The sequence below is a fragment of the Leifsonia sp. genome, from assembly GCF_051955155.1.
In the GTDB taxonomy this organism is placed as follows: domain Bacteria; phylum Actinomycetota; class Actinomycetes; order Actinomycetales; family Microbacteriaceae; genus Leifsonia.
In genome coordinates this window covers 1-56472 of record NZ_JBQCGZ010000179.1, presented here as the reverse complement: position 1 = coordinate 56472, position 56472 = coordinate 1, and the positions used below count along the sequence as shown (strand labels likewise).

Sequence of the window (56472 nt, the reverse complement as noted above, 5' to 3'; positions counted from 1 at the left end):
GCCGGAGGCGACGGACACCGCGACGGTGAGCACGTAGTCCACCAGCAGGGCGGAGGCGACGACCAGGCCGGCCTTCTCGCCGAGGTTCTTGTGCGCCACCTCGTAGTCGCCGCCGCCGGACGGGTACGCCTTCACCAGCTGGCGGTAGCTGAGGACGACGGTCACCAGCAGCACGACGACGGCCGCTGCGACCCACGGGGCGAAGGTCAGGAACGCCAGGCCGCCCAGCAGCAGGATCATCAGGAGTTCCTGCGGGGCGTACGCGACGCTGGAGAGTGCGTCCGAGGCGAAGATGGGTAGGGCGAGGTGCTTCGGGAGTAGCTGTCCTTCGAGTTTCTCACTCGGAAGCGGGTCGCCGATCAACCACCGCTTCGGGGATCTCCCCTCAGTTGTCACGAGGGACGAGAATACTCGCTGCCAATTGACTGTCAAGTCGGCGCGTCGGCACGTCGTCCACGAGTGATTCTGGCAACACTGGTGGCCGCACTCCCGACCGCTCCACCGCCGCGGAATCCCGCGGCGGAAGGCCCGTGAGGGGCCTCACTGGGAGTGAGATGAGCATGGCCTGAGTCTTTCTTCAGTGGCGCGGAAACCGCCGCTCACCTGGGGGTCAGCGGCGGTCCAGCGTCTGGATGACGAGCCGGCGCACGCGCGTCAGCTCGTCCGTGATCAGGGGGACGATGTCCGCGGGAAGCGCGCCGCGCGCGGCACGGTGACGCAGCTCCGTCCTGAGCTCCTGCCGGAAGTCGTTGATAGCGAGCTCGGCCTCGCGCGCGGCGGTGTTCGCGGCGGCGCGGGCGTCCCGTGCCGCGTCCTTGACCTCCTGGCGCGGGTCCACCTTCGATGCGGTCCGCTTGGCCTCGCGCGCGGCCGAGGCGAGCTCGGCGCGCAGGGTGCGCATGGCGTCGTCGACGCCGGCGCGCACCTCGTCCGCGAGCCGGCGGACCGAGTCGGTGACCTCGTCCTCGATCGCGTCGAGCTCGTGCTCGCGCGCGGCGAGCTCCGCACGGCCGGCATCCGTGATCGTGTAGACGGTCTTCCTGCCGTCGACCGTCTTGACGACGAGGCCCTCCTCCTCGAGCTTCGCGAGCCGCGGATAGATGGTGCCAGCGCTCGGGGTGTAGGTGCCTCCGAACCGGTCGCTGAGGGCCTGGATCAGCTCGTAGCCGTGCATGGGCCGCTCGGCGAGCAGGCTGAGCAGGTACAGCCGGAGGCTGCCGTGGCCGAAGACGGGACTCACGCCGACGCCTCCGATGTGTTCGCCGCGGCGCTGCGCAGCACGGACACGTTGCCGGAGACCGAATTGACGCTGATGTCCACCCAGGAGCCGTCGAGGCTGCCCGTGGTGTCCGCGTACGCGCGGCCCGGCGAGCCGATCACGATGACGCCGTCCAGCTGCATCCGGCCGGAGACCGTGTTGATGCGATAGCGCGCGCCGACCGCCTCGGTGATGCGGATCGTGGAGTCGCCGGAGACCGTGTTGATCTGGATCTCGTCCGGCGTCCCCGTCAGGTCGAGCAGGACGTCGCCGGAGACGCCGTCGACGCTGAACCGGGGGATGTCACCCGCGGCAGTCACGTCGCCCGAGACGGTGTGCGCGTTGATGCGGCCGGTGTGGTCGCGGACCGAGAGCTCGCCGCTGACCGAGTTCAGCTCGATGTCGCCCGTCAGCCCGTCGACGACGACGTCGCCCGAGACGGTGCTGAGGCGGGCGTCGGTGCTGAGGCCGGAGATCAGGGCGCCGGCGGAGACGACGCCGAACTTGAGCGCGACATCCCGCGGCACCAGCAGGCTGATGTCGGCGCGGGCGCTGGACTTCATCGAACGGAACACCTCGATGAAGTTGTCCCAGCGCAGCTGCGGGTGGTCGATCTCCAGGCGGTCCCCGTCGATCGTGATCTTGAGGTCGCGTCCGTTGACCGAGTGCACCTCGACGCGCGCGCCCGGCTCGTCGTGCCCGATGATGTCGACCTGTCCGCCGAGCAGCCCGACCTTGAGCGAACGGACGACCTCGAGGTCGATGGTCCGGCTCTCCCCGGGCTGGATCAGCCACTTCTCCTGTGCCATGTCTGGCTCCTCACGTGTGCGAATTCACGATATATCGCGATTGAACGAGACTCACGATATATCGCGTCTTCCGGCGTCGCAACCCCCTCGAGCATTTCTCAGGGTCGCCTCAGGGTCCTCCCTGACCCGGCGACTGCGAACCCGCGTAACGAGTGCGCCGCGGCGCGCGGGCGCAGACGGTACGCGGCGCAGCAGTCGTCAGCGGCGCAGCCAGGGCTGGAGCAGACGGGTGACGAAGGGGAGGAGGACGTAGGTCATCGTCGGTGTGAGGCACAGGGTGGTGATCAGCACGGTGGCGAGCGGCCAGAGCTGGTGCCAGCCGGGGATGAGCCAGCCGGTCAGCGAGGTGAAGAGGAGGGAGAGCGGGAAGAACCCGAGCCAGATCGTGACCGCCTGCTTCCAGCGCGGCGGGGCGGCGACCTCGCCGGGCTGCGGCGCGTCGAACCAGCCCTCGATGCCGGTGCGGCGGTCGACGCGGGAGACCTCCACCAGCTCGCGACCCTCGTACAGCCAGTCCGCGCGGTCGTCCGACGCCTCCCAGGCGTCGAGCGTCGCCTCGTCGGCGAACCGGTAGAGCATGTGCCACTCGTCCGAGTCGGCATGGGCGCGGACCCAGCCGGAGCCGAGGAAGCCCGGGTAGGTGTTCGCGAGGTTCACGCCGGCCTGGACCCAGTGCGTGACCTCGGGGAGCCGCGCGCGGTCGACGCGCCGGGTGATGGAGACGGTGACCGGTTGAGGGGGTGCGGCGGCGCCGGGAGCGGCGGAGGCGGGCGCGGGTGCGGGGCCGGGACGCAGGGATGGCGCGTCCGGAAGCGGCTCTTGTGGAGTCATTCCCTTATTCTCACCGCCGCGCATTACGCCCACGTTTCGCGCCAAGACGGCGACCGTCCCCGCCCGGTACGACCGTCCCCGCTCGAGCAGCCCCGCGATGCACCGAACGGGCACAGGCGCGGGAACGGGGTCAGCGGGACGGGGTGAGCGGGGCGCCGTCGCGCACCACGAGGTGCGGGACGACGAGGCGGTGCCGCGCGTCGCCGACGCCGGCACCGGGCTGCACGCGGCCGCCGTGCGCGCCGGTCAGCAGGTCGAGCACGCCCGCCGCGACCTCGTCGAGCGGCTGCTCGACGCTCGAGATGCCGAGCGACGCGGCGACCGGCGTGTCGTCGTAGCCGATCACCGACAGCCGTCCCGCCGCGGCCGTCAGGGCGCCGAGCGCGAGCGAGTCGGACACGCAGACCACCGCATCCACGGCTCCGCCGCACCGCGCCGACAGGCGGCGCATCGCGTCGGCGCCCGGCGTGACGCCGTCCTCCGCCTCCTCCTGGAGCGCGGCGAGCTCGTCCTCCGGCACCGTCCCCGCTGCCCGCATCGCCTCCAGCCAGCCGGCCCTGCGGTCGTCGCCCGTGCCGGAGCCCGCCGGCCAGCCGAGGAAGCCGATGCGCTCGCGGCCGGTCGCGAGCAGGTGCTCGGTCGCCGCGCGCAGGCCCGCCCTGCCGTCCACATCCACCCAGAGGTGCTCGGGATCGGCCATGTCGTCGATCCCCCACGGCCGGCCGAACGTCACGAACGACTGCCCGTGCTCGATCAGCCACTCGGTCCTCGGGTCGCCGTGGAAGGTCGAGGTGAGCACGAACGCGTCGACGTCCGCGGCGTCGGAGAGCCGCCGGAACTGCTCGATCTCGTCCTCGGGATCGCGCGCAGTGAACAGCAGGACCCGCAGGCCCAGCGCGTCCGCCTGCTCCGTGAGCGCGTGCAGGAAGCGGTCGAGGACGCTGCCGGAGATGCCGTCCCTGGTGAGCGGGTCGAGCCGGATGCCGATGGTGGAGCTCTTCTGGGTGCGCAGGCGCCGGGCGGACGCGTGCGGGCGGTACCCGAGCGACCGGATGGCCGCCTCGACGCGCTCGCGCGTCTCCGGGCGGACGATGCCGGGGGAGTTGAGGACATTGGAGACGGTCTGCCGCGAGACCCCGGCGGCGACGGCGACGTCGCTGACGGTCGGTTGCGCCCCCATCCCCGCTCCTCTCCGGTGTCGCGTCCCTCACCCTATCGCCAGCGCGCTTGACACTTTCGAAAGGCCGTGGATATGGTGACACCATCCCGATTTGATCGTTCAAAGCGACTGTAACACGTGGCGAATTTGATCGATCAAAGGAGTTGGGATGCTCGAAAGGTACCGGACCAGAGGAGGTCGGATGCGCGCTACGACGCGGAGCGTCCCCTCCATCGCCGATCCCGGGCACCCGGGCGACGCTCCCAGCGCGGCGCACCATCCTCCACTGGCTCGAGTGCCAGCGGGATTCTCCACGACTTCGCCGACCCATCACGCGCGGACCCGTACCTTTCGGGCACGCTCACACCAAGGAGAGAAACACATGCGCAAAACCACATCCCGTTGGCTCGCGAGCGGCGCCGTCGCCGCCGCGGCCGCGCTCGCACTCACGGCCTGCGGCTCCGGCTTCAGCGGAGGCAGCAGTGACGGCGACACCGGCAAGCTGACCTCGTCCGACAAGGCACTGACGGTCATGATCGGCTCGTCGGGCGACGCCGAGACCAACGCGGTCAAGTCGGCCGTCGCCGACTGGTCGAAGAGCTCGGGCACCAAGGCCAGCGTCGTCGCGGCCACCGACCTCAACCAGCAGCTCTCGCAGGGCTTCGCGGCGAAGAAGCCGGCCGACGTCTTCTACCTGTCGACCGACGCCCTCGCCGGCTTCGCCTCCAACGGCTCGCTGCTCGCCTACGGCGACAAGCTCAGCAACAAGAGCGACTTCTACCCGAGCCTGGTGAAGTCGTTCACCTACGACGGCCAGTTCTACTGCGCGCCGAAGGACTTCTCGACGCTGCAGCTGATCATCAACACCGACATGTGGAAGGCGGCCGGCCTCACCGACTCGGACATCCCGAAGACGTGGGACCAGCTCGAGGCCGTCTCGAAGAAGCTGACCACCGGCGGCCATGTCGGCCTCGGCATCGGCGGCGAGTACGCCCGCGTCGGCTCCTTCATGGTGCAGGCCGGCGGCAACCTGATGAACGAGGACAGCACCAAGGCGACGGCGAACAGCGACGCCAACGTCCAGGCGCTCGACTTCGTCAAGAAGATGCTGAACGGCGGCGAGCTCAAGTACGCCAAGGACCTCGGCGCGGGCTGGGGCGGCGAGGCGTTCGGCAAGGGCCTCGCGGCGATGACGATCGAGGGCAACTGGATCACCGGTGGCCTGAAGTCGGACTTCCCGAACGTCAAGTACAAGGTCGCCGAGCTCCCGGCCGGCCCCGCCGGTCAGGGCACGCTGCAGTTCACCAACTGCTGGGGCATCGCCGCCGACAGCCCCAACCAGGCAGCGGCCCTCAAGCTCGTCGAGCAGCTGACCAGCAAGGACTCGCAGCTCGCGTTCTCCAAGGCGTTCGGCCCGATGCCGTCCATCAAGTCCGCCGCTGACGAGTGGAAGTCGGCCAACCCCGACCTGGTGCCGTTCCTGAGCGCCGCCGACTACGCCAAGGGCGTTCCGACCGCCAAGGGTGCCGCCGACGTCGTGACCGACTTCAACAGCAAGCTCGAGACGCTGAAGACCGGTGACCCGAAGGCCATCCTCGACGCCACCCAGAAGAACCTCGAAGCTCTTCTGAAGTAAGGAACAGGATCACACCATGTCGCAAGCCACGAGTCGGTCTCGCCGTTCCGGAATCCGGCGCGGCGAGGCCGCCTCGGGGTGGTTGTTCACCGCCCCGGTCATCCTGCTGATCGGCGTCTTCCTCGTCGTCCCCGTCCTGATGGCGCTCTGGGTCAGCTTCTCCGACTGGGGAGGCCGGGGCAGCCCCTTCGGCTCCGACGTGAACTTCGTCGGCCTCAAGAACTACGCTGCGCTGCTGGGCGGCGGCGGCCTCGCCGAGCAGGACTTCGGCATGTCGCTCAAGAACAACGCCTGGTACGTCGTGCTGGTGGTCCCGGTCCAGACCGCGATCGCCCTCCTGCTCGCCGTTCTCGTGAACCGGGCGATCCTCCGCGGCCGCGGCTTCTTCCGCACCGCCTTCTACTTCCCGTCGGTCACCAGCTCGGTCGCGATCACGGTGCTCTGGCTGTTCCTGTTCAGCACGAGCGGCGCGGTCAACAAGGTGCTGGCCTGGTTCGGCATCAACGGGCCGAACTGGTTCAACGACCCCTCGGGCATCATCCACAACCTCCTGGCGGCCTTCGGCATCACCACCGGGCCGGCAGCCCTCACCCAGAACACGCTGCTCGGCGTGTCCTGGTGGGACTGGCTGGGCGGTCCGTCCGTCGCCATGAGCGCGTACATCATCATGGCCGTCTTCACCACGAGCGGGACGTTCATGCTCCTCTTCATCGCCGCCCTGCAGAACCTCGGCGGCGACGTCACCGAGGCGGCGATGATGGACGGCGCCAACGGCTGGCAGCGGTTCTGGCGGATCACCCTCCCCCAGCTGCGCCCGACGCTCTTCACCGTGCTGACGCTCGGCCTGATCGGCTGCTGGCAGGTCTGCGATCAGATCTACACCGGCGGCAGGGGCGCTCCGGGCAAGACGACGCTCACCCCGGCGTACCTCTCTTATCAGACCTCGTTCGTGAACCAGGAGTGGGGACAGGGCGCCGCGATCGCGTTCATCCTGTTCGTCATCATCGTGCTGTTCACGATCTTCCAGCGCTGGGTGCTCCGTGAGCGCACGGTCTCGGCGCGCAGGATGCGCCCGTACCAGGCGGCCATCGCCGCCTCCACGGCGTCCACCGCGCCGACGACGCCCACCGCAGCCTCCGACACCTCCGACTCCGCCACGAAGGGAGGCGTCCGATGACCACGACGACACCCGCCGTCAGCCCCGCCGCACCGGCGGCCTCGCCGGCGACCGCCGCGCGCACGCAGCGGCCGCGCCGCCGCTCGACCGGCACGGTCGTCGCCACGTCGATCACGTACGCGATCCTGGTCGTGCTCGCGATCGTCTACATCATGCCGTTCCTCATCCAGGTCGCGACATCGTTCAAGACCGACGCCGATGCGACGGCCAACCCGGTCTCGCTGATCCCCCAGGTGTGGACGACGGCGGCCTACACGAAGCTGTTCGTGAACTCCGACTTCCCCATCTGGTTCATGAACTCCGCGATCGTCACCGTGTTCGTCACGCTCGGCCGGGTGTTCTTCAACTCGCTGGCCGGCTACGCGCTCGCCCGGCTGCACTTCCGCGGGCGCGGGATCGTCTTCGCCGCCTTGGTCGCCGTCATGTCGGTGCCGATGGTCGTGCTCCTGATCCCGAAGTTCCTCGTGATCAACCAGCTCGGCATGTACGACTCGTACACCGGCATGATCCTGCCGCTGCTGACCGATGCAGCGGGCGTGTTCATCATGAAGGGCTTCTTCGAGTCCATCCCGGCGAGCGTCGAGGAGCAGGCACGGATCGACGGCGCGGGCACGTTCCGGGTGTTCTGGTCGATCGTGCTGCCGATGGCGCGTCCCGCGCTCATCACGATCATCATCCTGTCCTTCCAGGGATCGTGGAACGAGCTGGCGCACTTCATCGTCTCCACGCAGGACCCGGCGCTGACCACGCTGACCAAGGGCGTCGCCGGCCTGGCGAGCGGGCAGCTCAGCCAGGGCAGCCAGTACCCGCTCAAGCTCGCCGCCGCGGCGATCATGACCATCCCGGTCGCCGTGCTGTTCTTCATCTTCCAGCGCCGGATCATGAACTCGAGCGAGGGCGCGGTGAAGGAGTGACCGCCGTCCAGCCCACCATCCTCGCCACCTGCGGAGGCCTCACCGGCGGCGCGTGGACCGACTCCGCGTACGGCCCTCTGCTGCACCACGCCATCGAGCTGGCGCGCGTCGAGGGACGCGCTCCCCGGGTCACGCACATCAACACGGCCGGCGGCGATCAGCGGCACATCGAGGGCGCGGAGCTGGAGGCGGCCCGCGCGGCGGGCGTGAACGCGACGCACCTGCGGCTGTTCCCGCACCCGAACCTGGAGGACATGCGCGCGCACCTGCTCGCCCAGGACGTCGTCTGGGTGAGCGGCGGCAGCCTCGCCAACCTGCTCGCCCTCTGGCGGCTGCACGGCCTGGACCACCTGCTCGCCGAGGCCTGGCGCTCCGGCGTCGTACTCGCGGGCGGGTCGGCCGGCGCCGTGTGCTGGCACGAGGGCGGCACGACCGCGTCGTTCGGGCCGGGCATCGCCCCGCTCGCCGACGGGCTCGGCCTCGTCCCCGGTTCGCTCGCCGTGCACTACGACTCCGACCCGAACCGGCGGCCCGCGCACCAGAGCGCCGTCGGCGCCGGCGTGCTGCCGGACGGCTACGCCCTCGACGAGGGCGTCGGGCTCGTCTACCGCGGCACCGACGTCGTCGACGTGATCGCCGAGCGCCCGGGCGTCTCCGCGTGGCGCGTGCGCCGCACGGCCGACGGCGGCGTCGAGGAGACCCGCATCGTCCCGCGCGTGCTCGGCACCCCGACCGCCGACGCACCCGACCTCTCCCCCACATCCACCGCCCGAAACCAGATCGAGGAGGCGCGAACGCCCCGATGACCCAGCCGCTCCAACCCCTGCTCCACGACAGCATCGTCGTCCTGACCGCGCCCAGCCAGGCGTGGTCCGCCGCCGACGGCACCGTGGACGGACACGGGATCCACGGGTTCTACAACTCCGACCTGCGCGTCCTCGACCGCATCGTCCTGCGCGTCGGCGGCGAGCTGCCCGAGCACATCGCGACGGCGACTCCGGATGCCGCGACGGCGGTGTTCACGTCCCTCGCCCGCCGGATCGACGACGCGACGGCCGACCCGCGGGTGCGCGTCGAGCGGACGCGCCGCGTCGTCGCCGGGGAGCTGCGCGAGACGGTGGTGGTGCGCAACGCTCTGTCCACTCCGCTGAGCACGACCGTGTCCGTGGACGTGCGGGCCGACTTCAGCCCGATGCAGGTGATCAAGGCCGGGCTGACCGGCGCCGAGCACCCGGTGACGGTGACGGCGACCGAGGCGGGCCTCGCGCTCGCCTCGGGTCCCGTGACGGCGCGGCTGGTCGCCGACGGCGCCGAGATCGCCGTGGACGTCGCCCGGAGCGTCCTCACCTGGGACGTCCACATCCCCGCTCGCGGCTCGGTCGAGGTCGGCTGGACCGCGACGGTCGACGACCCGACGGCCGTGGTGTCGGGCGCCGCGCCGTCCGCCGAGTGGGCGGAGTTCGCCGCCGCGACGGGCGACTCACGTCTCGCGGCCTGGCTGCAGACGGCGATCGCCGACCTGCAGGGGCTGCGGATGTCCACCTCCGAGCGCCCGGACGAGGTGTTCCTCGCCGCCGGCGCGCCCTGGTTCTTCACCCTGTTCGGCCGCGACTCGCTCTGGGCCGCACGGATGCTGCTGCCGCTCGGCACCGAGCTCGCCGCGTCGACCCTGCGCATCCTCGCCCACTTCCAGGGCACCCGCTCCGTGGCGGAGACCGCCGAGCAGCCGGGCAAGATCATGCACGAGCTCCGCCCCGCCGCGCTCACCATCCCCGGCGAGGGTGTCGTGCTCCCGCCGCTCTACTACGGCACCGTCGACGCGACCGCGCTCTGGGTGATGCTCCTGCACGATGCCTGGAAGTGGGGTATGCCGGAGGCCGAGGTCGAGGCGCTGCTCCCGCACCTGGAGGCGGCCCTCGCGTGGATGCGGGACTACGGCGACACCGACGGCGACGGGTTCCTGGAGTACGTCGACACCACGGGGCACGGGCTCGCCAACCAGGGCTGGAAGGACTCCGGCGACTCCATCCAGTGGAGGGACGGCACGCTCGCAGAGGGCCCGATCGCGCTGTGCGAGGTACAGGGCTACGCCTACGAGGCCGCGGTCGGCGGCGCCGAGCTGCTCGCCGCGTTCGGCCGGCAGGGCGCGGACGAGTGGCGCGCCTGGGCGGCGGACCTCAAGGCCCGGTTCGCCGAGGCCTTCTGGATCGACGATCCGGTGGGCGCGTACCCCGCCGTCGCCCTGGACGCCGCGGGACGCAAGGTGGACACGGTCACCAGCAACATCGGGCACCTGCTCGGAACGGGCATCCTCACCGCGGAGCAGTCCGCGCTGATCGCGCGGCGGCTGGCGTCGCCGGAGCTCTCCTCCGGCTACGGGCTGCGCACGATGTCCACCGACGCCGGCGGCTTCTGGCCGCTGAGCTACCACGGCGGCTCGGTGTGGGCGCACGATACCGCCATCGCCGTCGCCGGCCTCGCCAAGGACGGCCACACCGCGGAGGCGGACGCGCTGGCGGACGGGCTGCTCGCCGCGGCCGCGGGCTTCGGCTACCGCATGCCGGAGCTGCACTCCGGCGACAGCGCCGCGGACACGGCGACGCCGGTCCCCTACCCGGCAGCGTGCCGGCCGCAGGCCTGGTCGGCCGCCGCCGCGGTGGCCGTCCTCTCGGCACGGCTCGGCCTGCGAGCCGACGCGCAGCGGGGCACGCTCGAGGTGAGCCCCAGCGACGGCGCCGGACGCATCCACGTCGACGGCATCCGCTTCGCCGGCGCGTCCAGGACGATCGAGGCCGGCTGACCGCCGCCCCGCACCTGCTCCTCGCCCCATCGAGGAGCACGAGGACGCCCCCATCCGCCAGCGGACGGGGGCGTTTTCGTTGCCCTAAGCGCTGGACGTCAGAGCTGGGCGACGACCTGGCGCGCGATCACGCGGCCGGCCCGGTTCGCACCGATCGTGCTCGCCTGCGGGCCGTAGCCGGCCAGGAAGATCCGCGGGTCCTGCCAGGACGCCCCGGACGCGACGGTCAGCCCGCCCGCCTTCTCGCGCAGCCGCAGCGGCGCCAGGTGCCGCAGCTCCGGCCGGAACCCGGTGGCCCAGATGATCGCGTCCGCCCGGGTGAACGAGCCGTCCTCCCAGCGCACGCCGTCCGGCTCGACACGGGAGAACATCGGGCGCTCCACCAGCAGACCGCGGTCGATGCCGGCCGCGATGCGCCGGGTGCGCGGGACGCCGGTCCCGGAGACGATGCTCGGCAGCGCCGCGCCGGCACGCGCGGCGGCGTCCTGCTGCGCGACCGCGGCGACACCGCCCTCGATCGTCAGCTCCGACTCGTCGCGGAAGTCCACCGGCCGCCTGGTCGCCCAGGTCAGGGCGGACGCGACACCCTCCAGCTCCAGCAGGAAGCCGATCGCGCTGGTGCCGCCGCCGACCACCACGACGTCCTGACCGGCGAATTCCTCCGCCGACACATAGTGGGAGGTGTGTACGTGCCGGCCGCGGAATCCATCCATCCCCGGGTACCACGGGATGAACGGCGCACCCCAGGTGCCCGACGCGTTGACGACGACGCGCGTGCGCGTCTCCCCCTCGCTGTGCGCGACGACGAGGTCCGCCCCGCGGTCGAAGACGCGGTGCACGCTGATCGGCCGGCGCACGTCCAGCCCGTAGTGGTCCTCGTAGCGGCGGTAGTAGCCGGCGACGATGTCCTTGGCCGGGAGTAGGCGATCGGCGGTCTCGAAGCTGAGCCCCAGCTCGGCCATCCCCGGCAGGTCGGTCACGTGGTGGGCGCTGCCGAGGCGCAGCGCGTCCCAGCGGTGCTGCCACGCCCCGCCGGTGCCGGGACCCCGGTCGTAGATCACGAAATCGGAGCCGGGGGCGAGCTCGAAACGGCGCAGGTAATAGGCGACTGCGAGGCCCGCCTGGCCGGCGCCGACGATCACCACCTGGGTGTCGTTCACTGCTGCGGTCACGCGCTCATTCCATCATTTCTCGCTGTGGGCGAACTCCAGGCTCACGAGGGCCTGCATGCTAAACTCGATGCTAGTTTTCATCATTCTGTTCGATTCCCGGTAGCCATCCCCGGGACGGGACCAAAAGGGGGTCACGCATGGGGCGCGGCCGTCAGAAGGCAAAGCACACCAAGATCGCTCGACAGTTGAAGTCGTTCAGCCCCGACGTCAACTACGACGCGCTCGAGCGTGAGCTCACCGGACATTCCCACCACGAAGACGACCAGTACGCCGCGTGGGCCGACTACGAGCCCGAGGGCGACTACGGCGGCTACGACGCCGAAGACGACGGCTTCGAGGGTACCGAGCCCGAGACCCCCAAGCGCCGCGCCTGACCGAAGCGCGCGAAGCGCCCCTGCGGGATTCCTCCCGCGGCATATGGACGGCCCAGACCGGGCCTTCTCGGAGCGGGCCCGCTCAGAGCCAGCCCTGACGCGTCGCGATCGCGACCGCCTCCGACCGGTTCCGCGCGCCCGTCTTGCCGATCGCGCTGGACAGGTGGTTGCGCACCGTGCCGTCGCTCAGGTGCAGCCGGCGCGCGATGTCCGTGATGGTGCCTCCCGCACCCGCGACCGCGAGCACCTCCGCCTCGCGGACCGTCAGCGGTGAGGCGCCGGACGCGAGCGACTCCGCGGCGAGCGCCGGGTCCACCACGCGCAGCCCCGAGGCGACCCGCCGCACCGCGTCGGCAAGCTGCCCGGAGGGCGTGTCCTTGACGATGAAGCCGGACGCCCCCGCCTCCATCGCCCTGCGCAGGTAGCCGGGCCGGCCGAACGTCGTCACGATCAGCGAGCGGCAGGACGGCAGCTCCGCCGCGAGCCTGGCCGCCACCTGGATACCGTCGAGGCCGGGCATCTCCACGTCGAGCAGCGCGACGTCGGCGGCCGACGCACGCGCCGCATCCAGCACCTCGTCGCCGCGGCCCACCTGGGCGACCACCTCCAGGTCGCGCTCCAGCTCCAGCAGCGCGGCCAGGGCGCCGCGCACGAGCGCCTGGTCGTCGGCGAGCAGCAGGCGGATGGTCACGCGGTCCTCCGTACGGTCAGCAGGGTCCCGCCGCGCGGTCCCCGGTCGATGCTCACGGTCGCGCCGGAGGCCTCCGCGCGAGCGGTGAGCCCGGCGATGCCGCTGCCCTGCCGCTCGACACCGGCCGCGCCGACGGGCGCCTGGCCGGCGGCGGCGGGTCCGCGGCCGTCGTCCTCGATCTCCAGGCTGTCCGGCCCGACCCGCACCCAGCAGTTCTGCGAGCGGGAGTGCCGGATCACGTTCGTCACGCCCTCGCGCAGCACCCAGCCGAACAGCTCGCGCAGATCGGGGGCCACCTCCTCGCCGTTGCGCGGCAGGTGCGCCTGGATGTCGGCGGCGGCGAGCCCGGCCTGGGCGGCGGCCAGCTCGGTGGACAGGCTCATCTCCCGGTAGCCGGCGACGGCGGCGCGCAGGTCGGCCAGCGCGGAGCGGGTCAGGCGTTCGATGTCGGCGAGCTCCTCCTCCGCCCGTGCGGGATCCGACGGGATGAGGCGGCGCGCCAGCTCCGACTTCACCGTGACGACGGTGAGTGAGTGCCCGAGCACGTCGTGCATGTCGCGCGAGAACCGGGCGCGCTCCTCCACCACGGCGAGCCGGGCGATCTCGCCCTGCGCGTTCCGCAGCCGGCGGAGCGCATCGATCTGGCGGGCGAAGGCGCTCATCATCACGCCGATGGAGACCGTGATGAGCGCGATGTACCAGTCGTCCTCGAACGTCCCGGCCAGCACGAAGATCAGCAGCTGGAGGGCGCCGAGCCCCAGGATGATCCCGGTGGCGAGCGCGAAACGCGCGATCACCATCCCGACGACGCAGGCGACGTACACCCATGTCCAGCAGGCGGCGATCCCGATGAACGGCACGAGCGCGAGCGTCAGCGCGAAGTAGCAGGCGGTGCCGATCAGCCGCACGCGCTCGCCCTCCCACCAGAGCAGCGGAGGGAGGGCGAGGAACGCCGCGTAGACGACGGCGAGCAGCGCCGTCGCGGCCAGCTTGGTGGCGAGGTCGCCATCCGATGCCCAGAGCGAGCCGAGCACCGAGATCTGGTACAGCAGGCCGATCAGCGCGCCCGGATACCAGCGGAACGCGGCCGGGTGGCGGAGCCGGGCCCAGACACCGGCCGGCCGCCGGTCATCGACGTCGCGCGAGAACACGTCCCTACCCTATGGGCCGGTCAGCCGCGGGCGGCGTCGCGCCGGTAGCGCCACACGATCAGGGCGCCCAGGGCGAGGCTCCAGGCGACGAGCACCAGCGCCGGTGTGAGCGCATCGCCGCTCTGCAGGGCGCCAAGCTGGCCGACCCGGTTCAGCCAGTAGGACGGCACCGCCTGCGCGACGCTCGCGACCCACGCCGGGAAGATCTGGAGCGGGATCCACAGGCCGCCGAGCACCGCCATCCCCATGAACACCGCCATGAACAGCGGCTGGGCGAACTCCGGCTTGGCCAGCTGGCCGATCAGGATGCCGAGCAGGGCGAACGGGACGACGCCGCACCAGATGCCGAGGCAGGCGAGCAGCCAGCTCGTCACCGGCAGGGCCGGGTGGTACAGCGCCATCGAGACCGCGACGATCACCAGGATGCTGAAAAGGGCGAGTGCGAGCGCGGCGACGACCTTGGACACCAGGTACCCGGTCCCGGTGAGCGGGGTGATCCGCAGCTGCCGGTTCCAGCCGAGCGAGCGCTCGGTGACGATGCCGAACGCCTGCGAGAGGGCGGCCATCATCCCGCCGTACGCGGCGACCTGGATGGTCGTCACGACGATCCACGGCAGGTGCGTGACCGGGTCCACCTGGCCGCTGCCGCCGAACGTGCCGCCGAAGGCGAGCAGCATGACGAGGGGGACGGCGAGCGTGAACACCATCGCCCGCATGTTCTTCAGCTGACGCAGGGACTCCCTGCCCAGGTAGGCGATGCTCATCGCAGTGCTCCCTCCGGCTCGCGCGACTCGGTGAGGGCGAGGAAGGCCTCGTCCATCGTGTGCGCGGTGACCTCGATGTCGTGGATGTCGGTGTGCGCGGCGAGCAGCGCACGCAGGGTGGCGTCGGAGTCGTCGCTGACCAGCGTGAGCTGGCCGCCGCGGTGCTCGACGCTGCGGACGCCGGGCAGCGCGGCGAGCTGCTCCTGCGCGGCCGTTGTCCAGGCGAACCCGACGGAGGCGCGGATGCGGCGGCCGGAGACGACCGCCTTCACCTCGGTGGGGGTGCCGTCGGCGACGACCCGGCCGCGGGCGAGCATCACGATGCGGTCCGCGTAGGCGTCGGCCTCGTCGAGGTAGTGGGTGGCGAAGACGACCGTGCGGCCCTCGTCGGTGAACTCGCGCATCGACTGCCAGAACGTGCGCCGCGCCTCCACATCCATCGCGGCGGTCGGCTCGTCGAGGAACAGCAGGTCCGGGTTCGAGACGACGGCGACGGCGAATCGTGCGCGCTGCATCTGGCCGCCGGAGAGCTTGGCGACCCGCTGCCGGGCGATCTCGGTGCAGCGGGCGCGCTCCAGCGCCTCCTGGACGCTGAGCGGGTGCCGGTGCGCGGAGGCGACGAGCGCGACGGACTCGGCGACCGTGAGCGTCGGCAGCAGGGCGCCGCCCTGCAGCATGGCGCCGACCCGGCCGGCGCGGATGGCCTGCGCCGGTTCGCCGCCGAACAGCTCGGCGCTCCCCGCGGTGGGCCGGGCCAGGCCCAGGGCGAGGTCGATGGTGGTGGACTTGCCGGCCCCGTTCGGGCCGAGCAGGGCGACGACCTCTCCGGGCCGGATGCTGAGGTCGACGCCGTCGACGGCGGTCAGCGAGCCGAACGACTTGCGGAGGCCGGAGAGGCGGATGGCGGGTGTTTCGTTCACAGCATCCACACTGCCGGGGCGGAGGACGTCGCGCGCAGGCCCGCTGTCAGCATCTCCCCATGACATTCGTCACGTCGCCGCCGTCGCCTCCGCGGGGGTGTCAGTCGGTGGCGCGGCGGCCGCCGGCGGCGCGGAGCAGGCCGAGGACACCGGCGATGCCCCCCGCGGTGAGGAGCGCGGCGGCGACGAGGACGAAGAGGTCCTGGGACGCGCCGACGGCCGGCGGCGACGCGGTCGGGTCGCCCTCGGGCAGCGCAGAGGCCGGGCCGGCGGCGGCGCTCGCGGAACCGCCTGCCCCGCTCGCGGGTGCTGCTGCGGCCGGGGCGGTCGCGGTGGGCACCGCGGGCAGCGAGACGGCGGCGACCGCGGTGCTCACGTCCGTGCTCGCCCGGCGCAGCACGACGAAGAACGTGGAGGCGGGAGCACCCGGCTTCCTGGCGACGAGCGGGATGCTGACCGTCGCCTGCCGCTGGCCGTCGGCGAGGGTGATGGTCCCGCTCGCGGCCGCGTAGTCCGCTCCGGCGCGGGCGGTTCCGTCCGCGGTCGCGAACTCCACGCTGGCGGCGCCCGCCGCAGAGGCGCGGCTGACGATGATGCGCGCGGACATGCTGCCGCCGACGACGCTGTCCGCCGCGATCGCCACCGGGCCCGCCGCGGGCACCACGGTGAGCCCGGCCTCCGCGGACGCGGGGCGCAGGGCCGAGCCGTCGGCGGGGACGTAGGCCGCGGTGATCGAGTGCCGTCCGGCGGGGGGTGCGGTCAGATCGGCGCGCGCCATCCCGCCCGCGACGGGCACGCGCGCGACGACGGCGCCGTCGACCGAGAACACCACCGTGCCGTCCGCGGGCGGGGCGAGCAGGGCGCGTGTGACGGTGGCCGTCACCGGGACCGGCCCGCCCGCGACGACGCTCGGCGGTGCGCTCAGGGCGATGGAGGTGGCGGACGTGCACGAGGGCGCCGCGGCGTCGATGGCGGTGCTGGACCCGTCCAGCTGCCAGGAGAGCGACGGCTCGGCGGCCGCATCCACCGTCAGCAGCCACACCGCGTGGTGCTCGCCGGGCAGGAAGGTGGCGGGCTGACCGCGATCGGCCGGGGCCGACGAGAGGTCGTTCGCGCCGCCGCCCGCGGCGAGCGTGACCGGGCTCTGCCCGCTGTTGCGGTAGCCGAGGACGACGGTCCGCGAAGTGACGGCGCCGAGCGGGGCGTCCTGGACGCAGTCGACGAATGGGGTGAGGGGCGAGGCGGTCGCAGGCGCGATGGCAGCAGCGGGCGCGGCGGCCGCGGGTGCGATGGGTGCCGCGGCAGCGGACGCTGCCGCCGTCCCGCCCAGCGCGGCGGCGATCAGTGCGGCGCCGACCGCGCACGCCGCACGGAGGCTGGCACGCGGTCGGATCACACGCGCCACTCTAACCGGTGCGAGGCGTCCGCCGCGTCTCCACGAACGGGTGACGCGGGACGCCGCCGGTCAGGCCGCGTAGGAGCCGACGAGGCGCACGGCGCCGCCGTCGACGCCCTTGGCGCCCTGCTCGAAGCCGGCGAGGTCGCGCGCGGCGGTCGAGACCGTCCCGACCCGCCAGGTGGGGATGCCGTCCGCGGTGATGGCAGCGGCGATGGCGTCCGCCGTCTCCGGCGCGACGACCGCGAACATCCCGATGCCGAGGTTCCACGTCCCCTCGCTCGACTCCAGCGAGCTGCCCGCCAGGTCGCTGAGAATGCGGAACACCGGCGTCGGCGACCAGGTGGAGCGGTCCACCTCCACCCACGACCCGACCGGGAGCACGCGGGCGAGGTTCGCCGCGATCCCGCCGCCGGTCACGTGGCTGAGCGAGTGCACGGCCGAGCCGAGCGCCGCATCCTGCAGCACCCGGAGCAGCGGGGAGGTGTAGAGGCGGGTGGGCTCGAGCAGAGCCTCGCCGACGATGCCGCCGAACTCGTCCGAGCGGTCGGTGAACGAGATGCCGCGTCCGGCGAGGATGTGCCGCACGAGCGAGAAGCCGTTGGAGTGCAGGCCGGAGGAGGCGAGCGCGAGCACGACGTCGCCGTCGCGCACCCGGTCTGCGCCGAGCAGCGCGTCCGCCTCGACGGCGCCGACCGCGGCGCCCGCCACGTCGTAGTCGTCCGGCGCGATCAGGCCGGGGTGCTCCGCGGTCTCGCCGCCGACGAGCGCGGTGCCGGTCTCGGCGCACGCGCGCGCGATGCCCTCGACGATGGCCGCGATCCGCTCCGGAACCACCTTGCCGCACGCGATGTAGTCGGTCATGAACAGCGGCTTCGCGCCCACCACGACGATGTCGTCGACGACCATCCCGACCAGGTCCTGGCCGATGGTGTCGTGCTTGTCGACCGCCTGCGCGATGGCCACCTTGGTGCCGACGCCGTCGGTGGAGGTGGCGAGCAGCGGGCGGCGGAAGTCCTTCAGGAACGAGACGTCGAAGAGCCCGGCGAAGCCGCCGACACCACCGAGGACCTCGGCGCCGTGCGTGCGCGCGACGGCCGCCTTCATCAGCTCGACGGCGCGGTCGCCGGCTGCCGTGTCGACGCCGGCGGCGGCGTAGGAGGAGGACGAGGATTCGGTGGCTTCGGTCACCGGTCCATGGTATCCGCCCCCGGGTGGGGCGCCTGTCCCTGCGACCGGGGCGCTGTTACGCTCGGCGGATGACCGCCGAGCGACCGCCCTGGGACGAGCTGCCCGCCTTCGTCGCCGACGCGGTGGCCGTCATCCTCGGGTCCCCCGTGGTCGCCGCGGTCAGCCAGACCTCGGGTTTCTCCCCCGGGCACGCGGACCGCGTCGTCACCGCGGCCGGCGGTCGGGCGTTCGTGAAGGCGGCGCCGGAGAGCTTCGGCGCAGCGGCCGACCTGTACCGCGCCGAGGCGGCCGCGCTCGCGCTGCTTCCTCCCGAGGTCGGGGCGCCGGAACTGCTCGGCGCCGTGGACGAGGGCGGCTGGGTCGTCATCGTCACCGAGGAGATCGACGGAGCGCACCCGTCCGAGCCGCCGACGCGCGCGGAGCTCGTCGCCATCCTGGACGAGGTCGCCCAGGCGCCGGAGTGGGACGACGTGGACGCGATCCTGCACGCCGAGGCGTCGCTGCGTGTGGCGTTCGCGGTCTGGCCGTCGCTGGCCGCGGAGCACCCGGACGCGGTGCCGTCCTGGGCGCTCCCGCTCGCGGAGGAGCTGGATGCGGCGGTGGCCGCCGCGGCGGAACGGACGGCGGGCGACCGCGTCGTCCACCTGGACCTGCGCGCCGACAACGTCCTCATCGACCGCACCGGGCGCGCGCGGCTCGTCGACTGGGCGTGGGCGTCGGCCGGCGCACCCTGGATCGACGGGCTGACGATGCTGATCGACGCCAGGCGGCTGGGGTCGCCGGACACGGATGAGCTGCTGGCCGAGCATCCCGCGTTCGACGGTGTCGCCGACGCGACCATCGACGGAGCGCTGGCCGGGCTGGCGGGGCTGTTCCTGTCGGGCTCGCTGAACCCGGCTCCGCCGCGGATGCCGGAGCTGCGGCCGTTCCAGGCGGTCGAGGCGCACGCCGCGTTCGAATGGCTGCGGGCGCGGCGGCGCTGAGGGCGCGTGGACGCGCGGGCGCGGCGACGCCCGCATCCGCGACCATTCGTGACGAATGCCGCGGATTCTCGCCGAAAACGCCCCATTCGTCACGAATCGCGGCGGCGGGAGCGGCGGGAGCGTAGGCCGGGGCGGTTACTCCTGGCGGCCCGGGTCGCCGTAGCTGAGCAGGCGCTCGTACTCGGAGTCCGGTCCGGGCTCGCAGCCGTCGCTCGCGGCGTCGGAGCCGTCGTCCGTAGCCGTGACCGTCTCGGCGCCGGCGGGGCGCTCGAGCAGGTTCTTGCCGAGGTGGTGCGCGTCGGGCAGCTCGATCGGGTACTGGCCGGTGAAGCACGCCGTGCACAGGCGCTCGCGCGGCTGGTCCGTCGCGGCGATCATGCCGTCCTCTGACAGGTAGCCGAGCGAGTCGGCGCCGATGGACTGGCGCACCTCCTCCACGCCCAGCCCGGTCGCGATGAGCTCCGCGCGGGAGGCAAAGTCGATGCCGTAGAAGCACGGCCAGGTGATCGGCGGGCTGGAGATGCGCACGTGCACCTCCGCCGCGCCCGCCTCGCGGAGCATGGAGACGAGGGCGCGCTGCGTGTTGCCGCGGACGATCGAGTCGTCGACGACGACGAGACGCTTGCCCTTGATGACCTCCTTGAGCGGGTTCAGCTTGAGCTTGATGCCGCGCTGGCGGATGGTCTGCGATGGCTGGATGAAGGTGCGGCCGACGTACGAGTTCTTGACCAAACCTTGGCCGAACGGGATGCCGGACGCCTGGGCGTAGCCGATCGCGGCGGGGGTGCCGGACTCCGGCGTCGGGATGACCAGGTCGGCCTCAACCTCGTGCTCGCGCGCCAGCTGGCGGCCCATCTCGACGCGCGCCTCGTAGACGCCGCGGCCGGCGATGGTGGTGTCGGGGCGCGCGAGGTAGACGTACTCGAAGACGCAGCCGGCGCGCTTCTCCGGCGCGAAGCGCTGCGTGCGCAGGCCGTTCTCGTCGATCGCGATCAGCTCGCCGGGCTCCACCTCGCGGACGAAGCTCGCGCCGACGATGTCCAGCGCCGCGGTCTCGGAGGCGACGACCCAGCCGCGGTCCAGCCGGCCGAGCACGAGAGGGCGGACGCCCTGCGGGTCGCGCGCGGCGTACAGCGTGTGCTCGTCCATGAAGACCAGGCAGAACGCGCCGCGCAGGCGCGGGAGCACCTCCAGCGCCGTCGCTTCGAGGGTGTGGTCGAGGTCGCCCGTGAGCAGGGCGGTGACGACGGCGGTGTCCGTGGTGTTGCCGCGGCTCAGCTCGCCGTCGAGCTGCGGGTAGCGCTCGTGGACGAGGTCCATCAGCTGCGCGGTGTTGGTCAGGTTGCCGTTGTGGCCGAGGGCGACGGTCCCGCTGGAGGTGCGGCCGAGGGTCGGCTGCGCGTTCTGCCAGCTCGAGGCGCCGGTGGTCGAGTAGCGCGTGTGGCCGACGGCGATGTGGCCGGTGAGGGAGTTCAGGGCGTTCTCGTTGAAGACCTGCGAGACGAGACCCATGTCCTTGTAGATGAGGATCTTCTTGCCGTCGCTGGTCGCGATGCCCGCGGACTCCTGGCCGCGGTGCTGCAGCGCGTAGAGGCCGAAGTAGCTGAGCTTCGCGACCTCTTCTCCTGGCGCCCACACGCCGAAGACTCCGCAGGCGTCCTGCGGTCCCTTCTCGCCGGGCAGCAGCTCGTGACTGAGCCGACCGTCGCCTCCGGCCACAGTGGACCCCTCTCGTTCAGGTGTTCAGGTGTTCAGCTGTCGACGGACGGGCGCTGATCGCTCGACCGGGGATCCTCCGACTCGCCGTCGGGGACGCGCACGTCGATTCTATCCGCCTGGACGGTGCGCGCCCGCCGGGTGGCAGCGCGGTCCAGGAGCAGGGCCACGACCGCGCCGAGGGCGACGCCGACGACGACGCAGATCGCGAGCAGGAAGCCGAACACGGTCCCGCGGTCGTAGGTCGGGTTCTCCGGGAAGGCGAACGTGAGGACGACCGCGACGATCGCGAACAGGATGGCGCCGGTGAGCATGAAGCGGAAGTAGCGCGGCGAGCGGTGCACGCGGACGGCGTCCTCGGTGACGGTCGCGATCTCCTCCGGGGCGGAGGGCTCGGTGACGGTCGCGATCTCCTCCGGGGCGGGGGGCTCGGTCTGTCCGGCGTCCTGCTGCGCGGCGGCCGGCTCCGTCGGCTCGGCGGCGCCGTTCGCGGGCGCGGCGGAGTCGTCGGGGTTCACGGTCATGCCCCTATTCTCCCCCACCGCGCCTGAACGCTCGCCCCACCTCTGCCCCACCTCCGCCCCACCTCCGCCGAGTGGAGAGTCGTTGTCGTTTTCGCGCGCCGAAAGCGACATCGACTCTCCACTCGGCGGGCGGGGGCGGGGGGCGGGGCGGTCAGTAGCGGAGGGGGAGGAGGCCGTCGAGGGTGGCGCGCTGCCCGGAGGCGTGCACGGAGCCGGAGGCGAGGCCGTCCGGCCAGGAGAGGCGGCCCGAGGCGAGGGCGAGCCAGGTGGCCGCGTCCGTCTCGATCACGTTCGGGGGCGTCCCACGCGTGTGACGCGGGCCGGGGATGCACTGCACGGCCCCGAACGGCGGCACGCGCACCTCGACGGTGTTGCCCGGTGCGCGCTCGGCCAGCAGCTGCAGCAGGTAGCGGACGGCGGTCGCGGTGGTGTTCCGGTCCGCCCCCTCCTCCAGCGCGGCGCGGACGGCGGGGCCGCCCTGCTCGTCGGGGATCTTCGCTCTGGCCATGCGTCCATCCTCGCACCGGCTCCGGCGCGGGCGCCGCCGACCTCTAGCATGGGTCGCGTGAAGATTCTCGTCCTCGGTTCCGGTGCCCGTGAGCACGCCATCATCACCGCCCTCCTCGCCGAGGACGCGGGACACGAGATCGTGGCGGCGCCCGGCAACGCCGGCATCGCGGCCGACGTCGCTGTGGAGACGGGGCTGAACCCGCTCGACGGCGAGGCGGTCACCGAGTACGCGATCGAGAACGGCATCGAGCTGGTCGTGATCGGCCCGGAGGCGCCGCTCGTCGCGGGCGTCGCCGACCCGCTGCGCACGCGCGGCATCCCCGTGTTCGGGCCCGGCAAGGCCGCGGCGCAGCTGGAGGGCTCGAAGGCGTTCGCGAAGCGGATCATGGAGGCGGCGGGTGTCCCGACCGGCCGCGCGGTGCGCGCGGAGACCCTCGCCGAGGCGGAGAGCGCGATCGACGAGCTCGGCGCCCCGTACGTGGTCAAGGCGGATGGGCTCGCCGCGGGCAAGGGCGTCATCGTCACCTCCGACCGGGAGGCCGCGGTCGCCCACGCGACCCACTACCTCGCCGAGGGCGGCGTGCTGATCGAGGAGTTCCTCGACGGTCAGGAGGTGTCGCTGTTCCTGGTCAGCGACGGCCACACCGTCCTGCCGCTCAGCCCGGCGCAGGACTTCAAGCGCCTGCTCGACGGCGACGCCGGGCCCAACACGGGCGGGATGGGCGCGTACTCGCCGCTGCCGTGGCTGCCGGAGTCGTTCGTGGACGAGGTCATCGACACGGTCGCGCTTCCGACGGTCCGCCGGCTCGCGGAGGAGCAGACGCCGTTCATCGGCCTGCTCTACTGCGGCCTCATCGTGACCGATCGCGGCATCCGCGTCATCGAGTTCAATGCGCGCTTCGGCGACCCGGAGACCCAGGTGGTGCTCCCCCGGCTGGTCACGCCGCTCTCCACCCTGCTGTACGGGGCGGCGACCGGCGAGCTGGCCGGGATGCCGCGTCCCGAGTTCGCCCTGGACACCGCGGTCACCGTCGTCCTCGCGAGCGAGGGCTACCCGGAGGCGCCGCAGACCGGCCGCCCGCTGACGGGCCTGGAGGATGCGGCAGCCGTTCCGGAGGTGACCATCGCGCACGCGGCCACCGCGCGCGACGAGGCCACCGGCGCGCTGCTCGCGACGGGCGGCCGGGTGCTCTCGGTCGTCGCCAGGGGGACCACGTTCGCCGAGGCGCGCGAGCGCGCATACGACGCGATCGGCCGCATCCACCTCGACGGCGGGCAGTACCGCACCGACATCGCCGCGCGCGTCTCCTGACGCGCCCGGTCCGCCGCGGCCGGCGCGCTCAGCCGAGGAGGCGGGTGAGGAACGCGTTGCGGAAGCGGCGGTCGGGGTCGAACCGCTCGGCGAGGGACCGGAAGTCGTCGAGGCGGGGGTACAGGGCGGGGACGAGTCCGTCGCGGTCGAGGTAGAGCTTGCCCCAGTGCGGGCGCGCGCCCAGCGGGAGCAACGCGTCCTCGAGCAGCGGGAGCACCGCCTCCACCCCCTCCTGGTCGCGCAGCCAGGTGAAGTGCAGGCCGACGACGTCCGTCCCCGAGGCGCTGGACAGCCACAGGTCGTCCGCGGCCACCGTGCGGATCTCGCTGATCTGAAGCAGCGGCGCGATCCGCGGGCCCAGCGTCCGCACCGCCTCGATCGCCTCGACCGCCCTCGGCCGCGGGACCAGGTACTCCGACTGGATCTCGGCGCCGTTCGACGGCGTGAACTCGAACCGGAAGTGCGCGAGGCGCTCGCTCCACGGGCCCACGACGCCGAGCTGCTCCGTGGTGTTGCGGACGTCCATCGTCGCGATCATGTGCCGCGCCTCCGTGAGCGCCGGCGCCCCGAAGAAGTCGTCGCCGACGGCGGTGGTCGCGCCGTCCAGCTCCTTCAGCCAGGCGAGCGAGACCGTGTCCTCCGCCCACGTCGTGAACAGCGAGACGCTGTACGCGGCCGAGGTGAGCTCGTCGAACCGGCCGGTCACCGCGTCCCACGGGACGCCTCCGAACAGCCGCTGCCTGGCGTCGAACGTCGGCCGGATGTCGAGGGTCACCTCGGTCACGACGCCGAGCGCGCCGAGCGAGACCACCGCGCCGTCGAAGCCGTCGTCGCCGCGCGCGATGTCCACCAGCTCGCCGGAGCCGGTCAGGATGCGCAGGCCGGACACCGCCGTCGCGAGGTTGCCGTTGCGGTCGCCGGAGCCGTGCGTCGCCGTTGCGATCGCGCCGGCCACGGAGATGTGCGGCAGCGAGGCCAGGTTGTGCAGCGCCCAGCCCGCGGCCTGCAGCTCGCGGGCGAGGTCGCCGTAGCGGATGCCGCCGCCGACCGTGACGGTCGACGCCGCCTCGTCGATGCGGATCGCGGCGGGCAGACCGGCCGTGCTGATCAGCAGGTCGTCACTGTCGGCGAGGTCGTTGAAGGAGTGCCTGCTGCCGAGCGCGCGGACAGAGCGCGACGACGCGACCAGCTCCCGCAGCTCGTCCACGCTGCCTGGCGCGGCGATGCGCGCCGCCCGGTACTCGTAGTTCCCCGCCCAGTTCAGCTCGGCCACGTCGTCCTCCTCGCACGCGTTTCGTGCGTCCAGTCTAGGGATGTGAACGTGCACATTCCGCCCCTTCCCACCGCGGGAAAGTGTGCGTTGCCGCGGCGTACCCGCGCAGGTATCGTTCGCGGTGAAAGCGGCAGGGGCCGCGTGAAGGAGGGGTTCCTGTGGCTGAATTCGACTACGGACCGGCGGAGTTCATCGTCGCGCAGTTCGACAACGACCGACCATCGCCTGGGGTCGTCCAGGCCATCCTCGACCTGGTCGAGACCGGCACCGTGCGGCTGTTGGACCTGCTGTTCGTGACCCGCCACGAGGACGGCGCCGTGGACATCGTGGAGCTGGATGAGATCGGCGACGAGATCGGCATGGCCGGGATCAGCCTCGACGCCAGCGGCCTCGCCGGGGACGAGGACGTCGAGCAGATCGCCGAGCTGATCCAGCCGGGGACGACCGGCGCGATCTTCGTCTTCGAGCACCTGTGGGCGAAGGAGCTCGCCAGCCGGTTCTTCGAGGCCGGCGGGCTGGTCGTGCACAGCGAGCGCATCCCGGCGCCGGTGGTCAACGCCGTCGTGGCCGGGGAATTCGAGCCGGACAGCGCGCCGGCGGAGAGCTGAGGAGCGAAGAGATGCCATTGGGACGGATGGGACGACCGGGACTGATCGGGATGGCCGCGCGCACGGCCGTCGTCGCCGGCACGGCGACCGCGGTGTCCGGCGGGGTGCAGCGCCGCCAGCAGCAGCGCGCGCAGAACGAGTGGGAGCAGCAGCAGTACGAGGCGCAGCAGCAGCAGCTGCAGATGCAGCAGATGGCGCAGCAGGCCGCGGCGCAGCAGCAGCCGGCGGCACCCGCCGCGCCGGCCGGAGGCGGTGGTGGCGGCGACGACATGATGGCGCAGCTCCAGCAGCTGGCGCAGTTCCACTCGCAGGGGATCCTCTCCGACGAGGAGTTCGCGGCCGCGAAGGCGAAGCTGCTCGGCTGATCCCGGCGCGCGTGTCCCCGTCCGGGACGACCGGCCCTGCGCGAGCAGGGACGCGACGTACCGGACGGGGTCCTTCGCGTGAGCGGCCGGGACGGGGACCGTCACGCACGGAGCCCTACGATGGACGGGTGAGCGAACTGGCAGGCTGGAACCACGTCTACTCCGGGAAGGTCCGCGACCTCTACGTGCCGGAGGGCGCGTCGGGGCTCGCCGACACCGACGCCGTGCTGGTGGTCGCCAGCGACAGGGTCAGCGCGTTCGACCACGTGCTCGAGCCGGGCATCCCCGGCAAGGGCGAGCTGCTCACCACCCTCAGCCTGTGGTGGTTCGACCAGCTGAGCGATGTGCCCAACCACCTCATTCCGGACCACGTGCTCGACGGCGAGCGCGTCGTCGATCGCATCCCGGCGTCGGTGGCCGGCCGCTCGATGCTCGTGAAGCCGCTCGACATGTTCCCGATCGAGTGCGTGGTGCGCGGCTACCTCACCGGGAGCGGCTGGGCCGAGTACCAGGCGACGCGGAGCGTCTGCGGGGTCCCGCTTCCGGACGGCCTCGGCGACGGCGACCGCCTGCCGGAGCCGATCTACACGCCCGCGTGGAAGGCACCGCTGGGGCAGCACGACGAGAACATCAGCTTCGAGCGCACGGTCGAACTGGTCGGGGCGGACGTGGCGGAGGAGCTGCGGCGCAGGTCGCTGGAGGTGTACAGCCGGGGCGCGGCGATCGCCGAGAAGCGCGGCGTGATCATCGCGGACACCAAGTTCGAGTTCGGCGCCGACCGGATCACCGGTGAGATCACCCTCGCCGACGAGGTGCTCACGAGCGACTCCAGCCGGTACTGGGACGCGCGGGCGTACGAGACGGCGACGACGCCGGCGGGGCGGATGGCCAGCTTCGACAAGCAGATCGTCCGCGACTGGCTGGCCTCCAACTGGGACAAGACCGGTACCCCTCCCGCGCTCCCCACGGAGATCGTCGAGCGCACCGCCGCCCGCTACCGCGAGCTCCTGGAGCGCCTGACCGGCGACTGACGCGGTGGCACGCCCCTCCCGCAGCACGTCGCTCCGCCGGCTCAACGCCGCCCCGCCGCCGCGCCGCTAGCCGGTCGCCGACACGGGGGCCGGGCGCGCGAGCTCCTCGCGCGCATCCAGGCGCCCGCCGATCGCGCGGAGCGCCGCCAGGATGGTCGCCAGGTCGACGAACTCCTGGATGATCGCGCCGGCGGTGGCGGGGATCACGCCGAAGGCGGCGATCACCATGAGCACGACGGAGATGGCGATGCCGAGCCAGATGCTCTGCAGCGCGATGCGGACCGTGTCCGCGCCGATCCGGACCGCCGTGGCGACTCCGGCGATGTCGTCCACCAGGATCACCGCGTCCGCCGACTCGCTCGCGGCGGTCGCGCCCTTGGCGCCCATCGCGATCCCCACGTCCGCGGCGGCGAGCACGGGAGCGTCGTTGACGCCGTCTCCGACCATGATCACCGGCCGTTCGGCGATCCCCGAGACCTCGGCGACCTTGTCGGCGGGCAGGCACTCGGCCCGCACGCTGGTGATCCCGAGCTCGCGCGCGACGTGCTCCGCGGTCTCGCGCGCGTCGCCGGTGAGCATCATCGTGTTGGTCACGCCCAGCTCGCCGAGCCGTTGCAGGGTGTCCGTCGCATCGGCGCGCAGCCGATCGCTGGCGAGCAGCGCCCCTGCGAACGCGCCGTCGACCGCGACATACACCGCGAGCTCCCCTGGCGCGATGACGGTGCGCGCCGCATCCGGGGCGTGCGCGGCGACGAACGCGAACTTGCCGACCACCACCTCGCGGCCGCCGATCCGGGCGACGACGCCGTTCGTCGCCGCCTCCTGCGCGGACTCGGCCTCGTGCAGCCGCAGTCCGCGCTCGCGCGCTGCCGCGATGAACGACGCGGCGAGCACGTGCGACGAATACTGCTCAGCGCTCGCGACCAGCTCCAGCAGCTCGTCGGCGTCGAACGGCGCCTCCGGGCGGACAGCGTTCAGCGTCGGCGCGCCGTGGGTGAGCGTCCCGGTCTTGTCGAAGACCACCGTGCGCGCCCTCGCCAACTGTTCCAGAACGCCCCCCGACTTGACGATGATGCCGTTGCGGGCACCTCTGCTCATCCCGCCGATGAAGGCGACCGGAGCCGCGATCAGCAGCGGGCACGGCGTCGCGAGCACGAGGACCTCCGCGAACCGCACGGCCTCCCCGCTCAGCCACCACGCCACGGCCGCGAGAGCCAGCGAGAACACGGTGAACGGCACCGCGTACCGGTCCGCCAGCCGGACGACCGGCGCCTTGCTCTCCGCCGCCTGCGCGACCAGGGCCACGATCTGCTGGTACTGCGAAGCGCCGGCCGTCTGTGTTGCGCGGATCTCGACCGCCTCGGTTCCGTTGACCGCCCCGCTGAGCACTTCGTCGCCCGCCGTCTTCTCCACCGGGATGCTCTCGCCGGTGATCGAGGACTGGTCCAGGGTCGTGCGCGCCGACAGCAGCACGCCGTCCACGGGCAGGATCTCCGCGGGCCGGACCAGCAGGACATCCCCCACCTGGACCTCGTCGACGGGGATGTCGACATAGCCGCCGTCGTCCGCCCGGTGCGCGCGCTGCGGCGCCCGGGTGAGCAGCGCGTCGAGCTCGCGCTTGGCGCGCTGGTTCGCGTAATCCTCCAGCGCCTCGCCACCGGTGAGCATCAGGACGACGACGAGCGCGGCGACGTACTCGCCGACCAGCACCGTCGCCACGATCGCCGTGATGGCGAGGATGTCGAGGCCGAACTGCCCCCGGACCAGAGCCCGGACCATGTCGAGCGCCTGCCAGGCGGCCACAGCGAGCGCGTAGAGGCTGAACAGCCACTGCACGGCGCCGCCCGCGCCGGCGAGCGCGAGCACGATGCCGGCCAGCCCGACCAGCAGAGTGAGCGTGACTGTCCAGTACCGGCGTGCGGCCCTCAGAACGCGAGACATCCGTGCACCCCCTTCCCCTCCATCCTGGCCGTGCGCGCACCGGATGCGGAAGAGTGCGCGCTCGGAGGACGTCCGCGCCCCCATTCCGGTCCGCGCATGAGCGGGGCGATAGCGTCGCGGCATGACAGACACCGCCACTCCGCCGCCCACCGCGGCGCGCGCTGCTGCCCGGCCGCCCGTTCCAGGGACCGGCCGCCCCGGTCACCCACCTCGGCAGCGTCGACGTGCTGCTGGAGACCATCGACGACGCCCCGCTCGGCGCGGTGCTGGTCGTCGACAACGGCGGCCGCACCGACGAGGCGTGCGTCGGCGACCTGATGCTGCTTGAAGCGCGCGAGGCCGGGCTGGCCGGGGCCGTGATCTGGGGCCTGCACAGGGACACCGCGCAGCTGCGCGAGATCGGCCTCCCGCTGTTCAGCCTGGGCGCGCATCCCTTCGGTCCCCGGCGCGTGCCGCCCGCGGGCGCCGCGATGCGCAGCGCGTTCCTCGACGGCACGCCGGTCTCGCCGTCCGACTGGATCGTGGCGGACGACGACGGCGTGCTCGTGCTGGGCGACGGCAGGGAGGAGCTGTTCGCGGAGGCCGGACGCATCCAGGCGACGGAGGGGGCGCAGTCGGACCGGATGCGCGCTGGGACGTCGCTGCGCGCGCAGCTGGACTTCGCACGGTACCGGCGGCTGCAGGCGCAGGACCCGGCGCTCACGCTGCGCCGTTACCTCGCGGAGAGCGGCGGGGCGATCGAGACCTGAAATAGTCTCGCCTCCGCGGGCGTTGAGAAGGCCATGCCCGACCTCCTCCCCGCCGAATCCGCCATGGGCGCGGTCACCCTCCGCGTCGCCGACCTCGACGCGATGACCGCGTACTACCGCGATGCCGTCACGCTGTCCGTGCTCGCCGCCGAGGGCGGTCGCGTCATCCTCGGCCGGGGCGCGACGCCCGTCGTCGTCCTGGAGCACGCGCCGGAGCTGAAGCACGCGAACCGCGGCGAGGCGGGGCTGTTCCACACGGCGGTGCTGTTCGACAGCGAGGAGGCGCTGGCGGCGGCCGTCTACTCGGTCGCACGGCGCGCGCCCGGCACGTTCACCGGCAGCGCGGACCACCTGGTCAGCAAGGCGTTCTACTTCACCGATCCCGAGGACAACGGGGTCGAGCTGTACTGGGACCGCGACCGCAGCCAGTGGAGCTGGACGCACGGCCAGGTGGAGATGGACACGCTGTTCCTCGACCCCAACCGCTTCCTGTCCGAGCACCTGACCGAGCGCGGCGCGGCGCTGGCCGAGGCGGAGAGTATCGGTGACGACCGCTTCGGCGACGCGACGGTCGGTCACGTCCACCTCTCGGTGGGCGACGTCGCGACGGCGCGCGAGTTCTACGTGAACCGGCTCGGCTTCGACGCGACGGCCGCGCTCGGCGACTCGGCCCTCTTCGTCTCCGCGGGCGGCTACCACCACCACATGGCGATGAACACCTGGAACAGCCGCGGCGCCGGCCGCCGCGCGCCCGCGCTCGGACTCGGCGAGGTGGAGATCCGGGTTCCCGGTGCGGACGATCTGGGCGAGCTCACCGAGCGGATGCGGCACTACGGGGTGCAGACGCGCGACGACGGGGCGTCGGTGGCGTTCGACGACCCGTGGGCGAACGCGGTGCGGGTCGTGGCCGCGTAGCGGCGGTCGGTGCGGGAGGACGTTCCCGGCGACGCGCCGGGTGGATGCGGGAAAGGGAGGACATTCCCGGCGACGCGCCGGGTGGATGCGGGAAAGGGAGGAGCCCGGGCGCTATCGGCGTCCGGGCTCCTCCCTTTCTGGTGTGCGGGTCAGTCGGTGACGGGCGCGGCGTGGATGCCGTGGTGCTCGTCGCCGTCGGACGCAGGGGCCTCGGCCGCGTGGGCGCCGTGCTGGACGGCATCCACGGGGGCGGCTGCGGCGTGCGCGCCGTGGGCGGCGGTGACCGTCTCGGCGGGGGCGGCTGCGGCGGGGGCGGCCGCACCGGCGGCGCCCGGACCCCACGCGGGCGGCTTCGGCTTCGCCCACCAGACCACGATCAGGGCTCCGATCAGGGCGACCGCGGCCGGCAGCAGCAGCGCCTCCGACATCGCCTGGGTGAAGCCGGCGTGCAGGAACTGCGGCAGCTCGGTGCCCGAGCTCGCCTCGGTGACCGGGGCGCCGCCCGGAGCCTTCGGCAGGTCGGCCGCGAGGCGACCGGTGATGAGAGCCGAGATGGATGCGCTGCCCAGCACGGCGCCGATCTGGCGCGTGGTGTTGAAGACGCCGGAGCCTGCGCCCGCCTGGTTCATCGGCAGGTTGCGGGTGACGGTCGTCGAGATCGGGCCCCAGACGCCCGACATCGCGATCCCCATCAGGGCGCTCGGGATGAGCAGCAGCCAGATGCTCACGTCCGGCGTCAGCATCCGCGAGTACAGGAAAAGCGCGAAGGCGAACAGCAGCAGGCCGGGGGTGGCGACGAACTTCGGGTTGATCCTGTCGATCAGCTTGCCCATGATCGGGGCGAGCACACCCGAGAAGATGGCCGTCGGGGCGAGCATCAGGGCGGACTCGGTGGGGGTGAGGCCGCGCACGGTCTGGAAGTAGAACACCAGCGGCAGGGCCATGCAGGTCACGGCGAAGCCGACCGTGGTGATCGCGCCGTTCGAGAGGGAGAAGTTGCGGTCTCGGAACAGGTTGAGCGGCAGCAGCGGCTCCTTCGTGTTCACCGCCTGCCAGACGACGAACGCGGCGAGCACCACGACTCCGGCGATGATGAGGCCCCACACCGAGATCGGCCCCCAGATGACGCCCCAGTCGTAGGTGCCGCCCTCCTGGATGCCGAAGACGAGCAGGAACATGCCGACGGCCGAGAGGATGACGCCGAGGATGTCGAAGCTGTGCGAGTGGGTCGGCAGCTTCGGCACGAGCCGCATCGCCAGGACGAACGCGACGATGCCGACGGGCACGTTGATGAAGAAGATCCACTCCCAGCCGAGCGCGTCCACGAGGATGCCGCCGAGCAGCGGGCCGATGAGCGTGGCGACACCGGCGACGGCGCCCCAGAGACCCATGGCCGCGCCGCGACGATCGGGCGGGAAGATGCGGGTGATGACGGCCATCGTCTGTGGCGTCATCAGGGCGGCGCCCAGCCCTTGGACGACTCGGGCCGTGATCAGCATCCCGATGCCGCCGCCCGGCATCACGCCGGAGAATCCGCACCAGGCCGAGGCCAGAGTGAAGATGACGAGGCCGATGAGGTAGATGTTCTTGGGGCCGAACCGGTCGCCGAGGCGACCGGTGATCAGCAGCGGCACGGCGTAGGAGAGCAGGTAGGCGCTCGTGACCCAGATGACCGCGGTGTAGTCGGTCCCGAGGTCGAGTCCCTTCATGATGGACGGGTTGGCCACCGACACGATGGTCGTGTCGATGAGGATCATGAAGAACCCGATGACCAGTGCCCAGAGGGCCGGCCAGGGCTTCAGTTGACGTTCCATGAGTGTCTTTCTTGTCAGGCGTGCTTCTCCTCGTCCCAGGAGATGGCTCCCGAGACGAGGTCATCGATGAGGTCGTCGAGCGTGGCCGCGTCGGCCTCCGCCATCGCGCGCAGATAGCGCACGTCGACCCAGTACTTCGCGGGCAGGTTCTTGCCCTTGACGGTGGCGATCGCGTGGTCGAGCACCCCGATGTCGGCTCGGATGAGCTCGACGCGGCGGCGCAGCAGGGCGATCACTGTGTCCACAGGCAGGTTGTGCGACTCGCCAAGCCCCAGCGGGAACTCGGGGTACTCGTTGACCGGGGTGCCGATGATGTCGGCCACGCGCTCGCCGAGGGCCTGGCTGCCCTGGTCCGTGATCTCGTAGGTGGTGCGCTCGGGCCGGTTGCCCTCGCGCTCGGTGCCGGTCGCGCGGACCAGGCCCTGCCGGGCCAGGCGGTCGACCGTGTGGTACAGGGAGCCCGGCCGCACCTTCACCAGGCGGTCCTCGGAGCGCTGCACCAGGGTCTGGTACATCTCGTACGGATGCGTCGGCCCCTCCGCGAGCAGCGCGAGCGCGGCCACGGCGAGCGGGGTGAGGGTGGGTGTCGTCGGCATGGGTCCAGGTCGTGGTTTCGGTTTCGGTTTCGTGGAAGGGGAACGCGAGGTATGCCCCGCACTGATTATTCCATGTGGAATAGTACGCGCGGAGTAATCGGCGTGTCAAGGACAGGAGGAGGGCCGGTCAGGCGGAGCGGTAGCGGGGTCCGGGGAGGCCGCGGCGGCCGACGCGGGCGGTGAAGAGGGCGCCGGAGGCGGGGTGTGCGGCGAGCGCGGCGGCGGAGAGGCCCTCGCGGGCCGTGGTGATGACGAGGGTGTCGAGGCCGGGGCCGGCGAAGCAGACGCTGGACGCGTTCGGGGCGGGGACCGCGACCGCGTCGGTGCGCCGGCCGTCGGGCGCGAAGCGGCGGACCTCGCCTGCGCCCCAGAACGCGACCCAGAGGCCGCCCTCCGCATCTACGGTCGCGCCGTCGGGCAGCCCGTCGGTCGCGAGGTGCACGCGGCGAGGGCCGGTCGCGCCGGTGGCCGGGTCGTAGTCGCGTGCCCAGACGGTCCGGGCGAGGGTGTCGATCGAGTACAGCGTGCCGCCGTCGGGCGACCAGGCGATGCCGTTCGAGAGCAGCAGGTCGTCGTCCAGCACGGTCACGACTCCGGCGGAGACGCGCAGCAGACGCTGGGGACGGGCGTCGTCGTCGAGCGCGTGAGTGCCGACGAGCAGCGCGCCGTCCGGGCCGACGGCGGCGTCGTTGGTGCGGGCGGGGACGTCGTCCGGGAGGAGGACGGGTCCGAGCTCGCGTCCGCCGTCCGCGCCGACGGACCAGAGCCGGCGGGCGCCGGCCACGACCAGGCCGCCGTCGTCCGCGAGCGCCACCGCGCCCACGGTCTCGCCGAACTCCGAGCGCGCGGTCGGGCGGATCGCGCCGTCCGCGTCCAGCTCGCCGCTGAGCACCGCGCCGGCCGTGATGTCCACCCAGTGCAGCATCCCGCGCGCGGCATCCCACAGCGGACCCTCGCCGAGTGAGAAGGTCTCGGCGGTGGCGCGTCGCGCGCGGTGCTCGGTCATGGCCCCAGTCTGCCCGGGCCGCGGCTCAGGCCGTGGCCCGCCGGACCGACGAGCGCTGCTCGCCGAGTCCCTCGATGGCGACGCGCACGGTGTCGCCGTCGGCGAGGTACGGGAAGCGGCCGGAGAGCGCGACGCCCTGCGGCGTCCCGGTGTTCACGATGTCCCCGGGCTCCAGCACCATGTACTGGCTGAGGTCGCGGATCAGCGCCTCGACCCCGAAGATCATGTCGGCGGTCGAGGAGTCCTGGCGCGGCTCGCCGTTCACCCAGGAGGCGAGGCGCAGCGCGCCGTGCTCCACCTCGTCGGGCGTGACCAGCTCGGGGCCGAACGGGTTGAACGTCTCTGCGCATTTGCCCTTCGACCACTGGCCGCCGGAGACGTCCAGCTGGTAGGCGCGCTCCGAGACGTCGTCGGAGACCGCGAAGCCGGCGATGCAGGCGGCGGCCTCCTCGTCGTTCGCGAGGTAGCGGGCGCGGCGGCCGATGACCACCGCGAGCTCGACCTCCCAGTCGACGCGCTCGGCGCCCGGCGGGAGCAGGATGTCGTCGTGTGGCCCGACGAGCGTGTTGGGGTGCTTGAAGAACAGGATGGGATGCTCCGGCGGCGCCGATCCCGACTCCGCGGCGTGCGCGGCGTAGTTCTGGCCGATGCAGATCACGGCCGCGGGACGCACGACCGGCGGGCCGATGCGCAGGGACTCCGCGGCCGCGTCCGCGACGGGCAGCGCACCGGCGGCGATGGCGCGCCTGGTGCGCTCGATCCCGTCCGAGGCGAAGAACGCCGGGTCGATGTCGGCGGCGATCGGGGCCAGCTCGTGCAGCACGCCGTGGGCGCGGACGTAGGGACGCTCGGCTCCCGGCTCTCCCAGTCTCAGGAAGCGCATGCGATCGGTCCTCTCGGCTCAGCGGGTGCGGGCGGCGACGGCGTCGGCGTTGACCAGCGCGGGCACAGGACGACCGGCCCACAGGTCGACGATGTTGGCGGCGGCGTGCGCGGGCAGGTCGGCGAGCGCCTGCGGCGAGTACCAGGCGGCGTGCGGGGTGAGCAGCACCGAGTCCAGCGCGCGCAGCGGGCTGTCGGCGGGCAGCGGCTCGTCCTCGAACACGTCGATGGCGGCTCCGCCGAGCCGGCCGGAGGCGAGGGCGGCGGCGAGCGCTGCCTCGTCCACGAGCGGCCCGCGGCAGGTGTTGACCACGACCGCGCCGGGCTTCAGCGCGGCGAGCGCGCCGGCATCCACCAGGTGGTGGGTCTGCGCGGTCAGGGGCGCGTGCAGCGTGAGGACGTCGGCGCGCGGGAGGGCGGCCTCCAGGGGCGCCGGCTCCAGGCCGTCGGCGAGGATGCGCTCGTCCGGCACCACCGGGTCGCTCACGACGACGTGGAAGCCGAGCGCGGCGCAGCGCCGGGCCACGAGCGAGCCGATGCGGCCGTAGCCGACGACGACCACGGTGGTCGCGGCGGGGCGGACGGCGAGCGGCCGGGCGTCCACCGCCGACCACCGGCCGGCGCGCACCGCCCGGTCGTAGTGCTGGAGGCTGCGGCCGAGGCTCAGGATCATGGCCAGCGTGTGGGTGGCGACCTCGTCCAGGCAGTAGGCGGGCGTGTTGGCGACCAGCACGCCGCGCTCGGTGGCGGCGTCCACGTCGATCATGTCGTAGCCGATGCCGAGGCGGCTGATCATGCGCACGCCGGGCAGCCGGTCGAGCAGGTCGCCGGTGATCGGCGCCCACTGCACGATCAGCGCGGAGGCGCCGGCGGCGGCCTCCGCGATGTCGTCGGCGGAACGGGAGGCGGCGTGGTGGACGCGGAAACCGGCGGCGGCCAGCGCGTCCTCGGCAGCAGTGCCGGGCAGATCGCTGTCCGTGATCACCACGAGGTCATCGGAAGTCATGGGAAAACGCTATAGCATCTAGCGTTTTCGCGCCAACGCCATCGGGCGGTCGCGCTGCAATCCGACGGCAGATGCTATAGCGTTTTGCCATGACCTCAGCGCGACGAAGCCTCATCACCGGCGCCAGCTCCGGCATCGGATCCGCCACCGCCGTCCGCCTCGCGGGCGAGGGCCACGCCGTGTGGGTCACCTACACGAGCGGCGACGCTGCGGTGCGGCGCATCGCGGCCGAGTGCGAGGCGGCGGGCTCCCCCGACGTGCGCGTGAGCAGGCTCGACCTGCGCGACACCGCGTCCATCGAGGCGCTGGTCGCGGAGATCGCCGACGCCTGGGGCGAGCTGCACGTGCTCGTCAACAACGGCGGCGTCTGCCCCTACCGCCACTTCGACGACATCGAGCTCGACGAGTGGGACGCCGTGATGGAGACCAACGTGCGCGGGACGTTCGTGCTCACCCGCTCCGCGCTCCCCCTGCTGCGCGCGGCCGACGGCGACCGCAGCATCGTCAACCTGTCCTCGATCGCCGGCCAGGTGGGCGCGCTGCAGACCGGGATGCACTACGCGGCGAGCAAGGGCGCCCTGCTCGCGCTCACCCGCAGCTTCGCGCGGCACCTCGCGGCCGAGCGGATCCGGGTGAACGCGGTGACGCCGGGCCCGGTCACGAGCGCGATCACCGACCAGCTCAGCGACGACGGCAGGGCGGCGCTGGAGGCGTCCATCCCGCTCGGCCGGTTCGGCACGCCGGAGGACGTGGCGTGGATCATCGCCACGCTCGCCTCCGGGCAGGCCGGCTTCGTGACCGGCGCCACGTACGACGTCAACGGCGGCGTGCGGATCGACTGAGCACCCATCCCGCTTCGAGAGGAAACGCATGAGCACGCCCACCGCATCCACCGCGACCGCCATCCCCGCCCTGTCGGCGCTCGAGACCGTCTCGGCGCAGGTCGCCGCCTTCAACGCGCACGACCTCGAGGCGTTCGTCGCCACCTACGCGGAGGACGCGGTCGTGGTCGGCGTCGCCGCGGAGCCGATCGTCGGCAGGGATGCGCTGCGCGCGTTCTACGGAGAGCGCCTGACGCACCCGGACCTGCGCTGCGAGATCGACGCGACCACGCTGTTCGGGGACCGCTGGGTGGTCGCGCGCGAGTCGGTCATCCGCGACGGCGTCGCCACCGAGACGATCGCGACGTTCGACGTGCGCGACGGGGTCATCCGGCGGGCGTCGATGCTGAAGGGGTAGCCCTGGTCCGGACCGGTGAACGCACCATCCGGCTCCGACTCGGCGCGGCTGGACGACTGAGCGTGCGTCCACCGGGCGGGAGCGTAGGCAGCCGCGCCTCCACTCTCGGTGCTGCCGGTTTGTCACCTCGGCCTCAGTAGCGGAGAGCATCGCTCGGTTGGATGCGCGCGGCGCGCGCTGCGGCGAGGATTCCGCCAATGGTGCCGACGGCTACGCCGCCGATGACCGCGACCGGCGCCAAGACGGGGTCGAGGACGGGTTGCCAGCGTTGCGCGATCGTCACGACAAGGATCCCGCCGTATCCGAGGACGAGGCCGACGATGCCGCCAACCACGCCGATCGACATCGATTCGGCGACGACGAGGGAGACGATGTGGAGGCGGCGTGCGCCGATCGCGCGCCGCAGGCCGAACTCCTGCTTTCGTTCTATGACCGCGAGAACCATCGCGTTGGCCAAGCCGGCGATGGCTGCCAGGAGGGCGAGACCGGTGAACCCGAACAGTATGGCCTGCACGTCCGATTCGATCTCACTTCGAAGAGTCCGAGGGTCGGACGGGGCCGAGACGGTCAGTGAGTCCGGAGCATACGGGTTGATGACGAGGGGCGCCTGACGTGCAACCTGCCGGCCTGCTCCCGGTTGCGTCAGAATCAGCGCTGAGGACTTCGAGGGCGGCGACGCCTCCGATGCGTCCGAACGGGACATCAGAATCCCGCCGAGAAGCTCTGGTTGCCGTGGCGAGTCGACGATGAGCCCAGCCACGCCGAACGGTACCTCGTCGATGAAGACAATCGGTTCCGAACTCACGCCGCTGAGAAGCGAACGGTTTGCGAGTGTTTGTCCGACGAGGACCTCGCCGGACTGCACAATGTGCTTGCGCCCCGGACTCCACTCGATCGTCATGCGTCCTGCTCGCGTCACGTGCGGTGTGCCGCTGAAGGCATCGATCGCCAGCGGCGGGCGGGCGCTGCCCGCGCGGAAGCTGGATTCTCCATGGCGTTCGAGCACGGCAGCGCTTTCCACGCCCGCGATCTCACCGAGTCGCTCAGGGATCGAGCCCTGGACATCCGGAGTGAACGAATCACGGCCACCGGGCGACCACTCGACCGTGACATCCCGGCTTGTGTGCTGATCAAAGCGAGCGGTGACTTGCGAGCGGGCCGACGAAGCGATTCCAGCAGTCCCCACGGTGAGCCCGACGCCAACGGCGACCGCGGCGACCAGCCCGGCCACCCGCCCGGGCCTGGAGAGGAGGTTTGCCCAGGCGTCACTGAGCACATCACGAAACCGCAGTCGAGACGGGCGCCCGTCCACCTCTTCGGCGGGTGTCGTATCCACTCGCTCTGCGGGTTTCGGGGGTGGGCGACCCGTATCGGGTGTGGCATCGACAAGAACGCCGTCCCGAAGCGTCACGCGCCTCGTGCCGGAGCTGGCCACCTCGGGCGAGTGTGTGACGAGTACGACGATTCGTCCTCGCGCATGAGTTCGTTTGAGCATGTCTACGACCGCTGCGCTACTGGCGGCGTCGAGGTTTCCTGTCGGCTCGTCGGCGATGACAATGGGTGTTCTGCTTGCGAGCGCGCGCGCCACAGCGACGCGTTGGCGCTCGCCGCCCGAGAGAAGGGTGCTCGGGGTGTTCGCCAGAGCTTCGATGCCGAGCTCTTTCAGAGCGTCGAGTGCGAGCCGGCGGCGGACCTTCTTGTTCACTGCCCTGTACACGAGGCCGAGCTCCACGCTGTCGATCGCCGGCCGCCGTTCCAGCAGATGGAAGTTCTGGAAGACGAACGAGAAAGTGGTGGAGCGCAGTTCGGCCAACTTCCGTTCGGAGAGCTCTCCGACCTCGGCAGGGCCAATCGAGTAGTCACCGGAAGTGGGCCGATCGAGGGCGCCGATGACGTTGAGAAGGGTCGATTTGCCGCCGCCCGACGGTCCCTCGATCGCGAGGAAATCGCCATCGTTGATCGTGAGGTCGATGCCGCGGAGGATCGTGACTTCGCGACCACCCGCTCGAACGGTCCTCCGCACCTTCGCAAGCCGCAGGGTGGGCATCAGCCGACCTTCACCAGGTCGCCTGACTGCAATTCCCCCGGTCTCAGTGGAGCAACGGCTGAACGCCCGTCCAGCGAGCCGGTCTCCTGCACCCGCACCTCCGTGAACGAACCGTCGCCCTGTCGCTTGAGGACCCGCGACGTCCCGTCGGCCGATGCGCTGACGGCTCGCGAGGGCACGATGAGTGCCGAGTCCGCGATGACCTTCACCGTGAACTCGGCCAGAACGTCGTCGTGCAACCACGCGGGATCGAATGGTGCGTCCTGTGAGCTCACGATCTTCACCAACACGTCTGCGGCCGCAGCGTTCTTGGTATCTCCGCCCTGCGTGGGAGAAGCCGTGTCCTGAGAGATCGTTGCCACCGTTCCCGGTAGCGATGTGCCCCCGTGATCGATTCTGACCGGTGTTCCCTCAGCCAGTTGACTCGCGGCCGAAGCCGCGACTTCTGCGATTGCGACCGCGGCACCGTCCTCGACGGTGAGTGTCGTCTCGCCTGTCACACGAGCGCCGACCTGTGGCACCGCCTGAGCAAACGCCGGAAGGCTGGCGACGATCATGAAGTCGTGCCGCGAAAACACCAGGGCTTCTGTCGTCGTCGGCGTACTACTCGGCCCGGCACCGCTCGTGCTCTCAGGAAAATGACCAGAACTGGTCGGCGACGTCGCGGATGGTCCCTGCGTCGTTCCCGCTGGCGCTGCGTAGCCGTTCCTCTCGTACAGGAGACGAACGGCTCGCTCGGTCGACGCCCCGAAGGAACCGTCGACACTTACGTCCAGGCCGGCAGCGCGCAGCCCAGCCTGCAATTGAGAGACGTCCGGGCCGTTCATGCCGAGGGAGAGATCCCGGTAGAAGGCGAATGCGCCGGGAAGAGCGAAGAGTGGCCGCCCGTCGACCTCGAGTACCGTCGCGCCCGCAGCAATCGGCGCTCCAACGGCGACCGGCGTCCTGGTCACGACCGACGAGTCGCCTCGCGGAGGAACGCTGTGAACGTGTACGGACTCACGCGTCACTGTGGCGCGGGCGGAAATCGTCTTCGCTAGTCCTTCGTGAACAACGCGTGCCGTAACGGCTGTGGGGGTGGGGGGTTTCGCCGCCGCTTCTCGTTGAGCGGGGGACTGAAAGACGTCTGCGACAAACCATCCTGCGGCCAGAAGACCACAGGCGAGAGCTCCCGCAGCTAAGCCGAGAACGAGTCGCTTACGCACAGCACTACTTCCCATCTTCCCCTCACCTGCAGATCGGGCTCACGCGGATCCAGCGGCAACCTCAGCCTTGCAGAAACGTCAGTCATCTAATATTCTTCCATGGTTTACGGGAAGTGATCGACTACTGATATCAGTGGGGAACAACATGCGTCTGAGACCTTGCCTCTGCGGCTGGCCTCCACATCCACGCGGGTTACGGCTCACTGGCGGTGACGACCTCGCGCGGCACGGGATGGACCAACCTGGCTGGATCTGGGAAGCGAACAGACCTCTCGTCTGGCCAGTTCATCTGCTAGCCGGGACTCACCCTCCGGTGCAGCAAACCAGCTGATGCGAAAAGCCAGCCTCCTCATCGCCTGTCTGGGTGCTGTTGCGCTCGCCGGGTGTTCATCCGCCGCCGACCGGAAGCCCACGCTCCCGCTGCCAAGCAAGAACCTCGCCGCGTGGACGATGCCCTTGGACCAGTACGTCTACACCACCGACTTCGCGCTGAGCAGCGACTATGCAGAGAACCTCTTGATCTCCCCGTGCATGGAGAAGAACGGCTACTCCTTTCCGGTTCCGTTCCTGAACCTGGACGCCCTTCATGGCCCGTCGTTCAACGACGCTGGAGCACGGCTTTTCAACCTGGAGCTTGCTCAGCAGTACGGGTATCACGTCGCGCCGAATCCTGACCCGGGCGCTCAGCAGTGGCGCGAGATCAGAGCGACGTCGCCGAAAATGTCCGATGCGGAGTTCGCGGTCTTCTCTCAATGCTTGAAGGATGCGCGCACACAGGTTCATCTCCTCCCGCAATCCGCTCAGGCGGCGAGCAGCTATGCGAACGATGCGATGTCGCGAGCGAGTACCGACGCCGACGTGGTCGCGGCTGCGAAGGCATGGCGAGAATGCATGCGACCCGTGGGAGTCTCTGATCTGCCTGCGTCCCCGCTTGATATGCCGTCTGCCGGACTGAGCCAAAGGTACGGGCTGAATGCTGACGGCGGATCGGACAAGATCACCCAGGACGAGCTCCGGGTCGCTACGGCTGATGCGCAATGTCAGGACGACACCGGTTACCGGCAGAAGCTGTACGACGCAACGTGGTCGAACCAGGTTGAAGCTCTGCGTGACAACGCTGACGATCTCAAACGCTCGTACGATGCGATCCGCAAGCATCGAGCAGAGGTGGCCGCCGTGATTGCGGAACATGGTCCCGCAACGGGCGGATGAGGTTCGGGGACCCCTCTCCGCGCTCTACGCCCCTCAGCGCCGCACCCCGTACCGCGCGTCGAGCGCGGCGTCCGGCGCGGGTGCGCCGAAGGCGGCGGTCCAGGCGCCGTCGACGGCGATGGACTGGCCGCTGATGTAGCCGGACTCGTCGCCCAGCAGGTAGGCGACCAGCGAGGCGACCTCGTCCACGGTCGCGATCCTGCGCAGCGGCGGGCCATCGGCCAGGCCGCGCTCCTCCGCCTCGGGGTCCGGCGCCGACGCGATCTGCGCCTCCAGGTGCGGGGTGCGGACGCCGCCGGGGGCGACCGTGTTGGCGCGGATGCCGTAGGCGCCGTAGCTGACGGCGACGCTGCGGCTCAGCGCGTCGATGCCGCCCTTGGTGAACTCGTAGGCCGCGTGGTCGAGGAAGCTCGCGCGGCCGTGGATGGAGCCGACGTTCACGATGGAGCCGCCGCTGGTCTGGTCGACGAACGCGGAGACGGCGGCGGAGCAGCCCCACAGGTAGCCGAGGCCGTTCGTCTCGACCACGGCGCGGACGGTCTCCTCGTCCAGTTCGTGCAGCGGGGTGCGGCGCGTGATCCCGGCGTTGTTCACCCAGCCGGCGAGCGGGGCCAGCGCGCGGGCGCGGTCCGCGGCTGCGGTGTGCGTCGCCCGCTCCGCCGAGTCGCCGAGAACGACGGCGGCGCAGACGCCGGCCTCCACGCTGTCCGACGGCGAGCGCTCGACGCCGACCACCAGCCAGCCGTCGGCGGTCAGCCGCTCCGCGATCCCCCGGCCGATGCCCTTGCCGGAGCCCGTCACGACGACGCTGCGGTTCATCCCTGCCTCCCGAAGTCGACGCTACCGGGCGCGAAGCCGAAGCCGAACCCCGGCTCGTCGCCCGGCCGCGCGTGGCCGGCGTCGAAGGCCGGGCCACCGGTCACCAGCGTGGGCGACGGGTCGTAGGGGTTGCCCTCCGGTCCCCGGCCGAACGTCTCGACCGCGACGCCGGGCAGGTGCGCGCACACCTCGGGGCTGATGTGGCAGGAGACGGCCAGGTCGCGCTCGCGAGCCCAGGCCAGGAACTCCAGCGCGGGGGTGATCCCGCCGAGGGCGACGACGTCGAGTCGCGCCAGATCGAGGGCGCCGCCCTCGGCGAGAGCCTTCAGGACGGCCGGGTCGGTGACCTCGTCGCCGACCGCGACCCGCTGGCCGCCCTCGGCGCGGACGCGCGCGTTGCCGGCGACGTCCTCCGGCAGCAGCGGGTCCTCCAGCCAGGCCAGCCGCGGCGCGTCCCACGCGCGCAGGTCCGCGAGCGCCTCGTCCGCGTCCCGCCAGCCGAAGCCGACGTCCACCACCAGCCCGGTGCCGGACGGGAGGCTGCGGTCCAGCTCGGCGAGCAGGTCGCGCATGAGCGCGTTGTCCGGCGAGCGCGAGATCTTCACGAGCGGCCAGCCGGCCTCGGCCTGGCCGACGACCTCCGCGACCAGGCTGTCGACGGTGCGGCCCGGAGTGGGATACGCGGCGACGAGCATCGCGGGACGCGCGGAGCCGTCCGCGCCGGTGAGCCGCCAGACCGGGACGCCGTCGAGGCGGGCGCGGAGGTCCCAGAGAGCGATGTCCACCATCCCCAGCGCGCGCCGGACCAGGCCGACGCGGCCGACGATCGCGCTGCCGCGGTACGCGCGCTCCCACAGCGCCGCCGTGTCCAGCTCGCCGCCCTGCACGTGCGGGGCGATCAGGCGCTCGACGATGTCCGCCATCGGCGCCTCGCGGGTGAGCGCGTAGGAGAGGCCGGCCGCGCCGTCCTGCTCGACGCGCACGGCCGCGTACTCCCGCCGGGTGACGGTCATCGCGCCGAGCTGCAGCGGTTCGCGCAGCGGCAGGGCGACGGTCGCCGTGCGGACCGTGCGGGAAGCCCCGCCGGTCACGGCTTCGGCACCGAGGCGAGCGGGACGCCGTAGTCGACCATGAAGCCGCCGTCCACGTACAGGGTCTGGCCGTTGAAGTAGCTCGCCTGGTCGGAGAGCAGGAAGGCCACGGTCTCCGCGACCTCGGACGGCTCGGCCAGGCGCCCGGCCGGGATGCGGGCGAGGATGGTCTCCTCGCTCAGCGTCCCGGCCGCGACTCCCTGCCGGAACACGCCCGTGTTCACGTAGCCGGGCGCGACCGCGTTGACCCGCACCCCGCGCGCCGCCCACTCCGCGCCCGCCGTCGCCGTCAGGCCGATCACCGCCGCCTTGGTGGAGGCGTACGGCGCCCGGCCCGCGGAGCCGCGCGAGGAGATGGAGGAGATGTTGACGATGCGCCCGCCGCCCGCGGCGAGCATGTGCCGCCCCGCCGCCTGCAGGCACAGGAAGACGCCGTGCAGGTTCACGTCGACGACGGCCTTCCACTCCTCCCAGGCCAGGTCCTCGATGGCCCGGTGCCGCTGGATGCCCGCGTTGTTGACCACCGCATCCAGCCGCCCGAACTCGGCGACGACGCCGTCGAACACGGCGGCGACGTCGCCGGGGTCCGTCACGTCCAGCCTGCGGTGCACGATGCCGTCGACCGGCTCGGTCTCGGTCAGGCCGGGCACCAGGTCGGCGGCGACGACGCGGTAGCCGCCGGCGGCGAGCCTGCGGCCGATCTCCCAGCCGATGCCGGCGGCGCCGCCGGTGACGATGGCGACGGGCGCCTCTGCGGCGGACGCGGGGGTGGCGGACGTGGATGCGGTTGCGGTCATACGGGGGCCTTTCAGACGGTGATGGTGCCGGCGGTGATGACGCGGTCGGAGTCGGCGGGGAAGCCGACCCGCTTCACCGAGGCTTCCACATTGGTGGAGTGCATGAGCGTCGACGGGCTCGCGAACGCCGCGCTCGCGAGCTCCAGCCTGCCGTTCTCGAAGCGGCAGCCGGTGGCGCGGTAGTGGTTCACGCCTCCGGTGACGGACAGGTGCGTCCCGCTGCCGTCGCTGCGCGCGAAGGAGCTGTCGGCGAGCAGCCAGGTGATCGCCTTGTCGCCGGCGCGGGTGAACGCGGTGCCGGAGCCGGTCACGACGCTGCCGCCGGTGACCTCGACAACCTGCTCCGACGTCCCCGCCGCCTGGACGGTGACATTGTCGAGCCTGCTCGCAGTGAACCGGGTGCGCGCGGACGCGGTCTGCACCGGGTCGGATCCTGCCTTCGCCGTGAGCGTCGAGCCGCGGAAGGTCACCTCGCCCGCGCCGAGGATCGTCATCCCGCCCACGTTCTCCAGGGTCGTGTTCTCGAAGGTGACGGGCGCTTTCACGGTGGCGTTCGTGAGCGCACCGGGCGCCGCGAAGCCGAACCAGGAGTCGCGGATGACGGTCGGCCGGGTGGAGGCGGTGGAGGACTGGGTGATGATCAGGGTGCTGTCGGCGGTGCAGCCGGTGAGCTGAGCGCCGTCGGCGTTGATCCACAGCATCCCGGAGCCGGCGAGGCTGGGCTTGCCGATCACGCGCACGTCCTCGAGGGTGAGGTCGGTGATCCGCACCCGGGCGACGAACCACGAGCAGATGTGCTTGCGCACCGTGATCCGCTTCGCGGCGGAGCCCCACGCGGCGCCGGAGTTGGCGAAGGTCATCAGCCCGGAGTTGCCGGTGTAGGTGAGGTCGTGCTCGTACTGGCCGTGCGTGACGAACGGGCCCTCGTCGTCCCCGTCGCCGTGGCAGTTCTCGACCATCGAGTACGCGCTCGCGGTGAAGTCGTTGAGGTGCCGGGCGTTGGAGGTGTGGCAGTTGGCGACGTACCCGTACAGGCAGTAGATCTGCTGCGTCAGGTAGCCGGCGCCGCCGTAGGTGACTGAGGTCGGGTTGGACAGCGTGCACGCGATGGTGGAGTAGAACGTGTTCCAGCGGCGCATGATGAGCGGCCAGAACGTCTTCGACCCGACGACGTTCTCCACGTCGCAGCGGACCGCGTACTCGAAGGCGATCGGGTGCGAGCCGGTGTACTGGTCGGTGCCCTTGCCGCGGAACACCAGGTTCGCGATCCGGATGTCCTGCACCGGCTGGACCCGCGTCCAGGTGATCGTGCGGCCCGCGGCGAGCGGCCAGCCGTTCTTGTAGTTCACCCGGACGTGCGTGCCGTCGACGATCTGGGTGACCTGCACGAGCTTCTGCAGCTCGCGCTCCCAGCGGCCGCTGAGGGCGTTGACCTCGGCGGCGTACCACGAGTCGACCGCGAACCAGCTCGAGTCGGCGACCTCGAAGATGTCGCCGAGGTCGGGGATGGCCGCGCTGAGCGTGACCGTCTGGGTCTCCGTGCTCCGCACGCCCTGGAAGAACATCACGGCGGCGAACGGGTCGTCCGTTCCGGCGTTCTCGATCCCCTCGGTCGTCATCAGGTGGCCGCCGAAGTCCAGCTCCAGGTGCGAGCGGACGAGTTTGTGACGGCGGACGAAGTTGAGGTCGGTGTGCGCCTCGATGCGGTGGATGGAGCCGTCGGCGACCATCGCGTCCAGCGCGTCGTCCGCCGGGGCGTCCGGGCCCATCACGCCGAACTGGCGGAAGTCGACCGTTCCGGTGTGCTGGAGCAGCCAGACGGTCCCGCTCTTGCCCGTGACGACCGTTCCGCCGTTGACGGTCCGCCCGGCGCCGGGGGCGCCGCGGTAGACCAGGCCGCCGATGTCGCCGGGCTTGCGGTAGCCGGTCGCGACGGCGACGTCCCCGTCGCCCGCTTTGATCTTCGCGAGGTCGGCGACGAGCCGGGCCCGCTTGACGGAGCCGGAGGTGTCGCCGCTCGCGACGACGGCCGCATCCGCGGGGGCGACGGCCCCGAGCGCGCCGACGCCGCCGATCGCGGCGGCACCGAGGCCGACGATCAGGCCGCGACGCGAGCCGGAGCGGGGGGCGTCGGGGCGCTCGGCCCCGGGGACGGTGGTGCGGGAGGTACGGTTCATTGCGCAGTGCTCCTTTCTGTCAGCCGGCGACAGCGATGTCGCCGAGGATGATGCGGGCGGTGGGTTCGGGAAGGGTGCGGTCGACGCCGTGCTCGGCGCCGCCGTCGTAGACGAGCGTCGACGCGCCGCCGAAGCCGGAGGCGGGAAGACGCAGGCGGCCGCCGGTGAACCGGCAGCCGGTGACCCTGGCGTGGTTGACGCCGGACTCGATGGCGAGGTGCGCGGTGCCGGCCGGTGCGGACGAGGAGATCCCGGCGATCCGCCAGGCCACCGTGCTGCCGCCATCGCCGCGGGCGATCGTGGCGCCCGAGCCGCGCGTCGTCGAGATCAGCGTGCCGTCGACGCTCACGGACTGGTCGCGCGCCGCGTTGGCGACGAGCGCGACGCCGTCGATCGTCCCGCCGCGCACCGTCAGCTCGCTCGCCGCGACGGTGAACGGCGCGCCGTCCGCCGGCCCGCTCAGGTCGCAGTCGACGAAGCGGAGCGGCCCGGAGCCCCTGGCGACCGCGCCGTCGATCCCGGCGATGCGGCAGCGCACGAACGAGACCGGAGCGGTCACCGGCGTCTGCACGAGCACCTGGCCCTTCGGCAGCGTGAGCGTGCAGTCCTCGATCACGGTCGGGCGCGTTGAGCGCGCGCTGCGCTGGCCGACCGCGAACAGGTCGGCCGTGCAGCCGCGCAGCTGGGCGCCGTCGGCGTTGATCGTGAGCGTGCCCGCCGGGTCGAACGTGCTGCGCGCGATCACGCGGACGTTCTCGAGCGTCAGGTCGGTGATCTTGGTGGACGCGACGAACCACGAGCAGACGTGATCGCGGACGGTGATCCGCTTGGCGGCCGTCCCCCACTGGCCGCCCGAGTTGGCGATGTCCATCAGGCCGGAGTTGCCGATGAAGGTGAGGTCGTGCTCGTACTGGCCGTGCGTCGTGAACGGGTTGCCGCCTTGGTCGTCGCCGTCGCCGTGGCAGTTCTCGACCATCGAGTACGCGCTCGCCGTGAAGTCGTTGAGGTGCCGGGCGTTGGAGGACGTGCAGTCGCGGACGTGGCCGTACAGGCAGTAGATCTGCTGGGTGAGGTAGCCGGCGCCGCCGTAGAAGACGGTCGGCGGGTTCTCGATGGAGCAGCGCTCGGTGACGAAGTGGGTGTTCCAGCGCCGCATGACGACCGGCCACCAGGTGTGCGTCGCGTGGATGTCGGCGACGTCGCAGCGCACGGCGTACTCGAACGCGGTGGGATGCGAACCGGTCAGCTCCCTGCCGTCGGGCAGCGAGCCGTCGGTGGGCCCGTCGTAGGGGCCGGCGCCGACGAAGCGCATCCTGCTCACCCGCACCCGCTCGACCGGCTGCACGCGCCGCCAGGTGAGCCTCCTGCCTGCGGCGAGCGGCCAGCCGTTCAGGTAGTCGACGCGGATGTGGCCGCCGTCGATCCGCTGGGTGACGCGCACGAACCGCTGCAGCTCGCGCTCGTCTCCGCCTCCGCCCGCGACCTCGTCGCTCTGCACCGCCCACCAGCTGTCGACGGGGAAGCGGGAGGCGTCCGGCACGGCGACGGCGTCGGTCAGCTCGGGCCACGCCTCGGTGAGCGCGTGCGCGATGGTCTCGCCGGTGGGCCTGCCCGTGAAGAACAGCACGGCGCCGAACGGGTTGTCGTGGCTGTTCGGCTCGATGCCATCGGTGGTCACCAGGTGGCCGCCGAAGTCCAGCTCGATGTCGCTGCGGCTGAAGGTGTGCCGCCGCACGAAGTTCAGGTCGGTGTGCGCCTCGATGCGCACGACGGCGGGATCGGCGACCAGGGCGTCCAGCGCCGCGTCCGCCGGGCGGTCGGGCCCGGTGATGCCGAACGCACGGAAGTCGACCGTGCCGTCGTGGACGAGCACCCAGACGGTGCCGCGCGCGCCCGCCACGACCGTTCCGCCGTTCGGCTTGGCGGTCGTCGCCGATGCGCCGCGGTAGAGCAGGATGCCGGCGTCGCCCGGTGCGCGGTAGCCGGCGGCGAGCGCGAGTTCGCCGGTCCCCGCCTTCAGGCGGCCGAGGTCGGCGACCGTGCGCACCGGCCGCACCGAGGCGTTCTGCCCGGTGGCCTCCGCGGGCGCCGCGGCGCCGATCGCTCCCGCGCCGCCGAGCGCCGCCGCCCCGAGGCCGAGCAGCAGCCCGCGGCGGGCGGTCGTCCCCTGTCGTCCCGTGCCGGTCATCGCGCAACCTCCTGGATCGTCGCGGCCATCGCGGATTCGAGCCGGGCGAGCGAGCCGGCCGCGAGCGGGCTCTGCCAGGCTTGGTAGGCGCCGCGCGCGTACGCGGCGTCCGTCGGCAGGTACACGAAGCCGGGACCGTTCGTCAGGTTCATCACGACGACAGGGGTGCCGGGGTTCGCGGCGCGCAGGCCGGTCTGCAGGGGCGAGTACGCCTCGCCGGGATGCGCGGCGAGCACCGCGTCGCCCAGCCGCCAGATCCAGAAGGGATGCCGGACGGTCGGCCCGTCGATGTAGCCGTCGCGCAGGTTGCGGGCCCGGCCGAGCCGTTCCGCCCTGCTGCGCGGGTCGATGTCCGCCCAGCGCTCCTCCAGCTCGGCGAGCGACGGGAGGTCGGCCAGGTCGAGCTCGACGCGGTCCGCGACGGCGGCGACGCGCGTGCTCGGCGGCCGGTCCGCCGGCGTCCAGAGGCCGAGCGGCGCGCCGGACTCGACGATCCCGCTCAGCTCCAGCTCGGAGCCGGGCGCCGGCAGCAGGTCGAGCGCGGCGAGCACCGCGTGCCCGAGCGCGCGGCCGTGCCGGTCGGCGATCCCGAGGTCGCCGGTGTACTGCTCGCGCGGTGCGAGCTCGCCGGACGCGCCCTGCAGGAAGAGCACGGGCGCCCCGGTCTCGCGCTCCACCAGCTCGCGCATCGCACCCACGTAGTCCGGCGAGACGAGCCGGTTCTGCCAGGCCAGCGTCGTGGGGTGGCAGGCGTAGTTGACGATGGTCGCGAGCGGCGAGCCGTCGGAGCGGGTCACGCGGCCGACCACGACCGTGTCGTCCGCGGCGGGGGCGTCCGGGTTGAAGCCGACGATGGCGCGGCCGTCCACGTCCAGCTCGCGGTCCGCGGCGAGCGCGCAGCGGCCGGTGGTCCAGTCGGTGCGGGCCGCCGTCGCCGCCGCCAGCGCCTCCCGCCCCGCCGCGACGACGGCCTCGGCGAGCGCGTCGAGGTAGCCGGCGATCAGCTCGCCGCCCGCGAGCTCGGCGTCGGCGCGGCAGAGGACGGGCCCCGCGTGGGTGTGCGAGAGGGCGATGAGCAGCTGGTGCTCGGCGAGCCCCAGCTCCGCCAGCACGCGCGAACGCACCGACCACTCGTCGTCGACCCTGCGCCACCAGGTGCCGTCGACGGCGGCCAGTACGAGCGGCTCCTCGCCGCCGACGGCCAGTGCCGTGACAGTGAGCGGCCGGTGCGCGCCCTCCGAGCGCTCCCAGTCCGCCGGCCCCCAGTTCTTGGCCCTGATGCCGGTCGGCGGCGTGATGTCGCGTCTCGCCACGCCGAGCGGCGCGTCGGTGTGCGGCACGGCCAGCCGTGCTCCGAGTGCGGTCATCGCCCATCCCTTCCAGTGCGGTTCACAGGTAGTCCCCGGTCCAGTGGTGGGCGCGGGGATGCTCGACGGTGGCGCGGACGGCGTCCGCTCCGGAGTCGAGCGGGTGGAACATCCCGGTGTCGTCGTCGGGTCGGTCGCCGTGCGCGACGACGGTCGCGAGCAGCGCGTCGAAGGGCTCGCCGGCCGGCAGGTGGGCCGTCACGGTTGCGGCGCCCGCGGCGAGCAGGTCGGCGCGGACCGCGTGCCCGAGCGCGGCGAGCGCGTCCGGGTGCCCGGCCGCCTCCAGCACCTCGGCGGACTCGGGCCGCGCAACGGCGTAGCCCGCGCGGTGCGTGTAGACCGTCGCCCCGGCGTACCAGCCGGCGGCGCGGCGCCAGCCGAGGTCGTCGCGGACCGCGGTCAGCGGGCGGTCGGCGCACGTCGTGTCGTAGGCCGCGGCGAGCCCGGAGAGGTCGGCGGAGGCGATCGGCGTCCTCTGCACGCCGAGCGGACCGGCGGCGTCGGCGTCGGAGACGACGCCCTCCACGCGCCGGTGCTGACGGAACGGCAGGAAGCCGCTCCCGGCGTAGACGCCAGGGGTGCCGGTGAACAGCAGCGCCCAGTCGTAGCCCGCCCTACGGCCGAAGGCGACCGCGTCGTCCATCAGCTCGCGCGCGATCCCGCGGCCGCGCGCCCGCTGGGCGACGGCGACGTTGGCGATGCCGAGCACGCGGGCGACGCGGCCGGTGGCGGTGCGCCTGCGCTGGTCGACGAGGTAGAGCGCGCCGGTGATGCCGTCGCCGTCCTCCGCCACGAGCGTCCACGAGCGGTGCACCGGGTCCAGCCGCCAGAGCGGCGCCATGCCCGGCTCGCCGAACGCCTCGTCCCAGAGCGCGACGACGGCGTCCTCGTCCTCCGCGGCGGCGGTGCGCGGCGCGGTCGCGGTCATCGGGCGTCCTCTCTGGTCAGGGCGGCGAACGACAGCGCGGCGCGGTAGCTCTCGCGCGACCGCCGCCACGGGACGGGCGCGTCGCCGCCCCGGGCGACGTCCGCGAGCCGACGGGCGAGGCCGGTGTAGCCGAGGTCGTCGCCGTCGCCGAGCACGAGCTCGTGCGCGCCGTCCGGTGCGAGCACGCGGATGGCGTAGCGGTCGGGGCCGGGCACCCCGCTGACCGCGACGGTGAGCGGGACGCCGTGCACGGAGCCCAGCGCGATCGCGACCGTCTCCGAGCGGGTCGGCAGCTCGCCGCGTGCCGACCGGCCGACCGCGATCGTCGGCCGGGCGCCGGGGATCACCGCGTCCAGCAGCTCGAACGCGTGCAGGCCGACGTTCAGGATGGTGCCGCCCGCGCCCTCCGGGTCGTCCTGCCACGCGCGCTCCGGCGCGAGGAAGCCGGCGATGTCGTGCTGGGCGGACACCTCGACGGCGAGCATCCTGGCGGGGTCGACGCGTTCCGCGAAGGCCGAGACGGCCGGGGCGAACCGCAGCACGGACGCGGTCGAGAACCGGGCGCCCGCGGCGTCCAGCCGGTCGAAGGCCGCGACGGCGTCGGAGGAGGCGGCGACGGTCTTGTTGAGGAAGACCGGGATGCCCGCCGCCGCGCACGCGGAGGCGACCGCGGCGGCACGCGGGGTGCGCGGCGTCGCGACGACGAGGTCGGGGGCGTCGGCGAGCAGGGCGTCCAGGTCGGCGGCGACGGGCGTCTCGAACCGCGCGGCGAAGTCGTCGCGGCGCGCGGGGTCGTCGGCGTCCCACACCGCCGTCGGCGTGCCGCCGATGGCCGCGAGGTTCGCGGCGTCGGCGAACGGGTGGCTGTGCGCGACGCCGGCGAAGGCGACGCGGAACATCGGCGCCATCATGCCATCCGCTCCAGGTCGGCGGCGGTCACCGCGTGCCGCAGCGGCTCGCCGGCCGCAAAGCGCTCCAGCTCGGCCACGACGATCGCGCCCTGGCGCAGCCGGCCCTCCCGCGTCCCCGCCGCCTTGTGCGGGGTGAGCAGGGCGTTCGGCAGCGACCGGAGCGGGTGGCCGGCCGGCAGCGGTTCCTCGTCGAAGACGTCGATCGCGGCGCTCAGCCGGCCGCTGCGCAGCTCGGCGAGCAGCGCGTCCTCGTCCACCAGCCAGGACCGCGCGGTGTTCACCAGCCCGGCGCCGTCGCGCAGCATGGCGAGCTCGCGCGCGCCGATCATCCGGTGCGTCTCCGGCAGCGTCGGCGCGTGCAGCGCGACGACGCCGGAGGAGGCCAGCAGCTCGTCCAGCCCGACGAGCTGCGCGCCGAGCGCCGCGGCCTCGGCCGCCTCCAGCGTCGGGTCGGCGAGCAGGGGGCGCGCGCCGAGCACGCGCAGCAGCTCCAGGTACGCGCGCCCGGTGCGGGAGGCGCCGACGACGCCGATCGGCGCGTCGAGCAGTTCGTGCTGCACGGGGGCGCGCTCGGCGTCCTCCCACTCCGCGCCCGCGTGCAGCGCGTGGTCGAACTGCGGGATGCGGTGCAGCAGTGCGAGGGTGAACGCGAGCGACACCTCGGCGACCGACCGCGCCATCCCCGCTCCGGCCTGCGTCACCAGGACGTCGCGGGCGAACAGCTCCGGGGTGGCGAACGGCTTGACGCTCGCACCGGTGTGCGCGACCACGCGCAGGGCGGGCAGGCGCGACAGGAGCTCCTCGTCGAACGCCGGGACGCCCCACGCCACCACGACCGCGCGCACGCGCGACAGGTCGTCGCCCGAGCCGAGCGCGGCCGGCACGGACTCCGCCACCAGCAGGTCGCCGCCGAGCCGCTCGGCGACCGCGGCGAGCCGGAGGCCGTCGCCGTCGGCGAAGAACTGCGGGCGCAGCGCCTCCGGCACCGCGACGAGGAGGGAAGCCGGCATCAGCGCAGCCACTCGTCCCTGTGCTCGGCGATGAAGGCGTCGTCGCCGAGGTGCGGGTAAGCCAGGCGCACCCGCTCGATCTCCTCCGCCTGGCCGGGCGACAGCGTCTCCGCCTCGTCCAGGCACCAGACGCCCTCCAGCAGGCCCTGCTGGCGCAGCACCTCGTGCACGCCCGCGATGACGCCGGCGAAGCCGTTCACCGGGTCGAAGACGGCCGCGTTCAGGTCGGTCAGGTCGGCCGCGAGCGCCGAAAGCTCCGCGGAGGCGGCCGCGTCGCCGCTGTGGTGGCGCTTGGCCAGCTCCAGCACACCCGTCGCCGCGCGCGTGCCGACGGCCCACTGGCCGAGCAGGCCGCCCGCGAAGCGCAGCTCGCGGTCGCCGACGTGGTGCACGGCGGTGAGGTCGGCGACGATCGCGTCGTCGTTGCCGGTGTAGAGGCTCACCGCGTCGGCGCGGTCGGACTCGCCGACGCCGCGGACCAGCTCCGCGGTGCGGTAGCGGTCGAACGGCGCCGCCTTGACGGCGACCACGGAGGGCAGGTCGGCGAAGCGCCGCCAGAACGCCCGGGACAGCACGGGGCCGCCGATCGCCTCCTGCAGGTAGAAGCCGATCACCGGCAGCACCTCGCCGACGGCGGCCGCGCGCTCCAGCAGCGACTCCTCGGTCGCCCCGGCCACGCGCGGGCTCAGCAGCACCGCGTGGTAGCCGAGCGAGGCCGCGAGCTCCGCCTCCCCGACCGCCTGCGCGGTCTCGCCGACAACGCCGGCGACCCGGACGAGGGGACGGTCGGCCTCCGCGTCCAGCACGTCTGCGGTCAGGGCGAGCACCGGCTCCAGCAGCCCGCGCTCCGGCTCGTGGATCTCGAACTGCGTGGTGTGCACGGCGATCGCGATGCCGCCGGCCCCGGAGGCCAGGTAGTAGCGGGTGAGCGCGCGCTGCCTGCGCTCGTCGAGGCGGCGCGACGCATCCAGGGCGAGGGGGTGAGCGGGGATCACGGCGCCGTCGCGGAGCACCCGGGCGACGTCGGCGGGGAGGACGGGGGCCATCTCAGAACCGCCCGTCGCGCACGGCCCACTTGGTGGGCTTGCCGGAGGTCGGCAGGCCCTGGCGCAGCCAGTCCGCCTGCCACTCGATGAGGGTCCCGGCCGGCACGTCCGGATAGCCGAACAGCTCGAAGCAGCGGCCGGCGTCGTTCAGCAGCGCGGTGGGCGCGGGCTCACCCGCGAACGCGACCTCGGTGTCCAGCAGCTCGCCGAAGCGCTCGGCCACCCGGCGCACGCCGAGCTGCTCCGGACCGGTCAGGTTGAGGGTGAACACCGCGTCGCTGGCGTGGCCGAGCGAACGCAGCACGACCTCGTTCGCGTAGCCCTGCCAGACCACGTTGACGGTTCCGGTGGTCAGGTCGACCGGCGCGCCGGCGAGCACGGTCGAGCCGATGTCGGCGAGCACGCCGTAGCGCAGGTCGATCGCGTAGTTGAGGCGGACCAGGGCGACGCGGGTGCCGCGCGTGACGGCGCCGAACTCGAACACCCGCTCGCGGCCGAGGCACGACATCGCGTACTCGCCGACCGGGGCCGGGGCGTCCGACTCGACGGAGCCGCCGCTCGCGGCGGGGACGAACGGGTAGACGTTGCCGGTGGAGAGCGCGGCGATCGCGCTGTCGCGGTAGCGGCGCGCGACGCGGTCGGGGAGGGCCGCGTTCACCTCCCACGCCCACGAGGAGTTCGTCGCGGCGCCGAACTTGGCGCCGACCATGAAGATCACCGACGGCGCGTCCGGCAGCTCGGCGAAGTCGGCGTCGGAGAGCAGGTCGAACGGGACGGCGACGACGCGCTCGGCCGCGAGCCGTTCGCGCATCGCCGCGTCTCCGAAGCGCGAGACCGCGTACACGGTGTCGCCGCCGCGGCCGGCCTCGTCCAGTGCGCGCCTGGCGAGCACCGAGAGGGTCGGGCCCATCTTGCCGCCCGCGCCCAGGATGACCAGGTCGCCGGAGCCCTCCGCGAGGTCGGCGACCAGCTCGGGGCGCGGCGTCGTGAGCGCCTGTTCGAGGTCGTGCTCGGAGCGGAACATGTCTGCCTTTCGGATCGGTGCGCCGGTCATCCCTTGATCCCGGCCGAGGTGACGCCCTCCTGCACGTAGCGCTGGGCCACGGCGTAGGCGAGGAAGATGGGCACGAGCGCGACGACCGAGCCGGCGAGCATCACGCTCAGCGGCACGTTCTGCTGCTGCAGCGAGGAGATGCCGACGGTCAGCGTCCACATGTCGGAGCTTTTGCCGATGATGAGCGGCCACAGGAAGTCGTTCCAGTGCCACAGGAACACGAAGATGCCGAGCGTCGCGAGCACCGGCTTGCAGAGCGGCAGCACGATGGTCAGGAAGATGCGGAACTCGCCGGCGCCGTCGATCCTGGCCGCCTCGAACAGCTCGTCCGGCAGGCCCTGGATGAACTGGCGCATCAGGAACACGGCCTGCGCGTTCGCGAGCGTGGGCAGGATGAGGCCCCAGTAGGTGTCGACGCCGCCGAGCTTCGCCATCACGATGAAGGTCGGGATGAGCGTGACGTGGAACGGCACCATCACCATCGCCAGGAACGACCAGAACATCGTCTCCTTGCCCCGGAACCGCTTCTTGGCGAACGCGTAGCCGGCCATCGCCGACAGCAGCAGCACGGCGACGACGCTGACCACCGCGTAGACGAGGGTGTTCAGCAGCCACATCAGGATGTTCTGGCCGCCGAGCACCTGCTCGTACGAGGCGGTGGACAGGTTCCACGGCAGCAGGCTCGCCGGGAAGTCCACGGCGAGGCCCGGCTTCAAGCTCAGCACCACCATCGCGTAGAAGGGGAAGAAGCAGGCGACGGCGGCGATGCTCAGCCAGATGTAGCGCAGGACGAGCCCGGTCCTGGTCGGCTCGAGGGCGCGGAACGCGCGGACCCTGGGTGCGGTCGTGGTCATTTCTGCCTCCCGATCAGCCGGCGCTGGATGAGCGCGACGACGAGCGTCATCACGAAGAGGGCGACGCCGATCGCGGCCGCGTAGCCGTAGTCGGAGTACTTGAAGCCCTGGTCGTAGAGCATGTAGACGAGCGAGTAGCTGGCGTGCGCCGGGCCGCCCTGGGTCATCACGTAGACCAGGTCGAACACCTGGAACGAGGAGGTCGTCTCGATCACCGCGAGGAAGAACAGGGTCGGCTTCAGGTGCGGGAGCACGATGTAGCGGAACCGCTTCCCGGCGCCCGCGCCGTCCATCAGCGCCGCCTCCTCGTGCTCGCGCGGCACGTCCTGCAGCGCGGCGATCACGATGAGCATCCCGTAGCCGAACCGCGACCAGACGCCGACCACCACGAGCGCGGGGACGACCAGCACGGCCGAGTTCAGCCAGGACCCGCCGAGCCCGAGCGGCGTCATCAGCGCCGACCAGGGTCCGTCGGTCGAGAAGATCCACTTGAAGATCGCTCCGGCGAGCACCAGCGAGGTGATCACCGGGAGGAAGAACACCGACCGGAAGAAGCGGCTCCCGCGGAACGCGCGGCGCACCCCGAGCGCCATCGCCACCGAGAGGGCAACCGAGATCGGCACCGCGAGCACCGAGTACGCCAGCGTGACGCCGAGCGCCTGCCAGAAGGTCGGGTCGGCGAGCATCCGCTGGAAGTTCTTCAGGCCCTCCCAGTCGAGCTCGCCCGAGATGTCGTAGTCGAAGAAGCTCAGGCCGACGCCCGCGATCGCCGGGCCGAAGCGGAAGGCGAGGAACAGCAGGAAGGCCGGCAGCACGAAGAACAGGCCGATGCGTGCCTCGCGGCGGGCCAGGACGCGCTTGGTGAGCCCGGGCGGGCGACCGCCCCGGCGGGCGTCGTCCGGCCGGTCCGCTGCGGGGGGCGGCGGCGGTGCGATGCGGGTGGTGGTCACGGGGGTTCCCTCCAGACCGCGGCGGGGGCCGGCGTGGCGGGGTCGCATCCCCGCCCCCGGGGGCACATGATGATCGGCGGGGCGGCGGCGGGCGCGGCCTTCA

The 56472-nt window shown here is 72.3% G+C and carries 53 protein-coding genes (1 of these 53 only partly in view); 16 read left to right on the top strand and 37 right to left on the bottom strand.

Annotated elements, in window-relative coordinates; genetic code table 11:
* The 5 genes from ACTHMF_RS19300 to ACTHMF_RS19280 form a co-directional block, all read right to left on the bottom strand.
* Positions 1–363: the 5' portion of an APC family permease gene (locus tag ACTHMF_RS19300; RefSeq protein WP_440319850.1), read on the bottom strand. The gene continues 1785 nt to the left of window position 1, outside the view; only the first 363 of its 2148 coding nucleotides appear in the window; it begins with the start codon at positions 361–363; the stop codon falls past the left edge of the window.
* Between the two features lie 247 nt (positions 364–610).
* Positions 611–1240: a PadR family transcriptional regulator gene (locus ACTHMF_RS19295; RefSeq protein ID WP_314148684.1), complete on the bottom strand. Its 630-nt coding sequence runs from the start codon at positions 1238–1240 to the stop codon at positions 611–613.
* Positions 1237–2067, bottom strand: a complete 831-nt coding sequence (locus tag ACTHMF_RS19290; protein WP_314148683.1) for a DUF4097 family beta strand repeat-containing protein — start codon at positions 2065–2067, stop codon at positions 1237–1239. The genes ACTHMF_RS19295 and ACTHMF_RS19290 overlap by 4 nt, the downstream gene beginning before the upstream one ends.
* A 198-nt stretch (positions 2068–2265) precedes the next feature.
* A complete protein-coding gene (locus ACTHMF_RS19285) occupies positions 2266–2898 on the bottom strand; it encodes an antibiotic biosynthesis monooxygenase (RefSeq protein WP_440319848.1) in 633 nt (210 codons plus the stop codon).
* A gap of 130 nt (positions 2899–3028) precedes the next feature.
* Positions 3029–4078 (bottom strand): LacI family DNA-binding transcriptional regulator, encoded by a 1050-nt coding sequence (locus ACTHMF_RS19280; RefSeq protein ID WP_440319846.1) that lies wholly within the window; start codon positions 4076–4078, stop codon positions 3029–3031.
* Between the two features lie 361 nt (positions 4079–4439).
* Here ACTHMF_RS19280 and ACTHMF_RS19275 point away from each other — a divergent pair, with 361 nt between their 5' ends.
* The 5 genes from ACTHMF_RS19275 to ACTHMF_RS19255 are packed head-to-tail and all read left to right on the top strand — an operon-like array spanning position 4440 to position 10584.
* Positions 4440–5693: a sugar ABC transporter substrate-binding protein gene (locus ACTHMF_RS19275; protein WP_440319845.1), complete on the top strand. Its 1254-nt coding sequence runs from the start codon at positions 4440–4442 to the stop codon at positions 5691–5693.
* A gap of 16 nt (positions 5694–5709) precedes the next feature.
* Positions 5710–6870: a carbohydrate ABC transporter permease gene (locus tag ACTHMF_RS19270; protein ID WP_440319843.1), complete on the top strand. Its 1161-nt coding sequence runs from the start codon at positions 5710–5712 to the stop codon at positions 6868–6870.
* A complete protein-coding gene (locus ACTHMF_RS19265) occupies positions 6867–7784 on the top strand; it encodes a carbohydrate ABC transporter permease (protein ID WP_440319841.1) in 918 nt (305 codons plus the stop codon). Before ACTHMF_RS19270 ends, ACTHMF_RS19265 begins: the two co-directional genes overlap by 4 nt.
* Positions 7781–8590: a Type 1 glutamine amidotransferase-like domain-containing protein gene (locus ACTHMF_RS19260; protein WP_440319839.1), complete on the top strand. Its 810-nt coding sequence runs from the start codon at positions 7781–7783 to the stop codon at positions 8588–8590. The genes ACTHMF_RS19265 and ACTHMF_RS19260 overlap by 4 nt, the downstream gene beginning before the upstream one ends.
* Positions 8587–10584 (top strand): glycogen debranching N-terminal domain-containing protein, encoded by a 1998-nt coding sequence (locus ACTHMF_RS19255; protein ID WP_440319837.1) that lies wholly within the window; start codon positions 8587–8589, stop codon positions 10582–10584. Before ACTHMF_RS19260 ends, ACTHMF_RS19255 begins: the two co-directional genes overlap by 4 nt.
* 98 nt (positions 10585–10682) lie before the next feature.
* Here ACTHMF_RS19255 and ACTHMF_RS19250 read toward each other — a convergent pair whose 3' ends face one another.
* Entirely contained in the window at positions 10683–11756 is a 1074-nt protein-coding gene (locus ACTHMF_RS19250; protein WP_314148675.1) for an NAD(P)-binding domain-containing protein, read from the bottom strand.
* Between the two features lie 137 nt (positions 11757–11893).
* On the opposite strand from ACTHMF_RS19250, the gene ACTHMF_RS19245 reads away from it, so the two are divergent.
* Positions 11894–12130, top strand: coding sequence for a DUF3073 domain-containing protein (locus ACTHMF_RS19245; RefSeq protein ID WP_440319836.1), 237 nt, complete (start codon positions 11894–11896; stop codon positions 12128–12130).
* An 82-nt stretch (positions 12131–12212) separates the two neighbouring features.
* Here ACTHMF_RS19245 and ACTHMF_RS19240 read toward each other — a convergent pair whose 3' ends face one another.
* From ACTHMF_RS19240 to purM, 6 genes are all read right to left on the bottom strand, one after another.
* On the bottom strand, positions 12213–12821 hold the full coding sequence (locus ACTHMF_RS19240; protein ID WP_440319834.1) for a response regulator: 609 nt from the start codon (positions 12819–12821) through the stop codon (positions 12213–12215).
* Positions 12818–13972 carry a sensor histidine kinase gene (locus tag ACTHMF_RS19235; protein WP_440319833.1) on the bottom strand — a complete coding sequence of 385 codons (1155 nt, stop codon included), beginning with the start codon at positions 13970–13972 and terminating at the stop codon, positions 12818–12820. Before ACTHMF_RS19235 ends, ACTHMF_RS19240 begins: the two co-directional genes overlap by 4 nt.
* 20 nt (positions 13973–13992) lie before the next feature.
* A complete protein-coding gene (locus ACTHMF_RS19230) occupies positions 13993–14736 on the bottom strand; it encodes an ABC transporter permease (protein ID WP_314148671.1) in 744 nt (247 codons plus the stop codon).
* Positions 14733–15656, bottom strand: a complete 924-nt coding sequence (locus ACTHMF_RS19225) for an ABC transporter ATP-binding protein (protein ID WP_314148670.1) — start codon at positions 15654–15656, stop codon at positions 14733–14735. Before ACTHMF_RS19225 ends, ACTHMF_RS19230 begins: the two co-directional genes overlap by 4 nt.
* A 100-nt stretch (positions 15657–15756) precedes the next feature.
* Positions 15757–17052, bottom strand: coding sequence for an Ig-like domain repeat protein (locus ACTHMF_RS19220; protein WP_440319831.1), 1296 nt, complete (start codon positions 17050–17052; stop codon positions 15757–15759).
* 69 nt (positions 17053–17121) lie between these two features.
* Complete coding sequence (gene purM, locus ACTHMF_RS19215; protein ID WP_440319830.1) at positions 17122–18243, bottom strand: phosphoribosylformylglycinamidine cyclo-ligase; 1122 nt, start codon at positions 18241–18243, stop codon at positions 17122–17124.
* Positions 18244–18311: 68 nt separating this feature from the next.
* On the opposite strand from purM, the gene ACTHMF_RS19210 reads away from it, so the two are divergent.
* Positions 18312–19226, top strand: coding sequence for a phosphotransferase family protein (locus ACTHMF_RS19210; protein ID WP_440319828.1), 915 nt, complete (start codon positions 18312–18314; stop codon positions 19224–19226).
* A 135-nt stretch (positions 19227–19361) separates the two neighbouring features.
* On the opposite strand, the gene purF is transcribed toward ACTHMF_RS19210, so the two are convergent.
* The 3 genes from purF to ACTHMF_RS19195 all read right to left on the bottom strand — a co-directional run bounded on the left by purF (position 19362) and on the right by ACTHMF_RS19195 (position 21974).
* Positions 19362–20945 carry an amidophosphoribosyltransferase gene (purF, locus tag ACTHMF_RS19205; protein WP_314149698.1) on the bottom strand — a complete coding sequence of 528 codons (1584 nt, stop codon included), beginning with the start codon at positions 20943–20945 and terminating at the stop codon, positions 19362–19364.
* Between the two features lie 32 nt (positions 20946–20977).
* Positions 20978–21466 (bottom strand): hypothetical protein, encoded by a 489-nt coding sequence (locus ACTHMF_RS19200; protein ID WP_440319826.1) that lies wholly within the window; start codon positions 21464–21466, stop codon positions 20978–20980.
* Positions 21467–21617: 151 nt separating this feature from the next.
* The gene (locus ACTHMF_RS19195; protein ID WP_440319825.1) at positions 21618–21974 is read right to left on the bottom strand and encodes a sterol carrier family protein; all 357 of its coding nucleotides are present in this window, start codon (positions 21972–21974) and stop codon (positions 21618–21620) included.
* A gap of 57 nt (positions 21975–22031) precedes the next feature.
* Here ACTHMF_RS19195 and purD point away from each other — a divergent pair, with 57 nt between their 5' ends.
* Positions 22032–23288, top strand: coding sequence for a phosphoribosylamine--glycine ligase (purD, locus tag ACTHMF_RS19190; RefSeq protein ID WP_440319823.1), 1257 nt, complete (start codon positions 22032–22034; stop codon positions 23286–23288).
* A gap of 28 nt (positions 23289–23316) precedes the next feature.
* Here the strand turns inward: purD and ACTHMF_RS19185 are convergent, their stop codons facing one another.
* A complete protein-coding gene (locus tag ACTHMF_RS19185) occupies positions 23317–24561 on the bottom strand; it encodes an FAD-binding protein (RefSeq protein WP_440319821.1) in 1245 nt (414 codons plus the stop codon).
* Positions 24562–24719: 158 nt separating this feature from the next.
* On the opposite strand from ACTHMF_RS19185, the gene ACTHMF_RS19180 reads away from it, so the two are divergent.
* The 3 genes from ACTHMF_RS19180 to ACTHMF_RS19170 all read left to right on the top strand — a co-directional run bounded on the left by ACTHMF_RS19180 (position 24720) and on the right by ACTHMF_RS19170 (position 26565).
* Entirely contained in the window at positions 24720–25169 is a 450-nt protein-coding gene (locus ACTHMF_RS19180) for a DUF6325 family protein (RefSeq protein ID WP_440319819.1), read from the top strand.
* 11 nt (positions 25170–25180) lie between these two features.
* Positions 25181–25534, top strand: a complete 354-nt coding sequence (locus ACTHMF_RS19175; protein ID WP_440319817.1) for an SHOCT domain-containing protein — start codon at positions 25181–25183, stop codon at positions 25532–25534.
* A gap of 128 nt (positions 25535–25662) precedes the next feature.
* The gene (locus ACTHMF_RS19170; protein ID WP_440319815.1) at positions 25663–26565 is read left to right on the top strand and encodes a phosphoribosylaminoimidazolesuccinocarboxamide synthase; all 903 of its coding nucleotides are present in this window, start codon (positions 25663–25665) and stop codon (positions 26563–26565) included.
* A gap of 66 nt (positions 26566–26631) precedes the next feature.
* Here ACTHMF_RS19170 and ACTHMF_RS19165 read toward each other — a convergent pair whose 3' ends face one another.
* Positions 26632–28506, bottom strand: a complete 1875-nt coding sequence (locus ACTHMF_RS19165) for a heavy metal translocating P-type ATPase (protein WP_440319814.1) — start codon at positions 28504–28506, stop codon at positions 26632–26634.
* A 161-nt stretch (positions 28507–28667) separates the two neighbouring features.
* Here ACTHMF_RS19165 and ACTHMF_RS19160 point away from each other — a divergent pair, with 161 nt between their 5' ends.
* Positions 28668–29255, top strand: coding sequence for an RraA family protein (locus tag ACTHMF_RS19160; RefSeq protein ID WP_440319916.1), 588 nt, complete (start codon positions 28668–28670; stop codon positions 29253–29255).
* Between the two features lie 33 nt (positions 29256–29288).
* Positions 29289–30170 (top strand): VOC family protein, encoded by an 882-nt coding sequence (locus ACTHMF_RS19155; protein ID WP_440319812.1) that lies wholly within the window; start codon positions 29289–29291, stop codon positions 30168–30170.
* A gap of 149 nt (positions 30171–30319) precedes the next feature.
* On the opposite strand, the gene ACTHMF_RS19150 is transcribed toward ACTHMF_RS19155, so the two are convergent.
* The 5 genes from ACTHMF_RS19150 to ACTHMF_RS19130 form a co-directional block, all read right to left on the bottom strand.
* Positions 30320–31984 (bottom strand): DHA2 family efflux MFS transporter permease subunit, encoded by a 1665-nt coding sequence (locus tag ACTHMF_RS19150; protein ID WP_440319810.1) that lies wholly within the window; start codon positions 31982–31984, stop codon positions 30320–30322.
* Between the two features lie 14 nt (positions 31985–31998).
* Positions 31999–32580: a PadR family transcriptional regulator gene (locus tag ACTHMF_RS19145; RefSeq protein WP_314148568.1), complete on the bottom strand. Its 582-nt coding sequence runs from the start codon at positions 32578–32580 to the stop codon at positions 31999–32001.
* Between the two features lie 127 nt (positions 32581–32707).
* Positions 32708–33586 carry an SMP-30/gluconolactonase/LRE family protein gene (locus ACTHMF_RS19140; RefSeq protein ID WP_440319808.1) on the bottom strand — a complete coding sequence of 293 codons (879 nt, stop codon included), beginning with the start codon at positions 33584–33586 and terminating at the stop codon, positions 32708–32710.
* A 25-nt stretch (positions 33587–33611) separates the two neighbouring features.
* Positions 33612–34469 (bottom strand): fumarylacetoacetate hydrolase family protein, encoded by an 858-nt coding sequence (locus tag ACTHMF_RS19135; protein ID WP_440319806.1) that lies wholly within the window; start codon positions 34467–34469, stop codon positions 33612–33614.
* Positions 34470–34487: 18 nt separating this feature from the next.
* The gene (locus tag ACTHMF_RS19130) at positions 34488–35474 is read right to left on the bottom strand and encodes a C-terminal binding protein (protein ID WP_440319805.1); all 987 of its coding nucleotides are present in this window, start codon (positions 35472–35474) and stop codon (positions 34488–34490) included.
* A gap of 89 nt (positions 35475–35563) precedes the next feature.
* Here ACTHMF_RS19130 and ACTHMF_RS19125 point away from each other — a divergent pair, with 89 nt between their 5' ends.
* Together ACTHMF_RS19125 and ACTHMF_RS19120 are read left to right on the top strand one after the other, a co-directional pair.
* Complete coding sequence (locus ACTHMF_RS19125) at positions 35564–36316, top strand: SDR family NAD(P)-dependent oxidoreductase (RefSeq protein ID WP_440319804.1); 753 nt, start codon at positions 35564–35566, stop codon at positions 36314–36316.
* 28 nt (positions 36317–36344) lie between these two features.
* Positions 36345–36713, top strand: a complete 369-nt coding sequence (locus tag ACTHMF_RS19120) for a nuclear transport factor 2 family protein (protein ID WP_440319802.1) — start codon at positions 36345–36347, stop codon at positions 36711–36713.
* A gap of 133 nt (positions 36714–36846) precedes the next feature.
* Here ACTHMF_RS19120 and ACTHMF_RS19115 read toward each other — a convergent pair whose 3' ends face one another.
* Positions 36847–38760: an ABC transporter ATP-binding protein/permease gene (locus ACTHMF_RS19115; RefSeq protein ID WP_440319800.1), complete on the bottom strand. Its 1914-nt coding sequence runs from the start codon at positions 38758–38760 to the stop codon at positions 36847–36849.
* Entirely contained in the window at positions 38760–39713 is a 954-nt protein-coding gene (locus ACTHMF_RS19110) for a peptidoglycan-binding domain-containing protein (protein WP_440319799.1), read from the bottom strand. Before ACTHMF_RS19110 ends, ACTHMF_RS19115 begins: the two co-directional genes overlap by 1 nt.
* Before the next feature lie 582 nt (positions 39714–40295).
* Between ACTHMF_RS19110 and ACTHMF_RS19105 the strand changes: the two genes are divergently transcribed.
* A complete protein-coding gene (locus ACTHMF_RS19105; protein WP_440319798.1) occupies positions 40296–41177 on the top strand; it encodes a hypothetical protein in 882 nt (293 codons plus the stop codon).
* A gap of 33 nt (positions 41178–41210) precedes the next feature.
* Here ACTHMF_RS19105 and ACTHMF_RS19100 read toward each other — a convergent pair whose 3' ends face one another.
* The 13 genes from ACTHMF_RS19100 to ACTHMF_RS19040 are packed head-to-tail and all read right to left on the bottom strand — an operon-like array spanning position 41211 to position 56369.
* Complete coding sequence (locus tag ACTHMF_RS19100) at positions 41211–41996, bottom strand: SDR family NAD(P)-dependent oxidoreductase (protein ID WP_440319796.1); 786 nt, start codon at positions 41994–41996, stop codon at positions 41211–41213.
* The gene (locus ACTHMF_RS19095; RefSeq protein WP_440319795.1) at positions 41993–43087 is read right to left on the bottom strand and encodes an enolase C-terminal domain-like protein; all 1095 of its coding nucleotides are present in this window, start codon (positions 43085–43087) and stop codon (positions 41993–41995) included. Before ACTHMF_RS19095 ends, ACTHMF_RS19100 begins: the two co-directional genes overlap by 4 nt.
* Positions 43084–43884, bottom strand: a complete 801-nt coding sequence (locus ACTHMF_RS19090; protein ID WP_440319793.1) for an SDR family NAD(P)-dependent oxidoreductase — start codon at positions 43882–43884, stop codon at positions 43084–43086. The genes ACTHMF_RS19095 and ACTHMF_RS19090 overlap by 4 nt, the downstream gene beginning before the upstream one ends.
* 11 nt (positions 43885–43895) lie before the next feature.
* Entirely contained in the window at positions 43896–46061 is a 2166-nt protein-coding gene (locus ACTHMF_RS19085; protein ID WP_440319792.1) for a peptidase C14, read from the bottom strand.
* A gap of 19 nt (positions 46062–46080) precedes the next feature.
* On the bottom strand, positions 46081–48249 hold the full coding sequence (locus ACTHMF_RS19080; RefSeq protein WP_440319791.1) for a peptidase C14: 2169 nt from the start codon (positions 48247–48249) through the stop codon (positions 46081–46083).
* Positions 48246–49616, bottom strand: coding sequence for a hypothetical protein (locus tag ACTHMF_RS19075; protein WP_440319789.1), 1371 nt, complete (start codon positions 49614–49616; stop codon positions 48246–48248). Before ACTHMF_RS19075 ends, ACTHMF_RS19080 begins: the two co-directional genes overlap by 4 nt.
* Before the next feature lie 22 nt (positions 49617–49638).
* Positions 49639–50544 carry a GNAT family N-acetyltransferase gene (locus ACTHMF_RS19070; protein WP_440319787.1) on the bottom strand — a complete coding sequence of 302 codons (906 nt, stop codon included), beginning with the start codon at positions 50542–50544 and terminating at the stop codon, positions 49639–49641.
* A complete protein-coding gene (locus ACTHMF_RS19065; RefSeq protein ID WP_440319785.1) occupies positions 50541–51443 on the bottom strand; it encodes a Gfo/Idh/MocA family oxidoreductase in 903 nt (300 codons plus the stop codon). The genes ACTHMF_RS19070 and ACTHMF_RS19065 overlap by 4 nt, the downstream gene beginning before the upstream one ends.
* An 8-nt stretch (positions 51444–51451) precedes the next feature.
* Positions 51452–52465 carry a hydroxyacid dehydrogenase gene (locus ACTHMF_RS19060; protein WP_440319784.1) on the bottom strand — a complete coding sequence of 338 codons (1014 nt, stop codon included), beginning with the start codon at positions 52463–52465 and terminating at the stop codon, positions 51452–51454.
* On the bottom strand, positions 52465–53511 hold the full coding sequence (locus ACTHMF_RS19055; RefSeq protein ID WP_440319782.1) for a dihydrodipicolinate synthase family protein: 1047 nt from the start codon (positions 53509–53511) through the stop codon (positions 52465–52467). Before ACTHMF_RS19055 ends, ACTHMF_RS19060 begins: the two co-directional genes overlap by 1 nt.
* Before the next feature lies 1 nt (position 53512).
* Complete coding sequence (locus ACTHMF_RS19050) at positions 53513–54565, bottom strand: NAD-dependent epimerase/dehydratase family protein (RefSeq protein ID WP_314149243.1); 1053 nt, start codon at positions 54563–54565, stop codon at positions 53513–53515.
* Positions 54562–55419, bottom strand: coding sequence for a carbohydrate ABC transporter permease (locus ACTHMF_RS19045; protein ID WP_314149244.1), 858 nt, complete (start codon positions 55417–55419; stop codon positions 54562–54564). The genes ACTHMF_RS19050 and ACTHMF_RS19045 overlap by 4 nt, the downstream gene beginning before the upstream one ends.
* Positions 55416–56369 (bottom strand): carbohydrate ABC transporter permease, encoded by a 954-nt coding sequence (locus ACTHMF_RS19040; protein ID WP_440319780.1) that lies wholly within the window; start codon positions 56367–56369, stop codon positions 55416–55418. The genes ACTHMF_RS19045 and ACTHMF_RS19040 overlap by 4 nt, the downstream gene beginning before the upstream one ends.
* Positions 56370–56472: the final 103 nt, after the last annotated feature.

Bases quoted from the DNA above. Each gene is read 5' to 3' on its own strand.
- ACTHMF_RS19290 (WP_314148683.1), bottom strand. From the start codon at position 2,067: ATGGCACAGGAGAAGTGGCTGATCCAGCCCGGGGAGAGCCGGACCATC.
- ACTHMF_RS19285 (WP_440319848.1), bottom strand. From the start codon at position 2,898: ATGACTCCACAAGAGCCGCTTCCGGACGCGCCATCCCTGCGTCCCGGC.
- ACTHMF_RS19280 (WP_440319846.1), bottom strand. From the start codon at position 4,078: ATGGGGGCGCAACCGACCGTCAGCGACGTCGCCGTCGCCGCCGGGGTC.
- ACTHMF_RS19275 (WP_440319845.1), top strand. From the start codon at position 4,440: ATGCGCAAAACCACATCCCGTTGGCTCGCGAGCGGCGCCGTCGCCGCC.
- ACTHMF_RS19270 (WP_440319843.1), top strand. From the start codon at position 5,710: ATGTCGCAAGCCACGAGTCGGTCTCGCCGTTCCGGAATCCGGCGCGGC.
- ACTHMF_RS19265 (WP_440319841.1), top strand. From the start codon at position 6,867: ATGACCACGACGACACCCGCCGTCAGCCCCGCCGCACCGGCGGCCTCG.
- ACTHMF_RS19255 (WP_440319837.1), top strand. From the start codon at position 8,587: ATGACCCAGCCGCTCCAACCCCTGCTCCACGACAGCATCGTCGTCCTG.
- ACTHMF_RS19245 (WP_440319836.1), top strand. From the start codon at position 11,894: ATGGGGCGCGGCCGTCAGAAGGCAAAGCACACCAAGATCGCTCGACAG.
- ACTHMF_RS19230 (WP_314148671.1), bottom strand. From the start codon at position 14,736: ATGAGCATCGCCTACCTGGGCAGGGAGTCCCTGCGTCAGCTGAAGAAC.
- ACTHMF_RS19210 (WP_440319828.1), top strand. From the start codon at position 18,312: ATGACCGCCGAGCGACCGCCCTGGGACGAGCTGCCCGCCTTCGTCGCC.
- ACTHMF_RS19200 (WP_440319826.1), bottom strand. From the start codon at position 21,466: ATGACCGTGAACCCCGACGACTCCGCCGCGCCCGCGAACGGCGCCGCC.
- ACTHMF_RS19195 (WP_440319825.1), bottom strand. From the start codon at position 21,974: ATGGCCAGAGCGAAGATCCCCGACGAGCAGGGCGGCCCCGCCGTCCGC.
- ACTHMF_RS19175 (WP_440319817.1), top strand. From the start codon at position 25,181: ATGCCATTGGGACGGATGGGACGACCGGGACTGATCGGGATGGCCGCG.
- ACTHMF_RS19165 (WP_440319814.1), bottom strand. From the start codon at position 28,506: ATGTCTCGCGTTCTGAGGGCCGCACGCCGGTACTGGACAGTCACGCTC.
- ACTHMF_RS19155 (WP_440319812.1), top strand. From the start codon at position 29,289: ATGCCCGACCTCCTCCCCGCCGAATCCGCCATGGGCGCGGTCACCCTC.
- ACTHMF_RS19150 (WP_440319810.1), bottom strand. From the start codon at position 31,984: ATGGAACGTCAACTGAAGCCCTGGCCGGCCCTCTGGGCACTGGTCATC.
- ACTHMF_RS19145 (WP_314148568.1), bottom strand. From the start codon at position 32,580: ATGCCGACGACACCCACCCTCACCCCGCTCGCCGTGGCCGCGCTCGCG.
- ACTHMF_RS19140 (WP_440319808.1), bottom strand. From the start codon at position 33,586: ATGACCGAGCACCGCGCGCGACGCGCCACCGCCGAGACCTTCTCACTC.
- ACTHMF_RS19135 (WP_440319806.1), bottom strand. From the start codon at position 34,469: ATGCGCTTCCTGAGACTGGGAGAGCCGGGAGCCGAGCGTCCCTACGTC.
- ACTHMF_RS19130 (WP_440319805.1), bottom strand. From the start codon at position 35,474: ATGACTTCCGATGACCTCGTGGTGATCACGGACAGCGATCTGCCCGGC.
- ACTHMF_RS19125 (WP_440319804.1), top strand. From the start codon at position 35,564: ATGACCTCAGCGCGACGAAGCCTCATCACCGGCGCCAGCTCCGGCATC.
- ACTHMF_RS19120 (WP_440319802.1), top strand. From the start codon at position 36,345: ATGAGCACGCCCACCGCATCCACCGCGACCGCCATCCCCGCCCTGTCG.
- ACTHMF_RS19115 (WP_440319800.1), bottom strand. From the start codon at position 38,760: ATGCCCACCCTGCGGCTTGCGAAGGTGCGGAGGACCGTTCGAGCGGGT.
- ACTHMF_RS19105 (WP_440319798.1), top strand. From the start codon at position 40,296: ATGCGAAAAGCCAGCCTCCTCATCGCCTGTCTGGGTGCTGTTGCGCTC.
- ACTHMF_RS19100 (WP_440319796.1), bottom strand. From the start codon at position 41,996: ATGAACCGCAGCGTCGTCGTGACGGGCTCCGGCAAGGGCATCGGCCGG.
- ACTHMF_RS19090 (WP_440319793.1), bottom strand. From the start codon at position 43,884: ATGACCGCAACCGCATCCACGTCCGCCACCCCCGCGTCCGCCGCAGAG.
- ACTHMF_RS19085 (WP_440319792.1), bottom strand. From the start codon at position 46,061: ATGAACCGTACCTCCCGCACCACCGTCCCCGGGGCCGAGCGCCCCGAC.
- ACTHMF_RS19080 (WP_440319791.1), bottom strand. From the start codon at position 48,249: ATGACCGGCACGGGACGACAGGGGACGACCGCCCGCCGCGGGCTGCTG.
- ACTHMF_RS19075 (WP_440319789.1), bottom strand. From the start codon at position 49,616: ATGACCGCACTCGGAGCACGGCTGGCCGTGCCGCACACCGACGCGCCG.
- ACTHMF_RS19070 (WP_440319787.1), bottom strand. From the start codon at position 50,544: ATGACCGCGACCGCGCCGCGCACCGCCGCCGCGGAGGACGAGGACGCC.
- ACTHMF_RS19065 (WP_440319785.1), bottom strand. From the start codon at position 51,443: ATGTTCCGCGTCGCCTTCGCCGGCGTCGCGCACAGCCACCCGTTCGCC.
- ACTHMF_RS19060 (WP_440319784.1), bottom strand. From the start codon at position 52,465: ATGCCGGCTTCCCTCCTCGTCGCGGTGCCGGAGGCGCTGCGCCCGCAG.
- ACTHMF_RS19055 (WP_440319782.1), bottom strand. From the start codon at position 53,511: ATGGCCCCCGTCCTCCCCGCCGACGTCGCCCGGGTGCTCCGCGACGGC.
- ACTHMF_RS19050 (WP_314149243.1), bottom strand. From the start codon at position 54,565: ATGACCGGCGCACCGATCCGAAAGGCAGACATGTTCCGCTCCGAGCAC.
- ACTHMF_RS19045 (WP_314149244.1), bottom strand. From the start codon at position 55,419: ATGACCACGACCGCACCCAGGGTCCGCGCGTTCCGCGCCCTCGAGCCG.